Source organism: Xanthomonas sp. XNM01, from assembly GCF_014851915.1.
GTDB lineage: Bacteria > Pseudomonadota > Gammaproteobacteria > Xanthomonadales > Xanthomonadaceae > Pseudoxanthomonas.
In genome coordinates, this window is the sequence record NZ_JACVAP010000004.1 from 285,195 (window position 1) to 342,865 (window position 57,671).

Here is a 57,671-nt window from a genome sequence, read left to right on the forward strand (position 1 = left end):
GCTTCGGTGGCGAGACCACTTTTCATCGATGCGCCGTCGGAAATCCTTGATCGACAGGCGACAGGCGACAGGCGACAGGCGAACAGCACGCGGCCGTGCCGCCGTCTGCGTCAGCGTGCGGCGACCCGATCATCCGACCTTGATCACCACCGTCTTGCGCACACCATCCTCCTCGACCTCGCTGCTGGATTCGTAGGGAATGCCAGCCTTCTGTGCCTGCACGATGGCATCGACATCGATGCCATGCGTCCTGAGCTCGCCAAGCGCGGAGCGAGGCAGGAGATGGGTCAGGAAATCCAGCGCGAAGCCGGGAACGCTGAAGCTGGTGTCGTGCTTTCCGTCGACGAACTTCTCGATCGTGATCTTGGACATCGTGTTTCCTGTGTCAAAAAAAGCTGAGGATCTGTGGAGCTATGGACTTCGTTTACAAGGTGAAAGATATGCCGCAAATTCTGAGCTAACCGCCCTGGATGTCTGGATAGTCGCCGGTAGCGTGCTTAGACTCGGACTAATCCTAGGGAGGGATGATCAGTTTTCTGATTAGGTGCACTCGGATAATGTGCAACGCTTCGGGTGCGTCGACGATCGGCGCTACTTCAAGGAGGAAGTGACATGCGTAATCTGGATATGGTCGAGATCGAAGAGGTCAGCGGCGGCTTCCGCGTCGTGGGTGGGCTGGCGGCGCTGGCAGCGTGGGCGTTCGAGAAGCGCGAAGCTCTGTACGAAATCGGACAGGCTGCCGTGGCCAAGCACGAAGCTCTGAACGCCGAACACTGACCGGAGATTACGATGAAGACTCTGAGCATGAACGATATCGAACTCGTGGTTGGTGGCGCGGCTGTCAATGGCGCGATTGGTGACGTCGTTGGGTCCGTCTATCACGGTCTCACGTCGACCGAAGCGAAAATCGGCGGCCTCCTCGGTCCTGTCGGTGCGGTGGCTGGCGCGATCATTCACTTCAAGCGAAACCATTGAGTGAGCAAACAAGACCGTCCATTCTGGGCGGTCTTGTTCCAAGGAGATGTGTGATGGGAAAGCTGAGCACGTCAACGAAATCCGCAATTTTGATCATCGCTTTTGTCCTGTTCTCTTGGCGTCACAGCGAGGCGCTATACGAGATCGGGATGTTCGCTGCGAAGAAGAACGCCGAACTCTCGATTCATTGCTCGCGATGATCTAGGTTCCCGTGTCTGGAGTTGTCGATGACAAGGACCGTCATCCTCCAATCCGAGCCCGCCGAGTGCGGCCTTGCGTGCCTGGCGATGCTGTCGGCCCGTCACGGGCGCGTGCTGCCGCTGCGTGAGCTGCGCAGCCGCTTTCCCCTGTCGCTCAAGGGCGCATCGCTGACCCGCATCCTGCAGATCGCCGACCAGCTGGGTCTGGCGGGACGCGCGCTGCGGCTTGAGCTCGATGAACTGTCGCAGTTGCGCGTGCCGTGCATCCTGCACTGGAACCTGGATCACTTCGTGGTGCTCGAGCGCATCCGGCGCGGTCGGGTGACCATCGTCGATCCGGCCTTCGGGCGCCGCACCTTGTCGCTGGCCGAGGCGTCGCGCCACTTCACCGGGGTGGCCCTCGAGCTGTCGCCCACCTCGGATTTCACACCCGAGAAGCGCCCGATGGCGGTGCCGCTGCGGCAGCTGACCGGCCGTGTCCGCGGACTGTGGCGCGCGCTCGGGCTGGTGCTGCTGTTCTCGCTGGCGCTGCAGGTCTTCGTGCTGCTGGCGCCGTTCTTCATGCAATGGGTGGTCGACCAGGTGCTGGTCGCTGCCGACCGCGACCTGCTGGTCGTGCTGGGCCTGGCCTTCGTTCTGTCGACCCTGTTGCAGGTCGCTATCGGCATCGTGCGCGGCTGGGCGGTGGTCCGGATATCGGCGGACATGGGGCTGCAGTGGATGTCGGGCGTGTTCGGTCATCTTCTGCGCCTGCCGATGGCGTACTTCGGCAAGCGTCACCTGGGCGATGTCGTGTCGCGCTTCGGTAGCGTGCAGACCATCCAGCGCACGATCACCACCGGTTTCGTCGAGGCGGTGGTCGATGGCCTGCTGGCGCTGGCGACCCTGGCGATGATGCTGCTGTACAGCTGGAAGCTTGCGCTGGTGACGCTGGCGGCGGTCGCCCTCTATCTCGGCATCCGCGCCCTGGCGTACCGGCCGCTGCGCGAGGGGACCGAGCAGCAGATCGTTGCGTCCGCCCGCCAGCAGAGCCACCTGTTCGAATCGATCCGGGGCATGCAGTCGCTCAAGGTCGCCCGTGGCGAGCCGTTCCGTCAGTCCGCCTTCCTGAACCTGATGGGCGAGACGATCAACCGCGAGGTCCACCTGTCGCGGATGGGCATCGGTTTCAGTGCAGCCAGCCAGCTGGTGTTCGGCATCGAACGCGTGGTCGTGATCTGGATCGGCGCGCTGCTCGCCCTGCAGAACGTGTTCTCTGTCGGCATGCTGATCGCCTATCTGGCTTACAAGGACCAGTTCGCGCAGCGTGTCAGCACCTTGATCGATCGCTGCGTGGAGTTCCGCATGCTGCGCCTGCATGGCGAGCGGCTGGCCGACATCGTGCTGGCCGATCCCGAGGCGGCCAGCGATGAGGCCGGTGCGCCGGTGCTGCCGGCGACGGCCTGTCTGGATGTGCGGGAACTCGGGTTCCGCTACGCCGAGGGCGAGCCGCTGGTCGTGGACGGATGCAGCTTCCGGATCGAGGCAGGCGAGTCGGTCGCGATCATCGGCGCGTCCGGTTGCGGCAAGACCACGCTCGCCAGGCTGTTGCTCGGGCTGCTGCAGCCGGTGAACGGCGTGATCCGCTTTGGTGGGCACGACCTGCGCAGGCTGGGTGGATCGGCTTACCGGGGCTGCGTCGCGGCAGTCATGCAGGACGACCATCTGTTCGCCGGCAGCATTGCCGACAACATCGCGTTCGGCGACGAGTCGCCCGATCACGCGCGGGTGGAGGAGTGCGCGCGGCTCGCGGCGGTGCACGACGAGATCGCCGGCATGCCGATGGGCTATCTGAGCCTGATCGGCGACATGGGCACCACGCTCTCCGGTGGGCAGAAGCAGCGCGTGATCCTGGCGCGTGCGCTTTACCGGCGGCCACGCCTGCTGGTGCTGGACGAGGCGACGAGCCATCTGGATGTGGCCCGCGAGCAGCAGGTCAATGCGGCGGTACGTGCGCTGCGCGTGACCCGGATCATCATCGCCCACCGGCCCGAAACCATCGCCAGTGCCGACCGGGTCCTGCTGATGGAGGCGGGACGCATCCGTGAGATCACCGCCATCCGGCGCCCGCAGGCGGCGATGGCGGATGCCACTGGCGCCGGCGCGCATCCGGGGCCGGCGCCGGTCCTCGCGGCGGGGGTACAGGCATGAGTGGCGAGCTGTTCCGGCGCGAAGTGATCGAGGCCCGGCGGCAGTCGTGGATGGGCGGCATCTCGCTCGCGCAGCCGATGTCGCTGTGGCTGACCGCGCTTGGTGCGGTGCTTGCCGCGGTGCTGGTGCTGTCGCTGCTGGTGTTCGGCGACTACACGCGACGTTCCCGGGTCGTCGGCCAGCTGGTGCCCGATCTGGGGCTGTCGACCGTGGTCGCACCGGTATCCGGTGTGGTGGCCCGTCTGCTGCCCGAGGAAGGCGCGCAGGTGGCGCGTGGCGATCGGCTGGTGCAGGTCGACGTTCCACGCTTTTCGGCCAGTGGCGATGACGCCCGCGCCGTCCTGTCCGCCCAGCTGGATGCCCGTGCGGTCAGTGCCGGCCAGCTCGCCTCGTCGCAGGAGCGGCAGCTGGGTGCGCAGGAGGAGGGCCAGCGCCGTCAGCTGCAGGGGCTGCGCAGCGAGCTGCTCCAGCTCGACCAGGCCATTGCGACCCGCCGCGAGCAGGTCCGCCTCGGGCGCGAGACCGCCGCCCGCTATCGCGATGTCGCCGACGTCGGCTACGTCAGCCAGGTCCAGTTGCGCCAGCAGGAGCAGTCGGTCCTGGAGATGCTCAATGCCCAGCAGGCGCTGGAGCGGCAGGTCACCGCCGTGCGCCGGGAGATCGCGCGGCTGGAGCAGGCGCTGGCGGAGCTGCCTGCCCAGCGAAGCGCTGCGGAGGCCAGCGCCCGGCGCGAGCGGGCCCTGCTGGCGCAGGAGCGCGTGCAGCAGGCTGCCGATGGCGAACTGCTGGTGGTCGCGCCGGTGGCCGGCATGGTCGCCAACCGCTTCGTCGAACCCGGCCAGGCCGTGCAGCCGGGCCAGGCCCTGTTGAGCCTGCTGCCGGAGGGTGCACGGCTGCAGGCGCAGCTGCGGGTGCCGAGCAGCGCGGTGGGCTTCATCCAGCCCGGCGACCGGGTGCAGCTGCGTTACCAGGCATATCCCTACCAGAAGTTCGGCCATCAGGCCGGACGCGTGCTGAGCGTCTCGCGCAGCGCGATCCCAGCGGCGGCTGCCGACGGAAGCGAGCCCTACTACAGGGTGCTGGTCGAACTCGATCGCCAGCACGTGCTGGCCTATGGGCAGGCCGAGGCGCTGCGGCCGGGGATGCTGCTGGAAGCGGACATCCTCGGCGAGAGCCGCAAGCTCTACGAATGGCTGCTGGAGCCGCTTTACTCGCTGCGCGGCCTGGCGCAGGACGCAGCAGACGTGAGCAACGCTTCGGCGACGCTGGATGGCTGACTCGAACGCGGCGTGCGACGCCGTGCAATCACGAAAGGAGATGCAATGACACGCGTACGAACCTCGACATGGATCATGCTGTTGTCCGGTCTGTCATTCATGCTGCTGTGGGAGCTGCGCGAACCCCTGTACGAGATCGGCCAGGCGGCTGTCCGCCAGCACGCGGCGTTGTCGTCGACGTGCACGGTGGAAGACTGACAAGGCTTTCCGACTGCCGGAGTATCGAAGGCGCGGCGATGTGCGAGGCATGCCCGCTGCTGCTTGCTTCGCCATCGCCCCGTCGAGTCGCCGGATGCGGCCCGCAGGACATTGAGACGGTACGCCTGGGTGGCTGTGGCGGCCTGCATCGGCTTTCGTGATCCGATGTCACTCGGGCGGTCGGTCCTGTCGGTCCGTTCACCGTCCTTCCGGCGTCGATCGCGGTGTCGACGCCGTCGCTGCGCAGCGTCTTTTCCATCCGCAGCGCGGCGGGGCTTCCGCTGCTGGTGGCATCCGGTCCGGCCAGGCGGCAGCGCCTGCCCTCACTCCTCCAGCATCAGGATGCCGCGGCGCAGCGCCTTGGTCACCGCATGGGTGCGGTCGCGTGCCTTGAGCTTGGACAGGATGCTCTTCATGTGCGCCTTCACCGTCTCCTCCGACACCAGCAGCCGCTGCCCGACCTGCTTGTTGGACAGGCCGGCGGCCACCTGCTGCAGCACCTCGGTCTCGCGCTGGGACAGCGGTTCGTCCAGCACGTGGGCGGCCAGGCTTTCGGCCACTTCCGGCGGCATCGGCTGGCGCCGGCCGGCGTGCACGTTGCGGATGGTGTCGACCAGGTCGCGGCGCAGCATGTCCTTGAGCAGATAGTTGCTGGCGCCGGCCTGCAGGGCGCGCAGCGCACGCACGTCGCCCTTGTAGGTGGTCAGCACGATGATGCGCGCGCGCGGATCCAGCTGACGGATGCGGGCGGTGGCCTCGACGCCATCCATCCGCGGCATCTGCAGGTCCATGAGCACCACGTCGGGACGCAGCGCGTCGTAACGCGTGACCGCCTCGGCGCCATCGCCGGCTTCGCCGACCAGGCGCATGTCTGTCTGCCTGGCGAGCATCGCCGCCAGGCCATCGCGCAGCAGCGGATGGTCGTCCACGGTCATCACACCGATCGGGTGCAGGGACTCATTCATCGTCGTTCGTCTCGGGCGGTGCGGGTCTGCGCGGCCAGGGCCACCGGGTGCGCAGCTGCGACGGGAGATAGGCCTTGCGCGCCGGGATCGCGATCTGGACCTCGGTGCCCGCGTCCGCGCGCGACCAGACCTGGATTCTGGCACCGATCCGTTCGGCCCGCTCGGCCATGCCGCGCAGGCCCCAGTGGCCGCTGCGGGTCTGCAGCTCGGCCTCGTCCGGCAGGCCCACGCCGTCATCGCGGACGCGCAGACGCAGTTCGCGCCGGTCGTAGCCGAGCTCGATCTCGATCTGCCGCGCACGCGCATGGCGGAACGCGTTCAGCAGGGCCTCGCGACCGATCAGGTACAGCTCCTCGGCCACCGCCTGGCGCAGCGGGCGTGGCGTGCCCTCGACCAGCATCCGCAGGTCGACGTCGTCGGTGACCACGACCTCGTTGCGGACCTGCAGCAATGCCTGCCCCAGGCCGGTGCCGTCGAAGCGGCTGTCGCGCAGGCCACGCAGGCGGTCGCGGCCCTGCGCGAGGGATTGCTCGGCCAGGTCCATCGCGGTTTCGAGTTCGCGCCGCACCGGATGGTCCGGCGCCAGCGCCAGGCTGCTGGCGTGCAGCCGCAGGATCAGGCCCTGGGTGCCCTGCAGCAGGGTGTCGTGCAGCTCGCGCGCGATCCGCTCGCGTTCGCGGTAGCGCTCTTCCAGCCGCGCGCGCACGCGCCGCGCCAGCTGTCGGCTGCGCAGCCGGAGGCCCAGCAGCAGCGCCGCGATCACCAGCACCACGCAGGCCACCTTGAACAGCGGCGTCTGCACGAACGCCGGCGCGATCCGGAACCGGCCGCTGGCACCGGTGGTGTTCCAGGCGCCGTCCTCGTTGGCGGCGATCACCCGGAACCGGTAGTCGCCGGGCTTGAGATTGGTGTAGTTGGCCTGCTGGATGTCGCCCGTGTCCTGCCAGCCGGCGTCCACGCCCTCCAGCTGCACGCGGTAGTGCACCCGTGCCGGGCGGGTCAGGCTGGTGGCCAGATAGCCGATCCGTAGTTGGGTCGTGCCTTCGGGCAGCACCATGTCCGCGCGGTAGGGCAGGCGCCGGTCGCCGAGGGTGATGTCGCTGATGAAGACCTGCGGCGGCACCGCGGCGCGCGCCTCGCGGGTATCCAGCCACGCCAGGCCCTGGTTGGTGACCAGCCACAGCAGGCCATCGGCGGCCAGCTGCGCGGTCGGGGTCGGATGCGCCTGCTGGGCGATGCCGGGCAGCCCGTCGACGGCGTCGTACAGGCGCCAGGTCTCCAGCGCGGCGCCGGTCTCGGCGGCCTGGCGCGCCGCGTCCAGCGGGACCCGCACCAGCCCGCGGCCACCGTTGAGCCACAGCCGGCCCTGGGCATCCAGTGCGATGCCGGTGATCGCATCGAGCAGGCCGTCGGGCTGTTCCAGCACCTGGCGGAAGCGGCCGTCGGCGCAGCGGATCGCCAGCCCGCGCTCGCCGGCCACCAGCAGCTGCCCGTCCTGGGCCAGCAGGGCGGTGACCGGGCCGACATCCAGTCCCTGCGCACGGCCGTGGACCGTGACTCCGGCCGCGTCGCGCACCTGCAGCGTGCCGTCCGGATACCCGAACAGCAGCCGTCCTCCAGACGCCACGGCGATCGCGGTGCAGCCACCGGGCAGGGCCGGCTCCGGTCGCCAGCGACCGCCGTGCAGATGCGCCGGCGCTGCGGAGCCGCGGCAGATCCAGGCCTCGTCGTCCGCGGGAAACGCAGCGGCGAACAGGTAGCCATGAGGCCTGTCGTCGTCATCGAGCAGTGGATGCGTGCCATCGCGATCGCGACGCCACAGGCGGCCGGTCTGCGCCAGCCACAGCGGCGTGGTGGCCGGGGGCGCCGGCAGCGGCTGTGCGGTCTCCGGCCCGTCCACCAGACCCCGGTCCAGGCGCACGGCGCGGTGGGCGTCGTCGTAGCCGATCACGGTGCCGTCCGGTGTCCGGTACAGGCTGTGCAGCGCGGTTGTCTCTGGAAAGCGCCAGGCCAGCACACGCAGCGCCCGCGGACTGAAGCGGTTCAGTCCCAAGTTGGTGCCGACCCACACGTTGCCTTCGCGGTCCTCCAGCAGCGGCACCGCGGTGTTCGAGGTCAGTCCCTGGGCGAGGCCGAAGCGTTCCACCCGTGCAGGCTGTCCCGGTGCCGACGGCAGCCGGATCCGGAACACGCCGCCGGCCGGGTCGCTGCCCCACAGGCTGCCGTCGCGCTGGAAGCGGATGCGCACCGCACGCAGCCCGGGGAGGGTGTGCTGTTGCCGTTCGCGGGCGGACAGCACGCGTCCGTCGGCGGCGGTCACCGGCAGCAGGCCCTGGCGCACGTCGGCCGCCCACACACTGCCGTCGGGGTGTTCGGCCAGGGTGGCGCCTCCCCCCACGTCCACGCCGGACGGTTCGAAGCGGCGCGTGCCCGGTGCCAGCCCCTGCAGCCGGGCGCCGTCGTTGACCCAGAGCACGCCGCGGCGGTCGCGCAGCAACCAGCGCGCGCTGTCCGCGTGGTAGTTGCGGTCCGGCTCGGGCGGTGCCCAGCGCTCGCCATCGAACCGCCGCAGGCCGCCCTCGACCGCCGCCCACAACCCGCCGGAGGCGTCGGTCTCGATCCGGTACACCATGCCTTCGGGCACGCCCGCATCGCGCCCGTAGCGCGTCAGCACGCCGCGCGACAGGCGGCTGATGCCACCACTGAAATGGCCGATCCACAGATCGCCGTTGGCGGTGATCTTCAGCGTGGTCATGTTGTGCGAATGGAAGGTGCCGCCCGAAGCCGGCACCTGCCGGACGAAGCTGCGGCCGTCGAAGCGGTACAGCCCCATGCCGGTGGCCAGCCACAGGTAGCCGTCGTCGGACTGGGCGATGTCCCAGACATCGCCCGGCGTGTGCTCGCCGACCGGCCAGCCGCTGTGTGCGAAGCCCGGCAACCCGGTGCGGGTACGCAGTTCGGTCGCGCCTGCCAGGCCTGCGCCCACGCACAGCCACAGCCACGCGCACACGGCGACGGCCCCGCACAGGCGCCGGAGCGGGCGGCGTGCGGGGCGGCGGCCGGCAAAGGGGCGGGGCGTGCTGCGCATGCGGCGATTGTCCACTGCCACGGGGGAGCCGGGGACGCCTCTTTCGGGGGTGGCGGCCGCGGTCGGTCTGGTCCGCAATGGGGACATGCAACGCCTCTATGCGATGTTCCCCGACCGCGCGCCGGGCGTGGGCCTGGCCCTGCTGCGGGTGGCGCTGGCCCTGCAGGTGCATGGCAGCCTGCCCGCCACGCAAGGCTGGCAGCCGGCACTGACCGCGGCGACGGTGGTGATGTTGCTGTGCGGTGGCCTGCTGCCGCTGGCGGTCCTGCTGGCGCTGCTGCTGGCCGGCCTCGCCGCGGGCGGGCCGCTCTGGTCGGCCGTGCTGCTGGCACTGGCGTTGCTGCTGCTCGGCCCGGGCGCGTACTCGCTGGATGCGCGGCTGTTCGGTCGGCGCGTGATCTCCCGTCGGCTGCGCGCACCGCGCGGCCCCCCCTCGAAAGAGTGAGCCGTGCTCCCTCCCTTCGGGGCTATGGCGGCACGGCGCCGCACCGCACCATTCTCCCGCCCCCCTTCCAGGTTCCGCCCGGATGGACATCGCCCTTCCCCAAGCACGGCCGCGCGCCACCTGGCCCGCTGCGGTGGTGCGCGCCGTCGACTTCATCGAAGCCCATCTGTACGAGCCGATCGACGCCGGCACGCTGGCCGACGCGGCCTGCATGAGCCGGTTCCATTTCGCGCGCGTGTTCCGCACCGCCACCGGCGTCAGCCCGATGGAGTACCTGCGCCACCGCCGCATCGCCCAGGCCGAGCTGCTGCTGCGCGAGGGCCGGCGCAAGGTGATCCAGATCGCCAGCGACCTGTGCTTCTTCGACCAGAGCCACTTCGTCCGCAGTTTCCGCCAGGTCAACGGCTGCACGCCCAGCGGCTACGTCGCGCGGGCATGCGAGCCGCGCTGACCGGTCCCGCGTTTCCAACCCGACATCCACGGAGCCCCTCGATGAGCCTGGCCACCGCCACCCCCGGCAAGACCCTGCTGTCCCCGACCGACCACGCCCTGCTGCTGATCGACTTCCAGTCGCAGATGGCCTTCGCCACCCACACCATCGACATCTCCGCGCTGCGCAACAACGCCGCGCTGATCGCCAAGGGCGCGAAGGGCTTCGACGTGCCGGTGGTACTGACCACCGTCGCCGAGAAGTCGTTCTCCGGCCCGATGTTCCCCGAGCTGCCAGCGATCTTCCCGGGCCAGACCGTGTTCGACCGCACCTCGATGAACACCTGGGAAGACCAGCCGGTGATCGACGAGATCAACCGCATCGGCAAGCGCCGGATCGTGCTCGCCGGTCTGTGGACCAGCGTCTGCATCGTCGGCCCGGCGCTGTCGGCGCTGGACCAGGGCTTCGAGGTCTACGTGATCACCGATGCCTGCGGCGATGTCAGCGAGGAGGCGCACGAGCGTGCGGTCGCGCGCATGGTCCAGGCCGGCGCGGTGCCCATCACCAGCGTGCAGTACCTGCTGGAACTGCAGCGCGACTGGGCGCGCGGCGCCACCTACGACCTGACCACGGGCATCGCCCGCGACCACGCCGGCGGCTACGGCATCGGCATCCAGTACGCCAAGACCATGTTCGGCGCGCAGGAAGGCGGCCACTGATGGCGGGTGCGTCCCGCATCGACGCGGCGCTGCTGGTGCTGCGCGTGGCCGCTGGCGGCTTCCTGCTGCCGCATGGGCTGGGCAAGCTGCTGGGCTGGTTCGGTGGTCCGGGCCTGGGCGGCTTCGCCGCCGAGCTCGAGCATTTCGGCCTGCCGTCGGCGGCACCGCTGCCGCTGCTGCTGGCGCTGGTGCAGACCCTCGCCGGCCTGGCGGTGCTGCTCGGTGCGTGGACGCGCATGTCGGCGCTGCTGGCGGCCGGTTTCATCGGCGTCACCGTGCTGCTGAACCTGGGCAACGGCTGGTTCTGGATGCACGGCGGCATCGAGTACCCGGTGCTGTGGCTGGCGACGCTGCTCGCGCTCGCCCTGGGCGGCGGTGGCGCGTACGCGGTCGACGCTGCGAGGACGCGGGCATGAGCCCGCCTCCCGCCCATGATCCCGGCCGCCGCCAGCTGCTGGCCGGCGCCGGTGCCGGCCTCGCGCTCGGCCTCTCCGGCGCCGGGCGCGCTTTCGCCAAGGACTCCGTGATGATCGACCTCGTCATCCGCAATGCCCGCATCACCACGCTCGACCCGCGCAACCCGCAGGCGCAGGCGCTGGCCGTCGCCGGCGGGCGCATCGTCGCCGTCGGCAGCGAGGCCGAGGTGATGGCGCTGGCCGGCAACGCGCAGGTGATCGACGCCGGCGGCCGGCGCCTGGTGCCCGGCCTCAACGACAGCCACACCCACCTGATCCGTGGCGGCCTGAACTACAACCTGGAGCTGCGCTGGGACGGCCTGCGCTCGCTGGCCGACGCGATGGCGATGCTCAAGGCCCAGGTCGACATCACGCCCGCGCCGCAGTGGGTGCGCGTGGTCGGTGGCTTCACCGCGCAGCAGTTCGTCGAGAAGCGCCTGCCGACGCTGGAGGAACTCAACGCGATCGCGCCGGACACACCGGTGTTCCTGCTGCATCTGTACGACCGCGCGCTGCTCAACCGCGCCGCGCTGCGCGCCGCCGGCTACACGAGGGACACGCCGGACCCGCCCGGCGGCCGGATCGAACGCGACAAGGCCGGCAATCCCACCGGCCTGCTGCTGGCCAAGCCCAATGCGCTGATCCTGTACGCCACGCTGGCCAAGGGCCCGAAGCTGCCGGTCGAGTACCAGGCCAATTCCACCCGCCATTTCATGCGCGAGCTGAACCGGCTGGGCATCACCTCGGTGATCGATGCCGGCGGCGGCTTCCAGAACTATCCGGAGGACTACCAGGTCATCGAGCAGCTGCACCGCGACGAGCAGCTGACCGTGCGCATCGCCTACAACCTGTTCACCCAGAACAAGGGCAGCGAGGCTGGCGATTTCCGCCGCTGGAGCGAGATGCTGCAGCCGCGGCAGGGCGACGACCTGCTGCGCCACAACGGCGCCGGCGAGATGCTGGTGTTCTCCGCCGCCGACTTCGAACTGTTCAACGAACCACGGCCGGACCTGCCGCCCGAGCTCGAACCCGAGCTGGACGAGGTGGTGCGGCTGCTGGTCGAGAAGCGCTGGCCGTTCCGCATCCATGCCACCTACGACGAGAGCATCGGCCGCATCCTCGACGTGTACGATCAGGTGAACCGCGAGATCCCGTTCGATGGCCTGCGCTTCACCATCGACCACGCCGAGACGATCTCCGCGCGCAACATCGAGCGCGTCGGCGCGCTCGGCGGCGGCATCGCCGTGCAGCACCGCATGGCCTACCAGGGCGAGGCCTTCGTCGAGCGCTATGGCGTGCACGCGGCGAAGCACACGCCGCCGGTGCGGCGCATGCTGCAGGCCGGCGTCCCGGTCGGCGCGGGCACCGATGCCACCCGCGTGGCCAGCTACAACCCGTGGGTGGCGCTGTCGTGGCTGGTCACCGGACGTACCGTCGGCGGGCTGGCGCTGTACGGGCAGGAGAACCTGCTCGAGCGCGAGGAAGCATTGCGCCTGTGGACCCGGGGCAGCGCCTGGTTCTCCGGCGACGAGAGCCGCAAGGGCACGCTGGCGGTCGGCCAGCTGGCCGATTTCAGCCTGCTGTCGGCGGATTTCTTCCGCGTCGACGATGCGGCCATCGCCGACATCACCAGTCTGCTGACCGTGGTCGGTGGCCGCGTCGTCCACGGCGATGGCGACTACGCGCCACTGGCACCGCAGCTGCCGCCACCGATGCCGGACTGGTCGCCGGTGCGGCGCTTCGGTGGCTACCACGTCGGCGGCGCGGCCACCGGCCTGGCGCTGGCGCACCACGGCCATGCGCACCGGCACGGCGCCGCCTGCGGCACCCACGGCGCGCATGGCCACGCCGCGCACCATGACGCACCGACCCAGGACCTGACCGCGTTCTGGGGCGCACTGGGCTGCTCGTGTTTCGCGTTCTGATCCGCTCGATGCGGGCGCGGGCGCGTCTGCTCCCGCTGCTGTTCGCGTCCTGCCTGCTGCCTGCCGCCGCGGATGCCTCCGGGTGCGAGGACGCCGGCTGGTGCACGCGCAGCAATGCCGGCACCACGCTGGTGCTGGATGCCGCGTTGCGGCTGCGTGGCCTGTACACCGATCCGTTGCCGTTCGCCGTCGGCGGGCGTGCCGACGGCTACGGCCTGCTGCGCGCACTGGGCTCGGCCGACCTGCGTCATGGCGCGTGGCAGGCCTACGCGCAGCTGGGCGCGCATGGCGAGGACGGCCGCGCTGGCGGCCCCGGCGGAACCGACCAGGGCGCGCTCGACCTGCAGCAGGCCTACGTCGCCTGGCAGGGCGAGCGGCTGCGCCTGCAACTGGGCCGCCAGGAAGCGGCGTACGGCAGCTCGCGGCTGCTGTCGGTGCGCGATGGCCCCAACATCCGCCTGGCCTTCGACGGCGCGCGCCTGGTCTGGCGCAGCGGCGGCTCGCGCGTGGACCTGCTGGCGCTGCGCCCGGTCGACAACCGCCCCGGCGCATTCGACGACCGCACCGACAACGGCCAGTTCCTGGTCGGCGCCTACGCCACGTGGAAGACCGCGGCCACGGGCATCGATGCCTATCTGCTGGGCTACGGGCGCGCCGGTGCCCGCTATGCCGGCGTCCGTGGCGACGAACACCGGCGCAGCCTCGGCGCGCGCCTGTCCGGCAGCACCTCGCACTGGGACTGGAACACCGAGCTGGTGCTCCAGCACGGCACGCTGCAGGCCGACAGCGGCGCGCAGCGGATCCGCGCCTGGACCGTCGCGACGGACACCGGCTACCAGTGGCGCGACGCGCGCTGGTCGCCACGGCTGGGCCTGCGCAGCAATGTCGCCAGCGGCGACGGCGATCCCGGCGATGGCCGCCTGCAGACCTTCAACGCGCTGTATCCGCGTGCGTCGTACTTCAGCGAGGCCAGCTTCCTCGCGCCGGCCAATCTGATAGACCTGCAGCCGACGCTGACCCTGCAGCCGCATCCGCGCTGGAGCACCACCATCGGCGTGCAATGGGCTTGGAAGCACCGCCGCGCCGATGCGATCCACGTCGCGCCGATGCCGCTGACACCACTGGCCGGCAGTGCCGGCACCGCGCGTCGCATCGGCCGCCAGCTGAAGTGGGAAACCCGCTGGAACGCGAGCGAGCGCTGGCAGTGGCAATTGCACCTGGCGCATTTCGACGCCGGTCCCGGGCTGCGCCAGGCCGGCGGCCGCGACACCTTTTTCGCATCACTGCTTGGAGCCTGGTCATGGTGACGTCTTCGGCCACCAGCGACGGGGGCGCCTGGGCGCCGCTGCGGCTGCGCGTGTTCCGCATGCTGTGGCTGGCCATCATGGGCAGCAACATCGGCACCTGGATCAACGATGTCGCTGCCGCCTGGGTCATGGCCGAACGCACCGGCTCGCCGCTGATGGTGGCGCTGGTGCAGTCGGCGACCACGCTGCCGGTGGTGCTGTTCGCGCTGGCCGCCGGCACCCTGGCCGACATCGTCGACCGTCGCCGCTATCTGATCGTCACCCAGCTGTGGATGCTGGCCGTGGCCGGCGTGCTGGCGGTGCTGTCCTCGCTGCAGCTGCTCAGCCCGGTGCTGCTGGTGGTGCTGACCTTCGCGATGGGCTGCGGCGCGGCGATGGCGATGCCGGCGCAGGCGGCGATCGTGTCCGAGCTGGTGCCGCGGCCGATGCTGCCGTCGGCGGTGGCGTTGAACTCGGTGGGCATCAACATCGCCCGTTCGATCGGCCCGGCGGTGGGCGGCCTGATCGTCGCCCAGTTCGGCCCGCCGTGGGCGTTCGGCCTCAATGCGCTGAGCTTCGCCGCGATGCTGCTGGTGCTGTGGGGCTGGCGTCGCGAGGTGCAGGCCGCCGCATTGCCGCCGGAAAGCTTCGGCACCGGTCTGCGCGCCGGCCTGCGCTATGCGGCGCGCGCCGGCCGCCTGCAGGCGGTGCTGATCAAGGCCGCCGGCTTCTTCGTGTTCGCCGCCGCCCTGACCGCGCTGCTGCCGCTGGTGGTGCGTGGCGAGATGGGGCTGGGTGCCGGCAGCTACGGCATCCTGCTGGGCTGCATCGGCATCGGCGCGATCGGCGGTGCGCTGCTGCTGCCGCGCCTGCGCGCCCGGATCGACCGCGACCTGCTGGTGCTGCTGGCCACGCTGGCCTGTGCCGGCAGCCTGCTCGGGCTCGCGTCTCTGCGCCAGCTGCCGCTGCTGGCGCCGGTGATGCTGGTCAACGGCTTCGCCTGGATCACCGTGCTGTCCTCGCTGCAGATCGCCGCGCAGACGGCGGTGCCGGCCTGGGTGCGGGCGCGCGCGCTGGCCCTGTACATCGTGGTGTTCTCGCTGGGCATGTCGGTGGGCTCGCTGCTGTGGGGTGCGCTGGCGCAGCGCAGTTCGATCCCCTTCGCGCTGGGCGTGGCTGCGATCGGCGCGGTCCTGGCCGGGCTGGCGGTGTGGCGGGTGCGGATCGCCGGAACCGAGGATCTGGACCTGGCGCCCGCCGGGCAGTGGCCGGCGCCGGAGCTGGCCGCGCCGGTCGAGCACGACCGTGGGCCGGTGCTGATCACCGTCGAGTACCGCATCGACGATGGCGACCGTGCCGAGTTCCTGCAGCTGATGCGCGAGCTCGGCCGCTTCCGCCGCCGCGATGGCGCGGTGGTCTGGGGCGTGGCCGAGGATGCGGCGACGCCGGGCCTGCACATGGAGTACTTCGTCGCCGCCTCCTGGCTGGAGCATCTGCGCCAGCACGACCGGGTCACCGCCGACGATCACCGCCACCAGCAGCGGATCCGTGCATTGCACCGCGGCGAACGCGCGCCCGTTGTGCGGCATTTCGTGGGCGGCGGCGCGGTGGCCGCACCGCCGCATTCGCATTCGGACATCTGAGGACGCGTATGAACGTCAGGTTCGTCATCGGTCTGCTGCTCGGCGTCGCGATCGGCTTCGGCTGCCGCGCGCTGGGCATTCCCTCGCCGGCGCCACCGGCGCTGGTCGGTGCGCTGCTGGTGGTGGCGATGACGCTGGGCTACAGCCTGGCCGACCGCTGGCTGGCGCGCCGCCACGCGAGCACGCTGCCGTACTGCGGCGGACCGACCGGCCGCGGCGCCGATGGAGGGCGCGCATGATGCTGGCCATGCTCGGCATCGTGCTGGCGCTGGTGATCGGCATCGGCTGCCGCCTGCTCGATATCCCGCTGCCGGCGCCGCCACGGCTCAGCGGCGCACTGCTGGTGCTGGCGATGACCGGCGGCTTCCTGCTGGCGGATCTGCTGCTGTAGCGGATGCCCTATCCAGCCCGTCACGCCCGCCATCACTGCGACCCCGACCGCCATATGCCAGCGCGCGCTGCCATCGCCGCAAGGCAGCAGCTTCCGTTCGTCGGCGGCTCCCCATCGCGGCCCCATCGCATCCGCGATCCGAACACCATCGGATGCCGGCATGGTGGTCGGGGTCGAGCCCCCTCCTACAGAGGCGGCGAACGGGTGGTCGTGCCGGTTGCCGCGGTGATGCGATGGGCGGGGTGGAGCGGCCGTACGCGGCGGGCCGTGGCACGGTGCTGATTCCCATGCAGGCCACCACACGCGTCGCTGCATCCAGCTCTCGCAGGAGGGGCTCGACCCCACACGCGTCGCTGCATCCGGCTCTCGTAGGAGGGGGCTCGACCCCGACCGCCGTATGCCAGCGCGCGCTGCCATCGCCGCAAGGCAGCACCTTCCGGGCGCCGGTGACTCCCCATCGCGGCCCCACCGCACCCGTGATCCGGAACGCCATCGGATGCCTGCATGGTGGTCGGGGTCGAGCCCCCTCCTACAGACGCGGGCGCACACGTGGTCGTGCCGGTTGCCGCGGTGATGCGATGTGCGGCGCGGAGCGGTCGTACGCGGCGGGCCGTGGCACGGTGCTGATTCCCATGCAGGCCACCACACGCGTCGCTGCATCCAGCTCTCGCAGGAAGGGTTCGACCCCCGCACGCGTCGCTGCATCCAGCTCCCGTAGGAGGGGGCTCGACCCCGACCGCCATATGCCAGCGCGCAATGCCATCGCCGCAAGGCAGCGCCTTCCGAGCGCCGGTGACCCCACATCGCGGCCCCCCCGCATCCGCGATCCGGAACACCATCGGATGCCCGCATGGTGGTCGGGGTCGAGCCCCCCCTCCTACACATGCGTCGGGTATCCATGACGACACCAGCCAGGGAGCGGTGCCGCGGACCACGACATGCCATCCCAGGAACGAACGCGGCGCCGTCTCCGGCGCCGCGCTGTTCAAGGGGCGCGTCCACCCGGCCTGGCACCGGGCGGACGCGCTGTATCACGCCTTCGCGAACGCCAGCAGGTCCTGGTTGAACTGGTCGGCGTGGGTGATCGTCAGGGCATGCGACGCACCCGGGTACACCTTCAGCTGCGCGTTCGGGATGATCTTCGCGGCCAGGTGCGCCGAGTTCTGGATCGGTACGATCTGGTCGTCGTCGCCGTGCACCACCAGCGCCGGCACGTCGATCTTCTTCAGGTCGGCGGTGTAGTCGACTTCCGAGAACTCGCGGATGCAGTCGTACTGGCCCTTGTGGCCGCCGAGCATGCCCTGCAGCCAGAAGCTGTCGCGCATGCCCTGCGAGACCTTCGCGCCGGGGCGGTTGGCGCCGAAGAACGGCGTGGTCAGGTCCTTGTAGAACTGCGAACGGTCGGCGGCGACGCCGGCGCGGATACCATCGAACACGCTCATCGGCAGGCCATCGGGATAGGCCTCGCTCTTGACCATCTGCGGCGGCACCGCGCCGACCAGCACCACCTTGCCGACGCGTTTGGTGCCATGGCGACCGATGTAGTGCGCGACCTCGCCACCACCGGTGGAATGGCCGACCAGGATCGCATCGCGCACGTCCAGCGCGTCCAGCACCGCGGCCAGGTCGTCGGCGTAGGTGTCCATGTTGTTGCCGTCCCAGGTCTGGCTGGAGCGGCCATGGCTGCGGCGGTCGTGGGCGATCACGCGGAAGCCCTGCTGGCCGAGGAACAGCATCTGCGGATCCCAGGCGTCCGCACTGAGCGGCCAGCCATGCGAGAACACGAACGGACGGCCGCTGCCCCAGTCCTTGTAGAAGATGCGGGCGCCATCCTTGACGGTGACGTACTGGCTCATCGGGGTATCTCCTTGTGCGGTGGGATGGGAGGCGGCAGGCGAACGGGCGGCGCCCGCGGCGAAGGCGAGCGAAGGCAGGGCCAGTGAGGCAGCCAGCGCGGTGGAACCGGCGAGGAATGCACGCCGGCCCGCATCGGCTGGATCGACAGCGTCGATGGACGTCATGGGGGCTCCTTGTGGGCGGCACGGGTCAGACGCGCGGGTCTGCCGTGTCCCAGTAAAGCCGCCCGTCGCCTGCCGGGCTTGCATGGCTGTGCCATTCGATACGGGATGGCGCGTGGCCCCGGTACAGGCGCGGCATCGCGCGACGCCGTGCTCGTGGCGTGCTGCCCGGCGGCGACATGCAGGCCGGACCGATCGTGCCCGCGGGCGGCAGGCCTGCATGTCTGCGCGTGGGGCGGTGGGGCGAGGCCAGGCTGGATAGCGATGTGGCCGTCCCGCCAGGCACGTCCCATCGTGCCGGAACAAGCGTGGCGACTGGTTGCGGACTCCTCTGACGCCGACGCCGACGCCGACGCTGTCGCGCGCAACGCCAACGCCAACGCCAACGCCAACGGCGATGGATGCGCGGTGCGGTGGCGCACGACACCTAAGAAAAAGTGCGGAGGAGTGCCGCGGAACAGGCCTGCGCTGCCGTACACCCGCACCGCGCGGGTCAGGTCACGATGCAGGCGCCATCGATGTACTCGCCGTCACCGTGGCCGCACATCGCCGGCGCCGCGGTAACGCTGCGAGGATCAATCCACCTCGCCCTCGACCACCTTGCGCTGCATCGCATCCAGATAGGCATCGGCCTCGGCCACCGAGGTGAAGATGTCGCTCAGCGGCACCGCCTTGACCAGATCGAACACCTTCTGGATCTGCGGCTGCGGATTGACCGCCAGCACCCGGCCACCGCGCGCGGCCAGCGCACGCCGGGCCTTGAAGATGGAGCGGATACCGGCGCTGCTGATGTAGTCCAGCTCGGCCAGGTCAAGCACCAGCGAGGTGACGCCCTCGTCGGCCAGCAGTGGTGCCAGCGCCTCGTCCAGCTCGCCGAAGGTGTGCGTGTCCAGGCGGCCGCCGATGGCGACGCGCTGGATGCCGGTGTTGGCGGGCTCGGTCTGGATCCTCAGCAGGCTCATCAGGGGCGTCCGTTGTCAGGCGCGGCATCCAGCCGCAGAAGGATGCGCAGCACGTTGCAGTCGTCCACGCGCTGGTAGGCCACGCTCTGCGCCAGCGAGCGCACCAGATGCACGCCGAGACCACCCGGCCGGCGCTGCGCGATGTCCGCATCGAGCGCGGGCCCGGGCAGGGCGGTCGGATCGAACGCCGCGCCGGCGTCGCGGAATTCCAGCAGCAGGGTCGCCTCGTCGATGGCCACATGCAACTCCATCGGCGCGTCGCCGCACGTCTGGCCATGCTCGACCACGTTGCAGGAGATCTCCTCGACGATCAGGCGCGCGTCGAGCAGCGTCGCCTCGGAGACGGCATGCCGGGCCAGCAGCGCATCGACCGCGTCGGTCAGGCGTGCAATGCCTTCATGCGTTCGCGTCACGCTGATCTGCAAGGACAGTCTCCGTTCGGCCGCGACAGGATGCGCCGCAGGCCGGCGGTTGTCGAGCGCACTATGGCCGCGATGACCGCGACCGGACGTCCATGCGCCTCCCTTCACGCACGCATCGCCGCTCGACATGGTGGTCGGCCTCGAGCGGCCTCCTACATGATCCATGACACCGGGACGCAGGCCGTGCATCGCTTCTGCAGGAGCGGCCCCAGCCGCGACCGCCCTGCGTCACCGCGACGCGCTGGAACGCAATGCGTCGCCGGCCTGACTGAGGATGTTCACAGGAAAGAGGGGCCTGACGCATGGCCGTCGGCCTCAAGCGGCCTCCTACGCGACCCCTGACACCGGGACCCAGGCCGCGCATCGCTCCTGTAGGAGCGGCCCCAGCCGCGACCGCCCTGCGTCACCGTGCATGGACTGGTCCACGTCACGCATGACGACCCTCAGTCCGATCAGGCATCGCGGCCGACCGGCGTCCAGCGTGGGCGATCGCCCACGCCCATGCGTTCAACGCCATCGCCGGTCAAAGCCAGATGCAGTTCCAGAACGGATAGTCTCCGACCCGAACTGCCAGTCCCGCCCGCACAGGGTTGGCGATGATGTACCGGGCCACCATGCGCACGTCGTCGTCATGGCGGAGCGCACGGTCATGAAACGCGCGTTGCCAGAGCGGGCCTCTGCGTCGCAATGCGCCGTTGGCGGCGATGCTGCTTGCGGTCTTCAGCCTGCCGACGGCGCGCGCGAGCGGGCATTCCGGGCCGAGCTGCAGCAGCCAGTGCGCATGGTCGGGCATGAGGACCCAGGCGAGCAGGCATGCGTCGCCCAGCGTCCGTGGCGCATGGAAGGACCGGGCTGCCGCGCTCGCCGCATCGAACCCGGCGAAATGCGCCACGCGTCCCTGCGTGGCGGAAGTCACGTGATAGACGTGATGGGGCAGCGAATGCCGGCCACGGCGCAGTGCCGCATGTCCGCGTTGTGCTGCAGGCAGCGTGTCGGGGTTCATGGCGCGAGCATGGTGCTGTGGCGGCTGGATCGACAGCGGCGGGCAGCGTGCTGGCCTGTCGGTGCATTCCGCGCGGGCGGGTCGGTGCATGACGTGCGGAGGCAGCCGCCTTCTCATGCTTCAGCGGGTCCCGTGGATTGACGAAAGCCGTGGTATCGGGACGTCAGTGTCCATGCGACCGATCGTGTGGCGTGCTGTTCGACATGGTGGTCGGCCTCAAGCGGCCTCCTACAGGGCGGGTCGGTGCGGGAGAGGCCCCGGCTGCACCTTTCGTTCGCCTTCCAACGGGGCCCGTGGAGTGGCGGTGGTCGAGGCGTCCAGGCGATCGTCCATGCGACTGATCGCGCGCATTCCTGTCCGACATGGTGGTCGGCCTCAAGCGGCCTCCTACAGGGGGAGGTGCGGGAGAGGCCCCGGCTGCACCTTTCGTTCGCCTTCCAACGGGTCCCGTGAAGTGGCGGTGGTCGAGGCGTCCAGGCGATCGTTCATGCGACTGATCGCGTGCTTTGCGGTGCGACATGGCGGTCGGCCTCAAGCGGCCTCCTACAGGGGGCGATGCAGGCAGGTCGGCCGCGACCGGCGTGGGCGGCGTGCGAACCGCGATGGATGATCGTGCAGCCGTCCCGCAGCCGTCCTCAGCCGTTACCCGTGGCGGTCACCCAAGGCTGCCACCCTCAGCCTTCACCCTCAGCCTTCGCTCACGGCCTTTGCTCACGGCCGTGTTCTGCTGCGACAACGCATGTCGGCAGGTGCAGCGGGGTCAGTCGGCGGAATCCTCAGGCACGGCATCCCAGGCACGACATCCCCCATCACTGCATCTCCGAATCACTGCATCCCGAAGCACGGCATGCCCAGCCACTGCCTCCTGGGAAGGCACACCTCACCCGGCCACGTCCCGCCGCCGGCCGATCGCCAGGATGGTGATGTCGTCCGACTGCGGGGCGTTGCCGGCGAAGCCGCGGACGTCGCGCAGGATCTTGTGGCAGACGGTGGCCGCGCCGTCGCCAGCGGACAGCACCAGACCCAGGCGGTGGCGGCCGTAGGCGCGGTGGTCGACGTCGAAGGCTTCGGTCACGCCGTCGGTGTAGCCGATCAGGGTCGCGCCGGCCGGCAGCACGCCGGTGTAGAGCGCGTAACGCGCGCCGGGCTCCACGCCCAGCGGCGGGCCGTTGTCCAGTTCCAGCTGCTCGCTGTGGCCGTCGGCGTGCAGCAGCAGCGGCGGCTCGTGGCCGGCGCTGGCCAGCTGCAGACGGCCGCTGGCCACGTCCAGCCGGCCGCACAGCACGGTGGCGAACATGCAGGCCTCGTTGCCCTCGCTCAGCCCGTTGGCGGCCTCGGCCAGGATCCGCTCCGGGCTGCCATGGCGCCGCGCCTGGGTCTCCAGCACGGTCACCGCGCGGGCCATGAACAACGCCGCCGGCACGCCCTTGTCGGACACGTCGCCGACGGTGAACCACAGCACGCCCGGCTCCAGCTCGCCGAACTGGTAAAAATCGCCACCCACCGCGGTGGCCGGTTCCAGCAGCGCGTGCGCCTCCACCAGCGCGTGGCCGGTCTCGAACGCGCGCCCGGCCGGCAACATCGACTGCTGGATCTCGCGGGCGATCGACAGCTCGCTCTCCAGCTTCTGCTGGCGCGCGGCCATGGCGCCGATCTCGCCCAGCTGGCGCTTGATCGAGGTGCGCGCGGTATCGAAGGCCTGCGCCATCACCCCGACCTCGTCGCGCCGCGCCTGGCGTGCCATCGGGTAGTCGAAGTCGCCGCGGGCGAAGTGCCCGGCCGAGTCGGTCAGGGCCTCGATCGGGTGCAGCAGCCGGCCGGTGTAGCGGCGCACCAGCCACAGCACCAGCAGCAGCGCGCCCAGGCCCACCGCCGCCACCCACAGCGCCACGGTGTTCAGCCGGCCCAGCAGGCGCGCCTCGGCCACGCTGGCGGCGAACGTCCAGCCGCTGTCGCCCACCGGCACCGCCAGGGTCATCAGGGTGTGGCCGTCCGCGCCGGGATGGTGGAACTCCACCGGGTCGCGCCGCTCCAGCGCGTCCAGCAGCGGCTGCAGCCCGCGGTCGCCGCCGGTGCGCAGGTACTCGGACAGCGACAGCCGCATCTGCGCCTGCGGGTCCGGGTGCACCACCGCCAGGCCGGCCGGCGAAAACAGCATCGGCTGCAGCCCGGCCCCGCCCAGGCCGCGGATCTGCGCCGACAGCCGCGCCACCGGCACGTCCAGGCTGACCATGCCCACCGCCGGCGCGCCCGGATCGGCCCCGGGCAGGCGCAGCGGCAGGTTGTAGGTGGTGAACGACTGCCCGCCGGTGGCGGCGTTGGCGTAGGGCTCGGACCACCACGGCCGCGGCGCGGCCAGGGTCCGCACGAACCACGGCATGGTCCGGTGGTCGTAGCCCAGGTCCAGCACCGAGCGCTCGATCAGGCGGGTGCCGTCGCGGCGGATGTACCAGGCAAAGCCGTCGTCGTCGCCCGGGCGCATGCCGGGCTCGACGATCACCATCGCCCCGGCGATGTCCGGGTCGCCGGCCAGGCTGGCCACCAGCAGGGCGCGCAGGGTGGCCGGCTCGGCCCCCACCGAGGTGGCGGCCGCGGCCAGGGTGCGGCCGCTGACCTCCACCGAGGCCACCGTCGCCTCCAGGCTGCGCGCGGCCTGCTCGGCCAGGCCCCAGGTCTCGGTGCGCGCGTTCTGCACGATCAGCGCCCGCGCGCTGACGTAGAAGGCCAGCGCCACGGCCAGCAACAGCAACGCGTTCAGGATGCTGGACCAGGCCACCATCCGCGTGCGCAGGCTGTCGCGCCAGCGGATCCGGACGGGGTCGTGCGCGGCGTCGGCACCGGGGACGGTGGACATGGCGGCATCCGGGCAGGGGCGGTGGACCGATCATAGGCCCAGCAGCGGCGGGCCGCGCGCCGGCTGGCTGTCCCGTCAAGACTGTCCCGGACAGCATTGTCCCAAGCCGACATACACCCCCGTAGCGAGGCGGGGCGGGGCACGCATGCGCTAAACTCCCGGGCTCACAAGAACTATGGCGGCCGTGACCCCACGCACGGCAATGGGAGTGATATGAACTGGCTGAACGATGTCCTGCAGAACGATCCTGATCCGGTCGAGACCCGGGAGTGGATCGAATCGCTGAAGGCGGTCATCGACCACGATGGCCCCGAGCGCGCGCACCAGCTGCTGGAGGACATGGTCGAACTGACCCGCCGCTCCGGCGCGTACCTGCCGTTCTCGCCCACGACCGAGTACGTCAACACCATCGCGCCGACCCTGGAGGCCAAGAGCCCGGGCAACGCCGAACTGGAATGGCGCATCCGCTCGATCATCCGCTGGAACGCGATGGCCACCGTCGTGCGCGCCAACCGCAAGCCCGGCGACCTCGGCGGCCACATCGCCTCGTTCGCCTCGGCGGCTACGCTCTATGACGTGGGCTTCAACCACTTCTGGCGCGCCCCGTCCGACGCGCATCCGGGCGACCTGCTGTTCATCCAGGGCCACAGCTCGCCGGGCATCTACGCGCGCTCGTTCCTGGAAGGCCGCATCTCCGAGAGCCAGCTCGACAACTACCGCATGGAAGTCGACGGCCGCGGCATCTCCTCCTACCCGCACCCGTGGCTGATGCCGGATTACTGGCAGACCCCGACCGTGTCGATGGGCCTGGGCCCGCTGGCCGCCATCTACCAGGCGCAGTTCATGCGCTACCTGGAAAACCGCGGCCTGATCGAGAAGTCCGACCGCAAGGTGTGGTGCTTCATCGGCGACGGCGAGAGCGACGAGCCGGAAACCCTGGGTGCCATCGCCCTGGCCGGCCGCGAAGGCCTGGACAACCTGATCTTCGTGGTCAACTGCAACCTGCAGCGCCTGGACGGCCCGGTGCGCGGCAACGGCAAGATCATCCAGGAGCTGGAAGGCGTGTTCCGCGGCGGCGGCTGGAACGTCATCAAGCTGCTGTGGGGCGGTTACTGGGATGCCCTGCTGGCCAAGGACACCAATGGCGTCCTGAAGAAGCTGATGATGGAAACCGTCGACGGCGAGTACCAGAACTGCAAGGCCTTCGGCGGCGCGTATACCCGTGAGCACTTCTTCGGCAAGTACCCGGAGACCGCGGCCATGGTGGCCGGCCTGTCCGACGAGGACATCTGGCGCCTGAACCGTGGCGGCCACGACCCGCACAAGGTGTACGCCGCCTACCACCAGGCCGTGAACACCAAGGGCATGCCGACCGTGATCCTGGCCAAGACGGTCAAGGGCTACGGCATGGGCAGCGCCGGCGAGGCGCTCAACCCCACCCACCAGACCAAGAAGCTGGACGACGAGGCCGTGCGCGCGTTCCGCGACCGCTTCAACATCCCGCTGACCGACAAGCAGCTGGAAGAAGCCGAGCAGGTGCCGTTCTACCACCCCGGCGAAGACTCGCCGGAAGTGCAGTACCTCAAGGAGCGCCGCGCCGCCCTGGGCGGTTACCTGCCGCAGCGCCGGCAGAAGGCCAGCAAGTCGTTCAACGTGCAGGGCCTGGACAAGTACGAGCGCCTGCTGAAGGACAGCGGCGAGCGCACCTACTCCACCACCATGGCCTTCGTGCAGACGCTCAACATCGCGCTGCGCGACAAGGAAGTGGGCCCGCGCCTGGTGCCGATCGTGGCCGACGAGGCCCGCACCTTCGGCATGGAAGGCCTGTTCCGCCAGATCGGCATCTACGCGCCGTTCGGCCAGAAGTACAAGCCGGTCGACGCCGACCAGCTGATGTACTACCGCGAGGACCAGACCGGCCAGGTGCTGCAGCAGGGCATCAGCGAGCCGGGCGCCATCGCGTCGTGGATGGCCGCCGGCACCAGCTACTCGGTGTCCGACGTGCCGATGCTGCCGTTCTACATCTACTACTCCATGTTCGGCTTCCAGCGCGTGGGCGACATCGCCTGGCAGGCCGCCGACATGCGCACCCGCGGCTTCCTGCTGGGTGGCACCGCCGGCCGCACCACGCTCAACGGTGAAGGCCTGCAGCACGAGGACGGCTTCAGCCACCTCGTTGCCGGCGGCATCCCCAACGTGCGCAGCTACGACCCGACCTTCGGCTTCGAAGTCACCGTGGTCCTGCAGCACGGCATGAAGAAGATGCTGGAAGAGCAGGTTGACGAGTACTACTACGTCACCCTGATGAACGAGAACTACACCCACCCGGAAATGCCGGCCGGTGCGGAAGACGGCATCATCAAGGGCATGTACCTGCTCACCGATGCCGGAAAGCCCAAGAAGGGCGAGCTGCGCGTGCAGCTGCTGGGCAGCGGCACCATCCTGCGCGAAGCGATTGCAGCGGCCGAGCTGCTGGACAAGGACTTCGGCGTCACCGCCGACATCTGGTCCTGCCCCAGCTTCAACGAGCTGCGCCGCGACGGCTTCGATGCCGAGCGCTACAACCGCTTCCACCCGGAAGGCGAGCAGAAGAAGGCCTACGTCACGCAACTGCTGGAAGGCCGCCAGGGCCCGGTCATCGCCGCCACGGACTACGTCCGTGCCTACGCCGACCAGATCCGCGCGTTCGTCCCGCAGAGCACCTACACCGTGCTGGGCACCGACGGCTTCGGCCGCTCCGACACCCGCGCCAACCTGCGCCGCTTCTTCGAGGTGGACCGCTACTACATCGCCCACGCGGCGATCGCGGCGCTCGCGAAGGACGGCAAGATGACCGGCAAGGACGTGGCCCGGGCGATCAAGCAGTACAAGATCGATCCGGAGAAGGCGAATCCGGTTGGGGTTTGACGTCGGCTAAAGCTGTAATGAAAAAGGGCGGCTATCGGCCGCCCTTTTTTTTCAGGATGACTACGCACTCATTCGAATTGCATGCATCTTTGGGGGGGCGAACAAGTACAAACCGGCTAGGAAGGAAAAGCCAGAGTCTCGCTTCAACCATGGCTTGTCAAAGAACGTGCTATCAGCGAGATTAGTGCCGCTAAATTTCCTTCGGGGGAAGGATGTACTTTTACGGACCTGAGATCGACAGACGTACAATCGCATGGCTTGAAAACGGCGCTGTTTTTCCGGAAACCCTTCGCGTACGGGTCAATGGAGGCGGTGTTCGCAGTTATCTAGTGATGGATCGAGATAAGGATGGGGTCGTTCAAATCCTGAAGGGGGAGAGGAAAGGGAAGAAGGGCTTTGTCTTGCGCGTTCAGGATCAGGAATCCGAGCAGATATTCGCAGCAAAACTCTGCATACCGGAAGACTACGAGTACTCTTCGCCGCTTAGTGAAATAGAGTTTGGGCGAGAACTAAGGCCAATCGAGCAGCTGGTCCTCATACCTCACTTATGCGGGATCGTGGATCGATTTGAATCCGAGCCACGCAAGGACGACGGAACCCACTGGTACTGCTTTCTGAGTGACTGGCTTGAAGGCGTCACTCTCAGTCAGCTCGTGAGCAAATCTCCCGAGCGAGTGACCCCCGCACTTCTGGCAAGGGTTGCGAGAGACTTAGTAACCGCGGTCATATTTATGGAGTCTGCAGGCTATAAACACGACGATCTGAACCTCGGTAACTTAATGCTTCAGGACGCAAATCGCGACTTGGCGGAGATAAATCCTGAACTCGCAGTTAGCCGGCTTCGAATTATTGACCTCGGTAGCTTAAAGCACTCTGACCGCGCGACAACAAAAAGCGATGACGATTGGTCTCTGACCGCAAAATGCCTTGCAACTATATTCAACGCAATTCACCGCAATCGAGCTATTGCGTCGCAGTACCCCGCCTTTTTACAAGCGTTCAGGGAATTTATACATGCATTGGCGGATGATCCGGAACGTCAGTTCCCGGATCGCGGGGATTACGTTAGGCGGATAGAGGCCGCGGAAAAGACAATCACCATTGAACAGCCCAAAATAGCGTTCAGTCCTCTCGATGCTATTAGTGCGGAGCATCTGGCGAACGATAAAGTTCTGCTTAAGCTATTTGTTGACTATCTCCCATGGATTGGATTGGTGCAGGAGCCCTCGCCTTGTGTCCTGATCGGCCCAAGAGGATGTGGGAAGTCAATGGTTTTCCGATACATGGCGACTAAGACGCATATAACTTCGAGAGAATGTGATTCTGCTGTTCTCGACGCGTCAAGAATATTCGGCGTGTATGTGGGGTGTTCAAGTGATCTAGGTAATGATCTGAACTGGGTTAGCGTGCGGCCCGGCGGATTTCTGCCCTACGCGTCGCAAGTTGCAGACTACTTCAATCTCGTTGTGGCTAGAGAATTAATGCGGTCATTGGCCAGTGCTGCTAGCGCTAGATCCTTTGCCCAAACTCTAGGGATCACGGAGAAGTCGAAACGAGAGGTGGCGAATCACCTCGAAATCTCACTAGGGCAATCGCTTCGAAACGTCCACGCGGGTGGCATGGACATTTTCCAGTCCTGTGCAGACGCTCTAGATCGTCTCAGGCTGAAGCTCGCGCGAGAGATGAGGGTTGGACCTGGGGAGGGAATAGGCACCGGTGGAAGTTTCATACGTGATCTCTGTGCATGCATAGTTGCGAATATGCCGAGTTTTTCAACGTATAGAATAACGTTTCTTCTGGACGACTATACCGAACACCGACTGTCTGCGCATGTACAGCATGCGCTCAACGATATTGTTTTCCAGCGCGTTCCAACACATACATTTAAGGTTTCAAGTGAGCCTTACGGATTTAATCCTGTCACTTTGTCAGGTGCGCGAATTGATGCGACGCGAGAGTTTATAGAAATAGATGCGGGTGTTACCTGCTTGGATATGACATCCATAGACCGTAAGCGCTTTGTAACCGAGTTGCTAAACAGGCGTCTCAAAGAAGGGCGGTATGCGGGAACAGCCCAGGATCTGATAGGTGATAGCACCTATCAGTCAGATTTAAAGCTTGCAAGTGAAATAAGAAACAATCGCAAGGGGCGTCAGACTCACTATAACGGACTAGACGTTCTATCCAACGCCTGGAGCGGTGATGTATCTACAGTTCTGCATATGGTCCGAAATATGTTCGCGGATGCCGGAGTAAGTAGTAGTAGTACTGCGCGTATACCTAATATCATTCAGCATGACGCGATTGTTCGTGTATCAAAGGGCTTGCGGGCAAGAGTTGCATCCTACACGCCCTTCGGCAGGGAGATGGGCGCTCTTCTTTCGGCGTATGGTGAACTTGCGGCAAATCTTCTTATAAATCATAAGGCCAAGGTTAGGTCAGATCCGGACGATATACATCGGAAGTACCGAATAGAATGGACTTTGCCCGAGGCATCGGATGTGTGCTCCGAGCTGCAACGGATTGACCCATCTGGGCAGCTTTATCTCATGTACAAAGAGTTGGTGCGTCGCGCGGTGCTCCATGAGAATCTTCAGAGCCGCGGAAAAGAAGGTCCAACTCGGAGCACAGTGCGACTTCAGCTAAGAAGCTCGCTTCTCCCCAGTTTCGGCACCTCTCTGGTGAGAAAAAACCATATCAAGATTACACGAGTTGAAGAGTTTGCGGAGTTCCTGAATCAAACTCAACGATGGGCTGATTCTATGGTCGCCAGGTATAAGACTTCTGGGGATCTCTTTGGCGCAATTTTAGAGGAAGAGGAAGGGGGAGAGGATGCAGGTTAATCGTAAGAGGTTCGCAGTAACTACGCTGACCGCAGACTCCGTTATGTGTGATCTTCCTGCTATCGAGATTTTCGAGGGAGATATTGGCCCTATCGATTTGATGATCGTGTCGGCTGGATTTGAGGAGCGCGTCCTAGCGCTCCCGAGAATACTTGCCACTTTCGATGTTGCAACACAAATGACTACGATGGTGGGGCGCTATAGAACTAACGCTTCTGACAACGATCAGAGGTACGCGCAATTGCGGCCTCTCCTAGAGAAAAGTAGCAAAGATGTAAGAGAGTTTGATGCGGACGATCCGCCCAGTGTGATGGCGGCAATTGGCGATGGAGTTACTTCGCGTGCAAGTAACGGGGACGCACTCAATGTTGTATTTGACATTAGTGGTGCCTCATCGACTCTTATTGTTTCCGTGATGGCGGGGTTGATAGCTAGTTCAAGAAAAATTAGCTTGGTTATCATCTACACCGCGGCGCAGATGTATGACCAGGCACCTCCGGCGTATGGCGAGAGATTCGAACTAGAAGCGAGTCGTGAGCAAGGTGTAGGTTCAGTACCGCTTAGTGCGCCTTTTGGTGGCCACCATCATGATCATCTGCCTGCCGCAGTGATCGCCCTGCCCTCAATGTATACAAGTCGCCTTGAGGCATGTCTGACATATCTTAATGTCGGACCCATGACTGGTTCGAATCAGAATTTGTTTTGGATTCTTCCGTCAACTGGCGTGGATGAACATCGTTGGCGCCAGGAGCGCGTAAAAGAAGTTGTCGATAATCTCATGCTTAGATTTCACGGGCGAGAGGGTGAGGTCTCGAGCGGCGCTGTTATTCGAGAGGATGACATGAGGTCGTGCGACGTGCTTGATTCTTGCAATACTGCGCGATTGCTGATTGAGAAGATTGATGATTTTTCCGGAAACAACATCTCTGTAGTTCATATGGGGAGCAAAATGCAGGCGGTCGGTGTTGCACTTGCCGCAGCGGCAAGAGAAGAGGTTGCAGTTCTTACCGTTAGGCCAGTGTCCTTTAATGCAGCCACTTATTCTGCCGGGATAGGTCAGACTTATCGGCTCGACATAGGGGATCTCGCAGTACTGGTTGAAAAGTTAAGTAGTATTGGTTCTATAAGGGTGGAGTCTCTGTGAATAGATCGGGGATATACTCATGGAGAAGTAGGGTTGGGTCTAGTGCTCAAGCGATCCTCTGTTTGACTACTCTTAGCCATCGCCGATTTGTTGACGACTTAATTCAAGTTGTTGGACTGCCAGTGGGTGCTCGTATACGGCTTAGGTATCGAAAGCCTTACGTTTCGGATGAGGTCTGGTCAATCGCATTATCCGGAAACGCGACGGCCTGGCACGCGATTATTGCGCTTGGCGGGATTAATGATCGGAACGTTGGCGCTTTCGAGCTTATCCGCACAGGTGAAATTATTTCGGCCGTAATCTCCGGTGAAATAATTATGCTCGAGATTGCTCTTGCGGGCTATTCAGCGGAGGAATTTGATCATGCATGGCGTGAAGTTAGTAGTCTTGCTCGGGGCATTCCTAGCGGGGTGGAGGGTGGCTTCGGGAGAGGAGTATATCTCCAGAAACTCAAGCACTTCCCAGTGAATGTCGTGGCGGATGTTACGGTCGAAGGTTGGGAGCGTGCTACTGATGCTGTTTTTCGTGTCGATAAGGGCCGAAACCTGTCATTTCTCTATTTCATGCAAGGGGCGGGGAGCGGCGCTTTCGCGCAGTTGGGAGATCACGGGGTGTTGGTGGTTGAAAGTGGGACAAGTTTGAGTTGGGATGTCCACACAAAGTGCATCGAGAAAACAAAGGAAATAAAGAATCCAATCGGTGAGGTCACGATTGAAGTCTCCTGTCATCCGATGCGGATGATTACTTCACGGCGGATACGAGTCGATTCGCGGCGGGACATGCGTCGTATGAATCTTTCCTGTGGCGCAGGATTCAGATCGGTTGCCGGGCATTTATCAATAAGGGTGATGGAATTTTCCTACGAAGCGGCCGACCCCGATTCGAAATCATCCGGGAGGTCTGAAAATTCTCTGTCGAGGCATGATATCCCTTTGCGCGCCGGAAAGATCATGCCAATAGTTGCATCCGTGGCGGCTGCAGTGGCAGCCGGATTGGCCGTGGCGGAAGCGGATTTACTTGGCAGTTGGGCGGACGTGGTCCCAATTATTGCAGGGCTAACAGTTCTGATTAGTCTATTAGTTGGATTTCGAGGGAAAGATGATTTATAGAAATGTGGATATTGCTTCTCTCATCATTGTGTCGACGTCTATTGACGCCCAATCTGGATTTCGTTCGATGCGCTTAATGCACAGTTTCTCCTTCCAGTGCGATGCCCAATGGTCGTCAGAAAAATCATGCATCGTTGCGGTTGCCCCTTCGTGATGAACTTCATGAATATTCGAGGAGAACTCGAACAAATAAACCTGTCGCGCAATACCATGGCCTAAGTGGTTGCGATTAACCCCGAGCTCACTAAGCGCTCGCACAATATTCTGCCATCTGACTTTTGGCCCGTTCCCGAATCCAGCTGGAATATGCATATCATGATCTTTGAGCCACGCAACTATATGAGGGTATAGCTCCTCCAGATGTATGGTTCCAAAGCCCTTTGTATAACCAAGTGGTTGAGCTAATAATCGATCGCCAATCTTAAGGCGATTGTAAATTGAACTTCGACCAAAAGCGCTGGTGGTTGTAACAGCAAGCAGCGGCTGCGAGAGGCGCTTCCCTAATATGACCGTTTCAGATTTTCCATAGTTGCGCCAGTACGCTTGCCTAATCTTCTCCGAATGGATGAATCCAGCCACCAACTTTCCGCCTAAGAGAGGGGCGTACGTTGGGGAGGCGCCAACCGTGTAGGCATCCATTGTTGTGTTTGCGATCGCCAGTTTGTTTTCCTTTGTGGCGCCCAAATACTCATCGCGGCAGAGGAGATCTGCCGGCGGAGACTGTAGGCCGATGATTCCAATAACTGCTTGGTGATGCTGATCCATCACTAGATAGCGCAGCCTCCTGCCATAGCCCTTTGAGAATGGCATTGACCAGTACGCTCGGCAAAGACGAAATAACTTACCCTCAAGGCTCCGATGATTTCCAACGGGAACGAGCTCGGGACTAATCCTGCTAGGATCGATGGTGCTGGCCTGAGGGAAGTAACGACGAAGCCGCTTGTAATCTGCCAGCAGGCTCTTTCCATCTGCACCGTTGTCGTAGGACTTCGCTTTGACGTGCAGTGATCTGATGGCGGCCTTGTCGCCTCTAATGACTGCGACTTGGCTGCGATCCCATGCAGCGGCGATGTCCTCGGCAAGCTCCCCTCCGGAGAGAACTCGTAGAATCCTGCGGCGGCCATCCAGGTCTGGGATGGCCTCCTGGCTTGAGGGGGCAGGCACAAGAAGCGGCAGCATAAGGTGTTGTCATGACGGAGGGTGTATTTGGCCAGCAACACAGTCGGCTGTCAACAGTCGCGAGCTGGCGCCGTTCGAGAGCGTAAGTGGGGCGCGATCGGATGATAGGTGTCGATTGAGTACTTGCTCGTGCCATGCCGCTCTTGGCGAGGGGCTCCATCGATGGAAGAGATGTGCTGTCGCATCGTCGATGGAGTGTTCGGCCTCTTTGCTGCGCGTTAGGGCCAGCCGATGCTCCGGAAACCTCGTGTCCGGCAAGTCTCAGTATTCGCTTAGAGGCTGGATGCGTCCCGTTCAAGAGGGATCTAGTCGGGCGAGTGGCGGACTAGATCCCCCCTCACTCACCGTAAGAGCTCGGCGCGTCTCTTCCGCCGGCGTGCTTCAGCCCACTGGAGGCCAGAGGATCTACTTGCTTCCTGAGGGGGGGGCGGTGGCCGCACGACGTCGGCGCTGCGATGACCTCTGCCGACTGGGGCGGCGAGATCTGATCATGCTTTAAGCGGGCGCGGAGTTCTCTTACAGCACCATGCATGCATGGCTGACGGAGCTGCGCTGGCTGACGTGCGAAGTTATCTGCGCCCCGGCAGCCCGCCACGCACTGAAGGCATAGCTCTTCGGATGCTGCTCTTCTTCTCCATGGCAGTCGTCTTGAGCAAGCGACAAAGCTGCGCCGGGGCACCACATCTGACTGGTACTTGGGCTGTAGATGGTCCTAGCGAAGGGACACTTCGCCTGGGCATCCTCGTACCTAAGATGGCTACTCAGCCCGGAGTCACCGATTCAAGCTTCATCAGTAGCGCATTGATTGCCGGGATATCAGGTGGCGCCCAGTCGATTGCATGCAGTTCCCCAGGGGGGCACCATCGGATCTCTGAGTGTGCTTCGAGCCTTCGCGGAGCGGAGACTGCTTCGCAGATGAAGCAATGCAGGCGAAGGTTCCACTTGCCCAGTGGTGTGAAGTAGCTGCCGAGCTCTTCGCGCACGTTGATCGCCATGCCCAGCTCCTCGTCGATCTCACGTATCAAGGCTGCTTCGGGCTGTTCGCCGTCTTCGACCTTGCCGCCAGGGAACTCCCACTTGAGCCCGGACGGGCCGCCGGCAACGCGCTTTGCAGCCATGATCTTGCCGTCAAGAAAGATGATCGCCGCCACGACGTGAAGGTCGATGAGAGCTGCTGGCATGTCCTGGTGTGCTTCAGTCATCAGTAGTCGCTGCCTGGGGCACTTGGCTGCCGGTGAGCTGTTCAAGCTGCTCGATCTTTGCGCGGAGCTTGTCATTGATGTGGGTGCCGTCGGCGCCGCAGTGGATTCGACGGTGGCAGGTTGGGCAAATAGCCGCGACCCTGTGGGGAGCATCAAGGCCGCCATCTGAAAGCCTATCGATGTGATGGACTTCCAGATACGGTGAGCCATTCACTCTCAAGAATGGAGCCGGGTGCTCGCATGCCTCGCAGGTGTCGCCTGCTCTTGCCAAGGCGTATGCCACCACGTGACTCGCGCGCTCGAATAGGGTTCGCCTTGCGTCCTGAACCTTCTTCTTAGCCGGGGCGGCCGCTTGAAGGGCCTTATCTCTAAGCGCTTTCAGGTCAGAGTCGCCGATTAGGCTCTGCGTGTTCACAACGGCAGTTGCTAGCTCGGCTCTGCCATCGTCCAAGGTCTCTGCCCTAACGAGCTGGAATTGAAAGATCCTTCGCTCATTTTCCAAGCGGTCGAGACCGGTCCCCTCGCTTACGCTGGCACACTGCATCTCTCCCACATAGCGGCAGTAGCCGCTGTCCTTGGCATCTGGGAGCTCGTGCTTGACCTCCGCTCTGGAGGCAGTCTCGAAAAGATGAAGTGCTCGGCCATCCTCAACGTGACGCTGGATGGCCGCATTGCCGGCGTCCATTGTCATGTCCCCGAGTTGGCCTTCCCCTGTGTAGTAGAAGACCTGATTCAAGGCGTCCCAGGTGTCTAAGTACCCGTGTTGTTCGCCGCTTTTGCCTGTAAAGATAAAGATCGCAGGCACCTTTCTAGATGGCGCGATTCCTGACTGTCTGCCGCCGCCGAACTGGTCATGGATGCTAGAGCGCTTGTAGAGCTGCCCCTGCCTGAAGGTTGGTATCTCCATCGCCAATCCTCAGGGCTTAAATTGGCCGTCGACGACGGCGTTCTCGAACGTCCTCGACAAGTGCGCGAGAACCTGGCCGCAGGTGCTTAACCTCACTTCTTTTCCCGACTGCTTACGGCTCCCCGACCGCCCGCTGTAGACCGGGGCCTGGTTCCCGTAAAGTCCTGCTGGGGGCGCCCATTCGACTTTGGCGCTGCCAAGATCTTGTTGATGGCGGCGGCGAACACGTCCGGACTGGACTCAACATCAAAGCGGCTCTTGGGTTTCTGCCCGGACGACTCTTTGGCGAGAGCGACCGCGGCCGTGACGATCTCCGCAGTCACCTGGCCATGCGTGGAACCGCCGAAGTAATTACTGATGCGCCGATACTCCGCGCTGATGTCCTCAGGCGAAAGGCCGAGAAGCGCACTGAGCTGAGCTGCCTTATCCCATGGCACCGGGCGGCGACCGCTAGCGAACTGGGAGATGAAGCCCGGGGTCACGTCCAGCGCTTCCGCCAATGCTGCTTGGTTAAGCCCAGACGCCGGAATAGCCTCCGTAATCACGGTGCCTTCGGGTGTCGTGGGGTTCGCTGGGCGTGGCATGAAGCAATGCTATGAATGCACTGCAAGTGCTGCGATGAGCATTGCTATTTACATGCGTAGATAGCGATGCTATGTTTGGTTTCGGTGCGTGCGAGATCTTGCGATCCACGGCTTCTTGCGGTTCCTACGCATCGCGGTCGATAGCGAAATCGGGAGAGAAGTCGCTGAAAAGCACGCGTCTACTACCAACTGGAGACGCCCCATGTCGAACGACAAGGCTGTTGTTGTGACTGGCTTGACCCTCACCCGTGGCTGGAACAACGTGGTGAGGCTCTCGCTTCCTGATGAGGCATATCCGCGGCACATCGACGCGGGCAGAGCAGGGCGGCGCTATTGCACCGAATTGCGCCGCTGCACACTGGCAATCGCGATGTCCTCGCTGCTCCCGCTCCAGGCTGTTTGGGCGCAATCCGCACCTTCGGCGGATGGTGCGCGCAATGCAGCGCAGGCGGAAGCAACGCGTGAGGCAGGCGCGATCGAGCTCGATCGCATCGAAGTCACCGGCACCCGCATCCGCGGCGGTGCCACGCCGTCGCCGGTGGTCACCCTCGGCAGTGAACGCATCCGGGAAGAGGGCTTCGCCGACCTGGGCGAGGTGGTCCGCAGCCTACCGCAGAACTTCTCCGGTGGGCAGAACCCGGGCGTCATCCCGTTCACCGTGTCCGGTGCGGGGGCGCAGAACACCAACCTGAGTGGCGGGTCCGCGCTGAACCTGCGCGGGCTTGGTGCCGATGCCACGCTCACCCTGCTCAACGGTCGCCGCATGGCCTACGACGGCATCTCGCAGGCGGTGGACATCAGTGCGATTCCGGTGGAGGCGGTGGATCGCATCGAGGTGGTTGCCGATGGTGCATCGGCCATCTATGGCTCCGATGCGGTGGGTGGTGTGGGTAATGTCATCCTGCGCCGTGACTTCGAGGGTGTCGCCGTGGGCGTGGGCTATGGCACGGCGGACGGTGGCGGCTTGACCACGCGCGAGTACACCGCGACCGCCGGGCATGTCTGGACCAGCGGTGGGCTCATCGTTACGTATAAGGATGCGACCACCGACCCCATCTACGCGCGGCAGCGGGCTTACACGCGGTTCCTGCGGGATCCGTACACGCTCTACCCGGGCAGCGACCGGCGCAGCGGCCTGGTCAGTCTGTCGCAGATGCTCGGCACGCAGGCAGAGTTGCGTGTGGATGCCTTCCGCACCGAGCGCAGCCAGCGCTATGGCGCCCAGGACAACCGCAGCAACGTCTACATCGAGGCCACGCCCGACGCGACCACCACCTTGCTGTCGCCGCGGGTGGATGTGTTTCTGCCGAACGACTGGACGCTGTCGGTGGGTGCCACGCGCTCCCGGAGCCGTCTGGACCACGATCAGGCGATCACGCTGGCAGCCTCCGGCGCGCTGCTGCAGCGCACGCAGCTGTGCTACTGCAACGAGGGGCGCAGCTACGAGGTTGGGTTCGAGGGGCCGCTGCTGGCGTGGTCCGCCGGCGATGTGCGGCTGGCCGTGGGCGCCGGCCAGCGCGAGAACAGCTTCCTGGAGTACAACCAGATCACCCGGGTGGCGGCGATTGAGGGTGACGAGGCCGCCCGCTTCGCCTACGCCGAGCTGCATGTGCCGGTGCTGGGTGACGCTGGGGCCGGCAGTCAGCGCCTGACGCTGACCGGCGCCGCGCGCTACGAGGATTACGACAGCTTCGGCAGCGTGCTGACGCCCAAGCTGGGCGTGGTGTATGGCCCCGGTGCGGATGTGACGCTCAAGGCGTCGTGGGGGCGCTCCTTCAAGGCGCCCACGCTGTTCCAGCTCAACCGGCAGCGGCTGACAGGCTTCAACTACGCCACCGCCTACGGCGGCGTGGGCACTCCGCCGGGGGCCACGGTGTTGCTGCTGGATGGCGGCAACCCGAACCTGGAGCCGGAGCGTGCCCGTACCTGGACGGCATCGGTGGCCTTCCACCCGGCGGCGGTGCCGGGGCTGGAAGCGGAGCTGAGCTGGTTCGACATCGATTACACCGACCGGGTCGTGGCACCGATCACGCCGACCTCCCAGGCGCTGCGCAACCCGGCGTTCGCGGAGTTTGTCACCTACGCGCCCACGCCAGAACAGCAGGCGGCGGCCATCGCGGGCAGTACCTTTCTCAACTACATCCGGGTGCCGTACGACCCGGACACCGTGGTGGCGCTGGTGCATGCGTACTACACCAATGTCGCCCGTCAGCGGATCCGCGGGCTGGACCTGTCCGGTGCGTACGGCTTCGATCTGGGCACGGGGCGGCTGACGCTGCGGGGTGCGTCCAGCTGGATCCAGAGCACCCAGCAGGCGACGGCGGCGGAGTTCGACCTGGCCGGGACACTGCACAACCCGCCGAAGCTGTCGGGCCGGGCTGGGGGAGTGTGGGCGCGGGACGGGTTCTCGGCGGCGGTATTCGCCAACTACAGGCATGGCCTGGAGAACGTGGCCGCCGGCGAGACGACGGCCTCGTTCACCACCGTGGACACCACGCTGCGCTATGCGCCGGTCGGGCAGGGCAGGGCCTTGCGTGACTGGGCGCTGGCGCTGTCGGTGCAGAACGTCTTCGACCGGCCGCCACCGCTGCATGACACCACCGTGCTCACGCCGTACCTGGTGCCGCCGTACGACGCCACCAACTTCTCGGCGATTGGCCGCTACTACCACGTCACCGTATCGAGGCATTGGTGATGGCGGGCGTGAGCGCGGGGAGGGGCACTGCATCAGCAATACCCGCTGCTGCAGCGCTGGCGACGAGGCTCGTGCTGGTGGCGGTGGCGGCGTTGATTGCGTGTGCCGCTGCCGCACCGGCCCATGCGATCGCGCCACGCAGGCTGCTGGAGGTGGCGGACTTTGGCGGCGTATCCGCCTCACCCGATGGCGGGCGGGTGGCGTACCGGGTCGAGCAGCCTTCGGTGGAGCGCAATACCTACGACACGGTCTGGTATGTGCAGGACATCGAGGCCGGCACGCCCGCGCTGCGTGTGGCCGATGGCGGAGCGCCGCTGCGCGAGCAGACCGGGCTGTCGATCCCGGCACCGGCGGTGTGGTCGCCAGACGGTCGCTGGATCTACTACCGGGCCTTGCTCGGCGGTCGGGTGGATGTCTGGCGCGCGGCGACGGATGGCTCCGGCGCCACACCGCTGACGCAGGACGCCGCCGATGTGCGGGCGTTCGTTTTGAGCGGCAACGGCCGTGAACTGCACTACAGCGTGGGCGCACCACGCGAGGCCGTACTGGCGGCTGAGCAGGCCGAGTACGACCAGGGCATCCACATCGACCGCACGGTACCGCTGGGGCAGGGGCTGTTCCGCTCCGGCTACGTGGACGGCCGCCTGGCGACGCAACGTCTGCGGGATAACGAGGTCATCCGGCATCCGCTGCTGGCCGACGTGCCCGACCGATGGAAGGCGGTGGACCTGGTCACTGGTGAGCGGTACGCGCTGGACGGGCGCCGGATCCCGCCGGCCCCGCTTGCCGTTACCGACCTCGCAGCCGAGGGCGACATCCGCAGCGTGGTGCAGGAGCCGGGCAGCGGCCGCATCGCACTGACCCTGCGCGCGGGCGAGCACGATCCAGATGCCCGTCCGACGGTGACGCTGGCGATGGTCCCGCACCGGCGTGCGCGGGTGCCGCGCGAATGCGTTGCGCAGGTCTGCAAGGGCGCGACCATCACCGCGATGCAATGGCGGCCGGGCACGGACGAGGTGCTGTTCACCACGGAAGACGCCAGCGCCGGACACGCACAGTCCATCCACCGCTGGAACGTGGCCACCGGTCAGGTGCAGCCGCTGCTGCAGAGCCGGGGCCTGGTGAATGGTGGCGTGCGCCTGATCCCCAGCGACTGTGGGGTCAGCACGCGCGCCCTGGTGTGTGTGGTGGCCGAGGCCGACCGGCCGCCGCGACTGGAGCGCATCGACATCGACACCGGCGCCCGCCGGGAACTGTTCGACCCCAATCCCGCACTCACCGCCGACATGCCTGCCACGCAGGTCAGGCTGTTGCGCTGGACCGATGCGGCCGGCCGGGAGTTCACCGGGCAGTTCTATCCAGCCCGCCATGACGCGGGCGGGCCGCCGCCGCTGTTCGTCAGCTACTACTGGTGCAAGGGTTTCGTCCGCGGCGGCCTGGGCGAGGAACTGCCGTTTGCGTCGCTGGCCGCGCATGGCATCGCCGCGCTCTGCATCAACATGGCGCCGCTTGGCGACGATGGCATGGAGCGGTACGAGCAGGGGCGCTCCGCCGTCGAGAGCGTGGTGGCGCTGCTTGCCGGCCAGGGCGAAATCGATCCCGGCCGGGTAGGGATGGGTGGTCTGAGCTTCGGCGCGGAGATCACCACCTGGACGGCGATGCATTCGGACGTGCTGGCCGCGGCATCGGTGAGTTCGCTCGGGTTGTCGCCGCTGTACCACCTGCTGCTCAGCAACTTCGGCGATGCGTTCCACGCCCGCCTGCAGGCGGGCTGGCAACTGGGCGCGCCTGATGAGACGCCCGAGCGTTGGCGGCGGTTCTCGCCGCTGTTCAACCTGGACCGCATCCGGGTGCCGCTGCTGATGCAACTGCCGGAGCAGGAGTACATCCACGCGCTGGACTACGCGGTGCCGCTGATGCGCGATGGCCGTGCCGACCTGTATGTCTTCCCGCACGAGCCGCACCAGAAGTTCCAGCCGCGGCACAAGCTGGCCGTGTACGAGCGCAACCTGGACTGGTTCCGCTTCTGGCTGCTGGGCGTGGAAGACCCCGATCCGGCCAAGCGCCCGCAGTACACCCGCTGGCGTGCAATGAAGGCAGGCCTGCCTGCGGCGGTGGACACAGCCCAGGCGGGCGATGACGGTCAGGGCTGATGCCTGACCCAGTTCTCCACCATGCACAGGTCGAACACGCGCGTGAACGCGTGGCCACCCTCGGGAATGCCGTCGCCCATGAAGGCATCGAGCGCCTGGACGTCCAGCAGACCACGCTGCTGCAACCTGCCTTGCAGCAGGAAGTCGCGCATCGCAGGGCGGTTGCGCTGATACACAGCACCCAGATAGCTCATGAAGGTGCCCTTGCTGCGCCGATGGAGGATCTCTGCAGGCAGTACATCCGCAAACGCGGCCCGTGCTACGGCACGGTTCATGCCGCCTGCGATCCACATCCATGTGGGTACGCGAAGGCAGGCTTCCACGACGGGCTGGGACAGCAGTGGCATCCGCACCGGACGTAGCGCCCCGCGTGCCAGGCTGTCGCGATAGGCCTGGCACGTGGCCAGGCCGCGGATGCGCTCCACGTCGCCGGGCAGCGCATCTGGCGGCGCGTCGCTCCAGGGATGCGCGTTGGGTTGCACGGCGGGCATGTCCGCCGCCAGGAACGACCGGTCCGCCGGCCGGACCATCGCCGGCGGGCGACGCAGCTTGCGCAGTGTCAGCCGTCCGGCCTTCCAGAAGGTGCACTGGTGCAATGCGGCCAGGTCCTGGACGGCGGAGAGGCCCCGGATGACGCCGCGCTCCCTGACCGCATCCGCAGCCGGGGCTGCGGTGTCGAGCGCGCAGAAGATCGTGTCCCCGCCGCCGCCCGAAAAGAAGCCGTTGGCACCGTGGCGAGCTGCTGCTGCCAGCATGACCTCGTCCACTGCGTGCTGAAGTACACCGACCCGCGGCATCACGCATTGCGGATGCGGCGCGAATGCGAACCGCGCCGCCTCCAGGTGAAGCGTCTCGGTGTGGAGCGGCACACCGAGCAGGTCGGCGATCTGAGCCGCGTACTGCCGTTCATCGGCACCGGGCACCGTGGTCACCAGCGACGTGCAGGCGACGTCCGCGACCGCACCTCGCAGGCTTGCGCCCACGATGGATGAATCCAGGCCACCGGAGAGTTCGAGCAGGACGGAGCGGTCGACGCGCGCCAGCGCCTGCGTTGCCGCGACCACCGCACGCCGGATGTCACCTGCCGCCTGCTCTGGAGTGTGATGCCTGGCATCGCGCGCCACGAACCGCCAAGGCGACCACAGCTGCTGGACGGTGTGTCCACGATCGCGCACGTGAAGCGCGCACCCTGGCAAGAGTTCCTGCAGTCCGGCGAGCGCGGTGCGCGCGGTCTTGATCTGGGGGAACGCCAGGCGATGGACGATGGCGTCCCAATCGATGGATCGGCGGTAGACGCCGGCGCGCTCCGCAAGCGAAATGTCCGAGGTGATGAACCCTTGGCCTGCCTGCAGCCGATAGAAGCAGGCCACATCACCGGAAGGGGAGGGCTCGCGGAGCACCGTGAGGCCACCCCGTGGGTCCGGCTGCAGGAGCAGGTAGGGCCCCCAGCATTGATCGAGCAGGTATTCGCGGACCTGACCCGCCTCGGTGAATGTTGGAAGCTGGCTGGCCTGCCGGAGAGGGCTTCCATCGTGGGAGAACACATGCCCAAGCAGGATGCCGCCGGCCGGGATCCCGAGCGTCGGTGTGTCCTCGCCCACATGGAGTGAAATCCCCGGCGCGATGCTCACGTGACGCAAGCCGATGTCGCGCAGCTCGGCACTACGCGCGCCCGAGGCGTTCTCGTCGGTGCCTGGTACCGGGCCGAAGATGGCGAGATAGCGGACCATCACACGATCCGGATCGGCGTGTGGGCATGGGTATTGCCGACGGTGTCGTTCAACACGAGGTCGCCGACCTGTACCCAGCAGTGCGCCGAGAAGGGAGCGCCTGTCACCGCGAATACCAGATGCGCGGCCAGATTTCGTCCGGCCATGAACCTGATCAGCGAAATGGAATCGACCAGACAGCAGGTTTCGATGGGCGCATAGGGGCGGACACGCAGAAATGCCGCTGCCGTCGTGGCCAGCCGGTGATCGACCGCAGCACCCGGCTCTACCAGGACCAGCCCCGCTCTGCGCTCCCGGTCTGCACTCAACCGCCGGAGCACATGCGCCAGGGGGCGTGTCAGCAACAGAAACTGCGACAGCATGACGATGCGCACGGCATCGATCAGGTCCGAGAAGGCGACGGCCGCCGCTGCCGATTCATGCTCCATGGCACTGCGCGTGGGCCGGGGCATGGGTGCGTCAGCGACGGGACCGCATGCGTCGCCGCTGTCGATGAGCAGGCCGGCATCGACCAGTCTGCCGAGATCTGCGTCCGCACAGTCACCGTGCTGGTGCGCGATGAAGCGCCGCTCCATGACGTCCGGAAGCCGGAAGTAGCGATCATTGCCGATATCGAGAAAGACAAGGTGGCCGTCGACTTCGCAGAACGACACGTCCGGCCGCAGCTGAAGAGACATCACGGGTGCCCTCGAACGAGAGAGGCGCACCTTCCGGTGCGCCTCCATGGTTCACTCCTCGGAGATCCCGGGCATCGGGATCTGGCCGACCGGCTCGAAGCCCAGGTCGGTGCCCTTGGTCTCCACGCTGGCGACGCCGAGCTCGATCACATCGTCCAGCACATCGCGGCGGTTGCTGTCGTTCGTGTTCATCGCTGACTCCTTGGTTGCGCCATGGGAATCCATGGCACGGAAAGCCTAGGAGCCGCGAAATTGAATACTCAACTGATTTCTGCGTGATGCCGGCTTGATTAAGCGGCGGCGACGTGGCGTTCACTGCGTCGGCTGTGGGATCGCAGGCTGTTGGGGCCGGCGGCAACGTCCGCCCCACCGGTCTTCGACGTGCCGGTGACCGTTGTGTGGGTGCGTCGGGCCTGACCGATGGGAGATGGCCGCAGGCGACCCGTCAAGGTGTGCGCGTGTCCGGCATTGGCGGCGCGTCCTGTCGTGCGACTGGCGCCGGCGCGCCGTGTGCGCCGGTGATCCGCTGCCAGATCTGCGCGAACACGTAGCACGCTTCCGAGGGGCGGAGAATGCGGGCCACCGCCTCGTTGCCAAGGTAGGTCTGCACCAGTACATCGATGTCGGCATGTGGCTGCCTGAGATAGGCGTCGTATCCAGGCGACATCACGGCCAGTAACGTACGAAGCTGCGCACGGCGGAGGCCTTGGGAAGTCCGCCGTAGTGGACGCGCCAGTACGCCTTCTCGCGGTCGATGTCGACCATCATCGACCGCGCTTCCTGGCTCTGTTGTGTGTGCATGGGCCCGACCGTACACCTGGCCGCCGTTCGCGGATGTGACCGCACGTTCGCGCGGCTGACGGATTCATCTTCCGCTCGGCGCGATGCCGTGCGGGTCTCGGGGCACACCGTGTTCGATCGCGGCCACCAACTGTTCGAGCCGGTAGGGCTTCGGAACGAACGTGACGGCTGGCGGAAACGGCGGCAACTGCGACCGCGACAATCCCGAGGCCACCACCAGCCGCGCTTCCGGCTGCGCGCGCGTGGCCTCCATGATCACATCCAGGCCAGAAACGCCTTCCGGCATGCTGAAATCGGTGATGACGATGACGAACCGTCGTTTGCTGCGGAGAAGCAGGAGCGCTTCACGTCCGTTGGGTGCCGTGGTTACCTCGTAACCGTGGTCGGCAAGCGCTTCGGCCATGAGGCTGCGGAGGGCTTCTTCGTCGTCGACGAAGAGCAGCTGTGCTTTCATGAGTGACTTCTCAGTCGGCAGGTGGATGAAGGGCGACATGCTGTGTGCAGGCGTTCTGGTCGACCCGGTGGACCCGCCCAGGCTGCGAAGCCATGCCAACCATTCCGTGGCGCGGGCAGCCCGCTGCTGCGCCCAGCTTTCCTGATGATGGGAGCGGGCCAGGCACGCGGTCCTGCCGCTGGTCACGGATGCCGTGGCCGCTGCGGTGGACCGGCATGTGGATGTACGACCGGTCTGGCTGATCGGAGCGCCCAGCATCGCGAGCGAGCTGCGACGTGGAGGTGACAGGAGGGGCGCTGCCTGTCGGCGGCGTATCGCGGGTGCACCAGATCGTGGATGGCGCCTCGGGCGAGGCCTTCCAGGCCGGTTCACGCTTTACGATGACGTCCCGTCGATGCAGGCACGCTGGATGAGCGCAAGCGGACGTGTCGTCACGTTGCGCGCAGGACGCGCTTTCATCGTGCTTCTACACAGTGTGGCCCCATGACGTCGCCACGGCTCCACGGCGCCCGGACATGCCCGCGCTGTTGGTGAAGTGAGGGAAGATGCATGGCATCCGCCCGCCACAATGCGTGTGCTTGTCGAGGGTGCCCCGCTTCCCTCGCTGGCCCTGGAGGAATCCCTGGACCAGCTGGACTAGGCACTCGGTGACACGGTGGCGCCGGTGACGACCCGCTGTGGTCTTGCCCGCACTCCGCTCGATCGGAGGATGCGTGCGGTAGGCATACGCACCGGTGGCATGGCTCCAACGCTTCCACTGGTGCTCAGTGCAGACGCCTGAGGCCATCGTGCAAGGCCGCCACGATCTGCGGTACCCGCTGCTGGCGGCGCGCGTGGTAGCGGCGCAGGGCCGTCTTCAGCGCCGGGATGTCGCGGGCCTGCCAGAGCCGGTTCAGCGCAGCCAATTCGTCGAAGCCGTCCTCGAACAACGCGCCCTTGGCCCGGCGGATCGGCGCAAGCTGGCCGTTGGCGCGCCTGACCGCCTCGTGCAACGCGCGCTGGCCGGATGCCTGGGCGATGGCGTCGAACAGTTGCCAGGTCCGCTTGACCAGGTCGTCGTCCGGCGACTTCAGGATGAGCCCGCCGTTCCTGCGGAGCCGCTTCGCGGCCACGAGGCTGCAGGCCATCGCCAGCAGCCGGTCCATCCAGTCGTAGAGGTCGCGCATGCCCAGTTCGGTGGGCAGCGGCACATGCAGTCCTTCGCGCGCATGGTCGATCACCAGGCCCTCGCCGACCAGCCGATACAGCGCGAACCGCACCGGCGTGGGGCTGGTCCTGAACTCCTGCGCCAGCTTGCCCGGATCGATCCGCTGACCCGGCAGGTAACGGCCCGACTGCAGTCCGCGGCGAACCTGCTTGTAGAGAAGCGCGCTCTTGGAGTGGGGTGTGTCCATGACGGGACTCCCTGTCTGCCCACGAAGATGCCGGTGCCCGCTCTGCCAGGTTGCTGGTGTGTCGCTGGCGACGGGGCAGGCGTGCAACCGCCGCCGTGCATGGCGAAATCAACGGCACGGGCGAGCATACGGCGATGTCTGCCGGTGCCGTGTAGGAAAAGGCTGACACGCGGCATGCGTCGGCCGGTGCGATCGCGTGTGCAAGCCTGGAGTTCATTCACATTGCGCCGATGCCGGTTCCCACGCGGAATCACACGTCCATTGCGGGCGCGGCCCCCGCGTCATCGGCAGGCACATCGGGAACGCGCGCCTGCCGCATGGTGGGGAGGCAAGCCGACGGCATGGTCATGCCATGGGGGGGGGCGGGGCACGTGCGACGCGTCGGCGGAGGTGGCGTAGCGGTGTGCATCCGCGCACATCTGGTGCACATCGCGCTGCGCCGTCCATCCCAGCATGCGTTCGGCCGCCGTCGGGTCGGCGTAGTAGCACGCCACGTCGCCGGGCCGTCGCCCGACCACTTCGTAATCGAGCACGCAGCCGCAGGCGGCCGAATAGGCGTCGATGAGCTCCAGGACCGAAGTGCCGACGCCGGAGCCGATGTTGGCGACGTGGAACCCCGGCGAGTGCAGCACCAGGCGCAGCGCGGCCACATGCGCGGCCGCCAGGTCCATCACGTGCACGTAGTCCCGGATGCAGGTGCCGTCGGGAGTCGGGTAGTTGTCGCCGAACACGCTCAGTCGGGGGATGGCGCCGCTGGCCACCCGCCCCAGATAGGGCATCAGGTTTTCCGGGATGCCCCTGGGCGACTCGCCGAGCTCGCCGCTGGCATGCGCTCCCACCGGGTTGAAGTAGCGCAGCGCCACCACCGATGCCCCGCTGTCGGCCGTGCAGACATCCTCCAGCACGAGTTCGACCATCATCTTGCTGCGCCCATAGGCGCTTTCCGGGTGCAGGGGATGGCTCTCGCGCAAGGGCAGGTGCTCGGGTTCGCCATAGACCGTAGCCGACGAGCTGAAGACGATCCGCGGCGGCGCCTGCCGTGCCATCGCCTTCAGCAGGGACAGCGATCCGCCCACGTTGATGTCGTAGTACATGCTCGGTGAGCGCGAGGACTCGGCGACCGATTTGACCCCGGCGAAGTGAATGGCGGCCATCGGCCGGTGACGGGCGACGATGCGGTCGATCGCCTCCGTGTCGCGCACGTCGGCGCGCTCGAACAACGGCATCGTGCCGCTGATGCCAGCGATCGCTGCGAGGACCTCGCGCCCGCTGTTGCTGAGGTCGTCGACGATCAGCACCGTGTAGCCGGCCGCCTGCAGGCAGACGCAGGTATGCGAGCCGATGTAGCCGGTGCCGCCGGTGACCAGGATCGGTCCCCGCCGCGGGCCGGATGGTGCGTCGGCGCCGGCCCGGCCCGCCCGGACGGCGAACGGGCCGGTCATGTCGCACCCACCTGGCGGGCGTCCGCCGCCGAGCGTACCGTCTCCGCCGCACGTCGGCCGGCCAGGAACGCGTGGTCGGAGTTGTAGTACTCCCATTCGCTGTAGCGCCCGGCCAGGATCACGTCGTGCGTGGACAGCCAGCTGCGGATCGTCTCGACCTTGCCGGCCCGAGCATGGTCGTAGAGCACGTATGCATACGGCATATCGACGATCGATGCGGTCAGCACCGGGTCGTCGGCGGTGAACATGCCGACGTCGATGCACTCGCGGACGCAGCGCTCGATCAGGGCATCGCCATCGACCGGCAAGGGTTTGGTGGGCGAATAGGTGATCTCGCAGGTCAGGCCGAAGCCGCCGGGCGGATTGTTGTGGGGGCTGGCGTTTCCCTGCACGAAGATGCGATGGAAGATCGTGTCTTCGGGGTAGTAGATCCAGTGCTTCTCGGTGAGGTCTGCCCGGCCGATGCCGAGGTTGACGCAGCGCACGGAGACATGACGCAGCGCGGCGGCCGCGGCGCGCACCGGTTCGGGTGCCTCGTCGCCGAGCATGCGCACGAACTCCGGCAGCGGCAGCGTGTTGACCAGGCGTTGCCAGCGCATCCGGCGCCCGTCGGAGAGGGTGACCAGGCGACGGCGCACGGAAATGGCGGTGACGGCGGTGCCGAGCACGAGCGTGCCCTGCAGGTGCGGAAGGAAGCCGTCCATCAGCGCCTGGAATCCGCCGCGCAGCGGGTAGCCGAAGCGCGCGTTGGGGCCGAGCGGCGCCGGCACCGGCTTGAGCGCGCCGTCGATCATCTCCTCCAGGTTGGGCATCGGCACCCTGCCGCCCAGCCAGGAGGTTTCCATTTCCCGCAGAGGCACGGTCCACAGCTTGGTGTTGTAGGGCACCGCGAAGTGCCGGGCGACGCCGCTGCCCCAGACCTGGTGGATGAATTCCTCGAAGTTGGCGGGGCTGCCGCGCCGCGCGAACGCGGCGACGTTCCCGGAACCGGACAGATCCTTGGGGTCGGTGCCGCATGCGTTGCCCAGCGCATCAGGCACGCCGCCATCGGCGCAGCAGTCGTCCAGCGTCTCGTGGGTGGTCGCGGGGACCTCCCGTTCGGGCTGGTGCTTCGCGTGCCTGGACGCAGTGACGTCATGCGGACGTGGCGATGGATCGGCCAGGTCGCCGAACCGGGCTTCGATCGCGCCCACGAGGCATTCCTTGAGCACCTCGGGCGGCAGGCCGTACAGCGCGCCCTGGAACGGATAGCGGGTATGCACACCCTTGCTGTACACCCAGGCCTCGCGGTTCTGCCAGTGGATGTTGTCGCCCAGCAGCACCTCGTACAGCTTCAGCACGTCCTTGTCGTTGGAGAACATGATGTGGCCGGCATGGTCGAACCTGAAGCCATGGTCGTCGATCGACCGGCACCAGCCACCGACGGTCCGCTCGCGCTCGATCACCACGCTGCCCGCCCCGTAGTGGTACGCGGCCGACAAGCCGGTGGGGCCGGCGCCCAGGATCAGGCACGCCGCAGGCGCCTCGCCGATCGGGACGACGCGTTCGCCGTCGAGATAGGCGCGCGCATGCCGGTTCAGGCCGTTGCGGCTGGCGGCGATCAGCAGCGCGGCCATCGCGTCCGCGGTCCGGTCCCAGGAGGTCGCTGCGGTCAGCGCATCCTGGGCGGCGACGCGCGCCTGGCGGGTGTCGGCGGGCTCGGCGAGGGCGTCCTCGCAGGCGCGTACGAACGCACGCGCATCGTCGGCGATCCGCACGCCGGAGGCATACAGGCGAACGACGTCGCGGACCGCGGTGCTGACCACCGGCTTGCGCGCGGCCATGTATTCCAGTGTCTTGGTCGGGCTGATGAACCGGGTCGAGGCGTTGAGCGCGAAGGGCAGCAGGCAGACATCCCAGCCGGCCACATGCCCGGGAAGGTCTGCATATGCGCACTGGCCCAGGTAGTGCACGTTGGGCGCCAGTGGAAGCGTGGACGGATCGATCTTCACTACCGGGCCCACCAGGACGATCCTCCACTCCGGGTGTGCGTGGGCCAGAGTCCTGATCAGTTCCAGGTCCAGGCGCTCGTCGATCACGCCGAAGAAGCCGAGTGTGGGGCCGTCATCGGGACCGCCATCGGCCGCCGCGTCGGGGCGCCTGGCCAGTGCGAAATGCGCGGCATCGACGCTGCTGGGGAAGCAGTGCACGTTGCCATTGCTGCCGGCCTTGGCGTCCTGCAGCGAAGGACCGCCGGTGTACACAAGGTCCGCGATCTGCAGAAGCGTCTGCTCGCGGGCGGTCAGGCGCGCCGGGGCGTTGTGGAAGGCGCCGAGTTCGTCCATGCAGTCGAACACGATGGAGGCAGGCGAGAGCCCCTGCAGCAACGGGAGCGCCATGGGGGTGTAGAACCACATCGCCATTTCCGGCTCGCCGTGATCGGCCAGCCACTCGTGCAGCAGCGAGCTCAGCACCGGGAACTGGGCGTCGGCGAACCCGCTCTCGGCGATTGGCGTGTGCGGGCGCAGCACGGTGACGCCCATGCACGGGTGCAGCACTTCCAGCCAGGGCGCGCGGTCAGGGTCGTGGACCGGCTCTTCGAAGAACATCACGCTCCAGCGCTGGCCGAAGCGCGACATCAGGTGTTGCGGGCGCTGATAGACGAAATCCCAGCGCAGGTGCGAGAAGACGAGTAACTGGTTCATGGGTGCGATTCCATAGAGCGGGAGAAGGGCGTCGAGTGTCTTGCGGGCCTCGACGTAGGCGCGGGCGTAGTCCCGGACGAGCCGGGGAGCGCGTTGGGGGTCGTCCGGATCGACACTCCACAGGCCGCTCTGGTGCCACGTGGACGGTTCCTGCCAGTCGGGGCGGTCCACGACCGGGTAGAGGCAGATCGCCTCGATCGGGATGCCGTTGTCGTGTGCGATGGCCACCTGCCGGACGAGATCGCGCAGCCAGGCGGCGCGCCCTTCGCCGACGTGGCTGGTCTCGCTGAGGGTGATCGGCAACCGGTAGCGGTCGTGCAGTTCACGGAGCATCCGCGACAGCGGACGCCGCAGCGGATGGTCCAGGTGCCAGTGCAGGGGATCTCTTGTCGCGTGTTCCCACTGATTGGAGTGGTAGTAGTTGACGCCGATCAGGTCGACGCAGGCCGGGTCGCCGCCGAGCGCCGGATCGGAGCGGCCGGTGAGCATGTCCAGCGCCTCGAACTGGGCGGCGTGCTCGCGCAGCGCGGCCTGGCGCAATGCGCTGCGAGCATCGGGCGCCCTGACATGCACCAGCGGCTCCACCCACAGCATCGCCGCGCCAGGATCGGCCTGCCGGATGGCTGCGCATCCTGCAAGGCCGGCACGGACCAGGCGGGCTTTCAGTGCGCCACCGTCGTGCGGGCGATCTCCGGAACAGGGATGCAGCAGGCCGGTGCTTGTGGCCGCCCAGGTCAGGAACGAGATCTCGTTGATCGGCGTGTACACACGCGGCGTCGGGGAGGGGTAGGCGACCAGTGCGCGCGCGACAGCCGCGCAGAAGCGTGCGAACCGTTCGACGAAGACGCCTTCGTCGCCATCCAGCAGGTCGAGGCCGGCGGGCACGCCGTAATGCATCAACGTCCACCTCACCTGAAGCCCGTGCCGTTCCGCCGCGCGCATCCGCATGTGCAGGCTGCGCAGGTCGAACCCATGCGGCGACTCGCTGGTGCGCCAGCCCAGGCTCTCCCGGACGGCTGTGAATCCGAGCAGTCGCAGGCGCCGGTAGTCGCGATCGAGACGGTCGAGATGTCCGCTGTCGACGGGCATCGCCAGGCTGATGCCATGCCCGTTGACATGGTCGGCCCCCTCGAACCCGCCGATCCAGCGCATCAGCACGCTCCCATGTCTATCCGTCGAACAGAGGGCATGGGGAGATGCCAGGCCTGGGCGCTGGTGCGCGGCGGCGGATGACAGGACGACCAGGTCTGAAGGATCGGTTGAGGGGCCGAGCCTGCGCCGCGCCGCATGACCCGGCCGTGACGTGCGCGGCAGAGCTTGTCGTCCGTTTCGCGGCCGGCGCGATCGGCCATCGTCGGCAGGTGGCGCATGTCATCGCACGCGGGGCGATGGGCGGGAGGCCGGATGCAGCCGCGCCAGCGATGCTGCCCTGCAAGCAGCGTGAACGGGTCAGCGGCGCCGCTGACCGTACGCGGTGACGGCTCCGGATGCCACGCCGCCTTCATGCATACGACGCGCAAGGTGAGCTGCGTATCGCGTCACGGCAGTGTGTGGCGCCTTCCGGGAACGAAGGCTGGTGCGTGCCAGCGCGGTCCGCGACAGATCCCCGTCGGGGGAACCGAATCACACACATGCAAGGGGCCAACCGGCCTCAGGGAGTCATCATGTTCATCCACAACAAGAAGCTGATGTACACCGTTCGGGTCGAGCGTTCGGATCCGGCACTGGCCGTCCTCATGCTCGAACAGTTCGGCGGCCCGCAGGGCGAGCTTGCCGCGGCGATGCGCTACTTCACGCAGGCGCTGGGCGAAGTCGACGCGGGGCGCAAGGATCTGCTCCATGACATCGCCACCGAGGAGCTGAGCCACCTCGAGATCATTGGATCGATCGTCGCGCTTCTCAACCAGGGCCCCAAGGCGATGCTGTCGGAGGGCATGGAGGAGGTCATCGAGATGCGCAACCTCACCGGTAACAGCACCAGCCAGACGCAGCAGATCCTCTATGGCGGCGGCCCCGCCCTGGTCAATTCCAGCGGCGTTCCTTGGTCGGCCGCCTATGTCGATTCGATCGGCGACCCCGCCTGCGACCTGCGCTCGAACATCGCGGCAGAATCGCGCGCGAAGATCGTCTACGAGCGCCTGATCGCCCTCACCGACGATCCCGGCATCAAGGATGCACTGACCTTCCTCATGACGCGCGAGATCGCGCACCAGAAGTCGTTCGAGAAAGCGCTGTATGCAATCGAACCGAATTTCCCACCGGGCATCCTTCCCGGTCACCCGCAGTTCGTCGACAAGTACTACGACCTCTCGCAGGGACGTGGCGATGTCGTCGGTCCCTGGAACTCCGGCGAACAATGGGACACGGTCAGCGATCTGGAAGACCAGGTGGCAGTGGATGGCGGCGATGGCGATGCGGTGGTGTCTCTGGAGGACGACGAGGCGGACGCGCTGGACGCGCTGCGCGCCAGGACGGCTTCGCGTCCCGACCTGGACAGGGTCACGGGCGCCGATCTTGGTGCCGGACCGGGTGCCGGGGCGACCACCGGCGATTCCGCACCGCGCTGAGCGGGCGCGGCTCCAGCCAATCCTGCGGCGGACATGCGTCCAGAATGCCGTTCGGCCGCAGGTTGGGCGTTGAATGGCGGTACCTGCAGCGCTGTGCCACCAGCCCCCGCCGCGTCAATGCGGCGGCGTCGCTGCTGGAGCGGGCCCTGGCGGGGCGCCTGCTCAGCGACCTCGCGTGCGTGTCGCCAGCAGCAGGGCGCTCAGTCCGACGACCGCGCAGATCACCGAGGCCACCAGCACGCCCAGTTTGGCCGAAGCCACGCTGTCGGCGTCGAACGCGAGTTCGGCGATGAACAACGCCATGGTGAAGCCGATCCCGGCCAGGATGCTGCCGGGAACCAGCACCCGCCAGCGCAGCGCGGGCGGAAGGATGGCGATCCGCAGCCGCACCGCGAGAAACGTGAACAGCACGATGCCCAGCGGTTTGCCGATGACGAAGGCGGCGCCGATGGCATATGCCAGTCCCGTATCGATCCGTGCACTGGTGATCGGCACGCCCGCGTTGGCAAGGGCGAACAGCGGCAGGACGATGAAGGCGACCCATGGATGCAGGCCGAGTTCGAGCCGTTCGATCGGCGACAGCGCTTCTCGTGCGGCGACGCCGGCGCGGTGCAGATCGCCACGGGCTGCCCGGTCGCTGTTCCAGTGCTCATCGGGCGGGTGCGCGATGACACGTCTCAGGATCGCGCGCAGGCGCGTGTCGCTCACCCAGCGTCGTGACGGCGTCATCAGCCCCAGGATGACGCCAGCCACCGTGGCGTGGACACCGGAGGCGTCGAAGGCGAGCCAGACGGCGGCACCCAGAGCGATGTACACGGCCGTGCTGCGTATGCCCAGCCTGGCCAGGCCGGCGGTCAACGCGAGCGCGATCCCGGCGGCTCCCAGCGCAGTCCACGAAAGTGGGTCGCCATAGGCGATCGCTACGACAAGAATCGCGCCGATATCGTCGAAGATGGCGAGCGACAGCAGGAACAGGCGAAGGCTGCCCGGGACGCGTGTTCCGAGTGCCGCAAGGCAGCCGATGACGAACGCGGTGTCGGTCGACATCACCGTCCCCCAGCCATGCATGCTCTGGTGCTGACTTTGGCCCAGCAGAAGGAACACGGCGACGGGGACCACCATGCCACCAAGTGCAGCTGCGATGGGGAGCGCAGCCATTCTGGGAGAACGTAGTTCACCAAGGACCAGTTCGCGCTTCAGCTCCAGCGAGATCACGAAGAAGAACAGGGTCATGAGGCCGTCGTTGATCCAGTGCTTCAAGGAGCGACTGACCTGGCCTGGACCTGCTGTGAAGCCCAGCCGTGTTTCCCATAGCGCCAGGAACTCCTCCGACCAGGCGCTGTTGGCGAGGCACAGGGCGATGAGCGTGCTCGCCAGCAGCGCGGCTCCCGCCATCGCCTCGATGCGGACGAAGTACAGGAACGACCTGGCGAGCCGGTCGGTCGGCCCGGGAGGGAGGCGGGACAAGTGTGGACTCATGCGCAGCAGCCCCTTGGACAACCGGCGGACGAGGTGCGGGAGCGGCCATCTCCACCCATGAAAAAGGCCGCGCTGGCGCGGCCTCCGTACAACACCTGGCTGGAACGGCTCACTTGCGCTGCTTGCCGCTCTCACCGGATGGTCGGTCCTGCGCCTGCTTCTTGTCCTTGTCTGGTTGCTTCTTCTGATCGGTCTGCTTGCCGGTGGATTGCTTCTGTCGATCCTGGTTGTTGCTGGGGCTGCTCATGGTCTACTCCACTGCGATGAAGTCATCGCTCGGTCACAGTGTTCCTGCCGGAGTGACGCGGTCGTGACCCTTGAGGGCCTGGCTGCGGCATGCGCATGCGGCACGAAACTACGTGCGGCGCGAAGGGATGAAAGAGTCGCTGCGGGGCATGTCTTGCTTCGGGTCAGGAGGCATGAGTTCCTCACGTTCGTGTCATTTGGTCCGGAGCACCGTGGCGTTGGGATGATTCCATTGCGATGGAGGAGATGATGCGTCGCCAGCAGTGCGAGGATTTCCAACAGATGCCTGACGACAAGGCGACTCCGCAGGAACACCATCCGGAGTAGCTACCCGGCCAGTCCGATGATCCGGAAGACGATCGGCAGGAGAAGAAGGAGTACGCCTGAGTAACCGCATCGGGGCAAGGGGCAGGACGCCATTCTCGATGCGTTCGGAACACCTCATCCACCGCTACATTCCTTTCGAGTCGAGAGTTCCATGAGCATCAAGACAATCCAGGACCTTTTCGTCCATGAGCTATCCGGCGTGCACAACGCCGAGCGTCAGCTGACGCAGTCGTTGCCGAAGCTCGCACGTGCTGCGAAGGACCCGATGCTTGCCGACGCATTCAGCCTTCACCTCGATGAGACGAACGGCCAGATCAAACGTATCGAACGGATCGTCGAAGGGCTGGGTATCAAGCTCACGCGCATCAGATGGGCGGCGATGGAGGGCCTTGTCGAAGAAAACAAGGAGATCATCGAATCGATCGATCGGGGTCCGCTACGCGATGCAGCGCTGATCGGCGGCGCACAGAAGGTCGAACACTACGAGATTGCCTGCTATGGCACGCTCGCAGCACTGGCCAGGCAGCTCGGATACGAAGAGGCGCTTCAGCTGCTGCTGGAGACCCTGGACGAGGAGAAGGCGACCGACGAGAAGCTCACCGGCCTGGCTCTGGGGGGTGGCAACCAGAAGGCCGAAAGCGGTAGAGCCTGAGCCGCAGAACGTCGAGCGCCTTGAAGCATCTTCGCTGGGAGATAACGGGGGTCAGGTTCACTTCCTTGCAGCACTCGGACCGCCAGTGCAGTTGGTACAAGAATGGGCTGATTGGAATTTGAGCGCGACATGCAAGATCTCAAGTGGGGATCTGATGAACCGGCCCTCCTTACAGACAGGTGGGTATATTCCGTTGATTGAATGACACAAGGGGGATTCCGTGATCAAACGCACCGCGCTGCTGTTGGTTCTAGTCATGATGTCTGCATGCTCGACGTCCAGCCGCGTACACCAGGCGCCAGCCGGGCTGGCAAAAAACGCATTCGAGTACCAGTTCGCCAATCGCGACGGTGACAATGCCGAGGGGGTCGCCGAGCTTGACCGTGTCATTCAGAACCGGCTGTTGAGCAACGGCCTGATCAACAACGGTACTGCCTCGGGAACGATCGAGGTCACGCTCACGCACTATTACGTGCGCCACGGCGCGGCACGTGCCCTGGTCGGCGTCATGGCCGGGAGGGACAAGATCATCAGCCACGTGCGTGTCGTCGATGGCGGTGGCAATCAACTGGCGGCCTTCGAAGTCGAGTCCACCAACTCCACCGCCTGGGGCACGACCGGCGGCTTGCACGAAAAGCACGCAGAAGAAATTGTTGCTCGCTTGAAAGGCTAGGGATCAGCGTCGGCCACCAGGCGGACTCGACTGCCGTCCTCTTCGTGCGGCGGTCGAGTCGCTGTCTCGGCACATGCCGATCAATGCCGGACAGGCTACGACTCGGCTGTGGCCTGTTGCATGGTGGCAAGCGAAAGGCGAGGAAACCCAGTCGTGCTTGCGATTACTTGTCGACCTGGCATCCAACCTCCTCTCAGCAGTTCACCAGGCGCGCATCGTGCGGCGATCCTCTCGGGGATGTGCCTGCTTCATCAAGGCGGGTGCATGCGCCCATCCAGGGCGATTTCCCGTCACGTAGGCTACGGGTGTACAGCGACAGCACAGCTCCATTGGCGCCGTTGATCTGCACACTGCAACGCGAGTCGCCGCTGCCTCTACAACGTATCCGCACCCACCACTGTCAGCGCGTCATCTGTCCTGGGATCCAGGGTCAGGAACAGCGTGCGGCCGTCCTTGCCGTAGCCCACGGTGCAGATCGCCTGCCAGCCATTGCCGCAATCCAGCTCCGGATAGCGCTCGATGGGCGCGCGCCCTTCGTAGTCGTGCGGCTGGACGGCCCAGCCTTCGTCCAGCAGCAGGTGCCGTGCCCGGGCGTAGTCCATGCCCATGTACAGGCCGGAAGGCGTGGCGCCGGTCTCCGGGTTCGCCGGTGCCGTGGGGCTGGGAGTTGCGGGCGATGCCGCCAGTGCCGCGATGAGTGCGAATGCCTTCATCGCGGCAGCATGACAGGTGCAACGCCATTCGGACCAGCTGCTCCGGCGGCGCCCCGTGGACGATGCCAACGGTGTCGTCACGATCCAGCCAGCAGCACCCGCATCCGACGCTTCACACCCGCACTGACCGTCTCATGCAGTGCCGGCGGGAAATCCATCGGGAGTTCGGCTTCGAGCGATGCGAGTGCGCCATCGATACGTTCAGCAACGCCCTCGATTGCACTGGTGACCAGCGAAGGCGGCAGGTGCGCGGCTTCGCCGGTCTGGAAGAAATGCCGCGTCTGGATGTCGTCGATGCGGTAGTGGTTGCCGTTGCCGACCGACATGGCGAGCTTCATCTGCTTGCGTTCGATCTGGCGCGCGGCAATGCTCGGCTGCGCGCTCAGCACGTCGTACAGCGGCGTCAGCGCGTAGCCCCCGCGGGGATACAGGAAGACACTGAAGTTCTTGGCATGACCATCCGTGGCACCGATCAGCCAGAAGACCAGCTGCGCCTGCAGCAGGGTGCGCTGGTCGTGGGCTGGTGAATCGGCACCCTTGAGCAGCTCGATGATGTGGCCGATGCCGGGGCCCCCGTGGCTCTGGTACTTGCGCGTTGGTGGTACCGACAGCGCCTGGCAGCAGTCCTCCTGCGGCAGGCGGATGAGGCGGCCACTGCTCCAGATCCGGTCGAAGCGTTCGACCACCAGCGCCCTGGTCTGGCCGAACGTCGCGATCTCGGCCTTGTTGACCGGCAGGCCGAGGTGTCGCAGCAACTGCAGGCAGTAGAACTCGTTCTCGACGCTGTTGGACAGGTCGATGCCGTTCGGAAGTCGGCCGATCTGGGGCTTGAACAGGTGTGTGGTCGGTGTGGTGCCATGCGGTTTGAACCACTTGCCATCCATCCGCAGCAGAGCGGTCTTTTCCTGCGCGCCGGCGATCGAGATGCGGAAATCGTCGTCCCGGCTCAAGCCCAGTGGAGCCTGAGCGAGCGACGCAAGCAGCCGTTCGATGGCCTGGTCGTCGATCGGCTCTGCGGTGATCCCGGCGATGCTTTCCGCGGGCGCATCGCCGGCGATGAACTGCAGTGCGCCGACACAGTCCCTGCCGATGGCTGCCAGCAGGCTGTACGCATCGGTGCCGGCGGCCCCGACCTTCTCGGCCACACGCCTGCGCACTCCGTCCGAGTCCGGCAGCAGGTTCTCGAACACCGCCGCGACCGGCTCGCCGCGCCATGGTTCTTCGCGCAGTGGCAGCGACAGCGAGACCGGAAAAGCCTTGTCGTTGTCCAGCCATGTGCGGTCGTAGTGAAACGCGATCGCGCCACTGGGCTCTTTCAGCAGATGCCCGACCAGCCGGTCGTTCTGGTGCACGCGCAGCGGCGGATGCTGGCGGGTTCGGGCCATCAGATCAGATCCTGGGGATCGAATCCGCGGCTGCGCCCACCGATCCGGCATTCCAGATCGAGAGCGGCCAGCACCGACAGCAGCGTGTCCAGTCGCGTGGCCGGATTGCCGGTTTCGATCAGCGAGATCGTTTCCTGCCGCAGGCCCGCGCGCTCACCGAGTTCGCGCTGGCTGATGCCGAGGCGTTTGCGGTTGCGCCGGATGATGGACCCGATCTGCTGGGGCGTGCGGGCGAGGTTGTGCATGGTGGCGTCCATGGCAGGAACATGCGCTGATTC

At 66.3% G+C, this 57,671-nt stretch carries 49 protein-coding genes; 24 read left to right on the forward strand and 25 right to left on the reverse strand.

What is annotated here, in order from left to right:
* Positions 1–129: 129 nt before the first annotated feature.
* Positions 130–372, reverse strand: coding sequence for a hypothetical protein (locus IB242_RS15380; RefSeq protein ID WP_192281390.1), 243 nt, complete (start codon positions 370–372; stop codon positions 130–132).
* Between the two features lie 240 nt (positions 373–612).
* Here IB242_RS15380 and IB242_RS15385 point away from each other — a divergent pair, with 240 nt between their 5' ends.
* Genes IB242_RS15385 through IB242_RS15410 form a run of 6 tightly spaced genes read left to right on the forward strand, consistent with a single transcriptional unit; the run spans position 613 to position 4,840 of the window.
* Positions 613–777: a hypothetical protein gene (locus IB242_RS15385; RefSeq protein WP_192281393.1), complete on the forward strand. Its 165-nt coding sequence runs from the start codon at positions 613–615 to the stop codon at positions 775–777.
* A 27-nt stretch (positions 778–804) separates the two neighbouring features.
* On the forward strand, positions 805–975 hold the full coding sequence (locus IB242_RS15390) for a hypothetical protein (protein WP_192281396.1): 171 nt from the start codon (positions 805–807) through the stop codon (positions 973–975).
* A 53-nt stretch (positions 976–1,028) separates the two neighbouring features.
* Positions 1,029–1,175, forward strand: a complete 147-nt coding sequence (locus tag IB242_RS15395; RefSeq protein ID WP_192281399.1) for a hypothetical protein — start codon at positions 1,029–1,031, stop codon at positions 1,173–1,175.
* A 27-nt stretch (positions 1,176–1,202) separates the two neighbouring features.
* Positions 1,203–3,365: a peptidase domain-containing ABC transporter gene (locus IB242_RS15400; RefSeq protein WP_192281401.1), complete on the forward strand. Its 2,163-nt coding sequence runs from the start codon at positions 1,203–1,205 to the stop codon at positions 3,363–3,365.
* Positions 3,362–4,642 (forward strand): HlyD family efflux transporter periplasmic adaptor subunit, encoded by a 1,281-nt coding sequence (locus IB242_RS15405; protein ID WP_192281405.1) that lies wholly within the window; start codon positions 3,362–3,364, stop codon positions 4,640–4,642. Before IB242_RS15400 ends, IB242_RS15405 begins: the two co-directional genes overlap by 4 nt.
* 45 nt (positions 4,643–4,687) lie before the next feature.
* Positions 4,688–4,840, forward strand: coding sequence for a hypothetical protein (locus IB242_RS15410; protein ID WP_192281408.1), 153 nt, complete (start codon positions 4,688–4,690; stop codon positions 4,838–4,840).
* A 323-nt stretch (positions 4,841–5,163) separates the two neighbouring features.
* Here the strand turns inward: IB242_RS15410 and IB242_RS15415 are convergent, their stop codons facing one another.
* The gene (locus tag IB242_RS15415) at positions 5,164–5,805 is read right to left on the reverse strand and encodes a response regulator transcription factor (RefSeq protein ID WP_192281411.1); all 642 of its coding nucleotides are present in this window, start codon (positions 5,803–5,805) and stop codon (positions 5,164–5,166) included.
* Positions 5,798–8,893, reverse strand: a complete 3,096-nt coding sequence (locus IB242_RS15420) for a sensor histidine kinase (protein WP_192281413.1) — start codon at positions 8,891–8,893, stop codon at positions 5,798–5,800. Before IB242_RS15420 ends, IB242_RS15415 begins: the two co-directional genes overlap by 8 nt.
* Positions 8,894–8,978: 85 nt before the next feature.
* Here IB242_RS15420 and IB242_RS15425 point away from each other — a divergent pair, with 85 nt between their 5' ends.
* The 9 genes from IB242_RS15425 (at position 8,979) to IB242_RS15465 (ending at position 16,187) form a co-directional block, all read left to right on the forward strand.
* The gene (locus IB242_RS15425; protein WP_192281416.1) at positions 8,979–9,338 is read left to right on the forward strand and encodes a hypothetical protein; all 360 of its coding nucleotides are present in this window, start codon (positions 8,979–8,981) and stop codon (positions 9,336–9,338) included.
* Positions 9,339–9,420: 82 nt separating this feature from the next.
* Positions 9,421–9,789 (forward strand): AraC family transcriptional regulator, encoded by a 369-nt coding sequence (locus IB242_RS15430; RefSeq protein ID WP_192281419.1) that lies wholly within the window; start codon positions 9,421–9,423, stop codon positions 9,787–9,789.
* 41 nt (positions 9,790–9,830) lie between these two features.
* Positions 9,831–10,487, forward strand: a complete 657-nt coding sequence (locus tag IB242_RS15435; RefSeq protein ID WP_192281423.1) for a hydrolase — start codon at positions 9,831–9,833, stop codon at positions 10,485–10,487.
* On the forward strand, positions 10,487–10,903 hold the full coding sequence (locus tag IB242_RS15440; RefSeq protein ID WP_192281426.1) for a DoxX family membrane protein: 417 nt from the start codon (positions 10,487–10,489) through the stop codon (positions 10,901–10,903). The genes IB242_RS15435 and IB242_RS15440 overlap by 1 nt, the downstream gene beginning before the upstream one ends.
* Before the next feature lie 110 nt (positions 10,904–11,013).
* Positions 11,014–12,867 carry an amidohydrolase gene (locus tag IB242_RS15445; protein WP_192282147.1) on the forward strand — a complete coding sequence of 618 codons (1,854 nt, stop codon included), beginning with the start codon at positions 11,014–11,016 and terminating at the stop codon, positions 12,865–12,867.
* An 8-nt stretch (positions 12,868–12,875) separates the two neighbouring features.
* On the forward strand, positions 12,876–14,174 hold the full coding sequence (locus tag IB242_RS15450) for an alginate export family protein (protein ID WP_192281429.1): 1,299 nt from the start codon (positions 12,876–12,878) through the stop codon (positions 14,172–14,174).
* Positions 14,168–15,796: an MFS transporter gene (locus tag IB242_RS15455; protein ID WP_192281432.1), complete on the forward strand. Its 1,629-nt coding sequence runs from the start codon at positions 14,168–14,170 to the stop codon at positions 15,794–15,796. The genes IB242_RS15450 and IB242_RS15455 overlap by 7 nt, the downstream gene beginning before the upstream one ends.
* An 8-nt stretch (positions 15,797–15,804) precedes the next feature.
* Entirely contained in the window at positions 15,805–16,035 is a 231-nt protein-coding gene (locus IB242_RS15460; protein WP_192281434.1) for a DUF1427 family protein, read from the forward strand.
* Complete coding sequence (locus tag IB242_RS15465) at positions 16,032–16,187, forward strand: XapX domain-containing protein (RefSeq protein WP_192281437.1); 156 nt, start codon at positions 16,032–16,034, stop codon at positions 16,185–16,187. The genes IB242_RS15460 and IB242_RS15465 overlap by 4 nt, the downstream gene beginning before the upstream one ends.
* 1,031 nt (positions 16,188–17,218) lie before the next feature.
* Here the strand turns inward: IB242_RS15465 and IB242_RS15470 are convergent.
* The 5 genes from IB242_RS15470 to IB242_RS15490 form a co-directional block, all read right to left on the reverse strand.
* Positions 17,219–18,043 (reverse strand): alpha/beta hydrolase, encoded by an 825-nt coding sequence (locus tag IB242_RS15470; protein ID WP_192282150.1) that lies wholly within the window; start codon positions 18,041–18,043, stop codon positions 17,219–17,221.
* 737 nt (positions 18,044–18,780) lie between these two features.
* The gene (locus IB242_RS15475) at positions 18,781–19,167 is read right to left on the reverse strand and encodes an STAS domain-containing protein (RefSeq protein ID WP_192281439.1); all 387 of its coding nucleotides are present in this window, start codon (positions 19,165–19,167) and stop codon (positions 18,781–18,783) included.
* Entirely contained in the window at positions 19,167–19,592 is a 426-nt protein-coding gene (locus IB242_RS15480; RefSeq protein ID WP_192281442.1) for an ATP-binding protein, read from the reverse strand. The genes IB242_RS15475 and IB242_RS15480 overlap by 1 nt, the downstream gene beginning before the upstream one ends.
* 520 nt (positions 19,593–20,112) lie before the next feature.
* Positions 20,113–20,592, reverse strand: coding sequence for a transposase (locus tag IB242_RS15485; protein WP_192281444.1), 480 nt, complete (start codon positions 20,590–20,592; stop codon positions 20,113–20,115).
* A gap of 880 nt (positions 20,593–21,472) precedes the next feature.
* Positions 21,473–23,446 carry a SpoIIE family protein phosphatase gene (locus IB242_RS15490; RefSeq protein ID WP_225540700.1) on the reverse strand — a complete coding sequence of 658 codons (1,974 nt, stop codon included), beginning with the start codon at positions 23,444–23,446 and terminating at the stop codon, positions 21,473–21,475.
* A gap of 213 nt (positions 23,447–23,659) precedes the next feature.
* On the opposite strand from IB242_RS15490, the gene aceE reads away from it, so the two are divergent.
* The 4 genes from aceE (at position 23,660) to IB242_RS15510 (ending at position 31,449) form a co-directional block, all read left to right on the forward strand.
* A complete protein-coding gene (gene aceE, locus IB242_RS15495) occupies positions 23,660–26,353 on the forward strand; it encodes a pyruvate dehydrogenase (acetyl-transferring), homodimeric type (protein WP_192281447.1) in 2,694 nt (897 codons plus the stop codon).
* 212 nt (positions 26,354–26,565) lie between these two features.
* Positions 26,566–29,196 (forward strand): protein kinase family protein, encoded by a 2,631-nt coding sequence (locus IB242_RS15500; protein WP_192281450.1) that lies wholly within the window; start codon positions 26,566–26,568, stop codon positions 29,194–29,196.
* A complete protein-coding gene (locus IB242_RS15505; RefSeq protein ID WP_192281452.1) occupies positions 29,186–30,340 on the forward strand; it encodes a hypothetical protein in 1,155 nt (384 codons plus the stop codon). The genes IB242_RS15500 and IB242_RS15505 overlap by 11 nt, the downstream gene beginning before the upstream one ends.
* Positions 30,341–30,402: 62 nt before the next feature.
* Entirely contained in the window at positions 30,403–31,449 is a 1,047-nt protein-coding gene (locus tag IB242_RS15510) for a hypothetical protein (protein ID WP_192281455.1), read from the forward strand.
* Here the strand turns inward: IB242_RS15510 and IB242_RS15515 are convergent.
* The 4 genes from IB242_RS15515 to IB242_RS15530 all read right to left on the reverse strand — a co-directional run bounded on the left by IB242_RS15515 (position 31,444) and on the right by IB242_RS15530 (position 35,321).
* Positions 31,444–32,628: a Druantia anti-phage system protein DruA gene (locus tag IB242_RS15515; protein WP_192281458.1), complete on the reverse strand. Its 1,185-nt coding sequence runs from the start codon at positions 32,626–32,628 to the stop codon at positions 31,444–31,446. The genes IB242_RS15510 and IB242_RS15515 overlap by 6 nt on opposite strands.
* A gap of 761 nt (positions 32,629–33,389) precedes the next feature.
* Positions 33,390–33,830, reverse strand: coding sequence for a (deoxy)nucleoside triphosphate pyrophosphohydrolase (locus IB242_RS15520; RefSeq protein ID WP_192281461.1), 441 nt, complete (start codon positions 33,828–33,830; stop codon positions 33,390–33,392).
* On the reverse strand, positions 33,823–34,737 hold the full coding sequence (locus IB242_RS15525) for an HNH endonuclease signature motif containing protein (protein WP_192281464.1): 915 nt from the start codon (positions 34,735–34,737) through the stop codon (positions 33,823–33,825). Before IB242_RS15525 ends, IB242_RS15520 begins: the two co-directional genes overlap by 8 nt.
* Before the next feature lie 92 nt (positions 34,738–34,829).
* Positions 34,830–35,321 (reverse strand): helix-turn-helix domain-containing protein, encoded by a 492-nt coding sequence (locus IB242_RS15530; RefSeq protein WP_192281467.1) that lies wholly within the window; start codon positions 35,319–35,321, stop codon positions 34,830–34,832.
* Between the two features lie 202 nt (positions 35,322–35,523).
* Between IB242_RS15530 and IB242_RS15535 the strand changes: the two genes are divergently transcribed.
* Entirely contained in the window at positions 35,524–38,016 is a 2,493-nt protein-coding gene (locus IB242_RS15535) for a TonB-dependent receptor (protein ID WP_225540701.1), read from the forward strand.
* Complete coding sequence (locus tag IB242_RS15540) at positions 38,016–40,169, forward strand: Atxe2 family lasso peptide isopeptidase (RefSeq protein ID WP_225540705.1); 2,154 nt, start codon at positions 38,016–38,018, stop codon at positions 40,167–40,169. Before IB242_RS15535 ends, IB242_RS15540 begins: the two co-directional genes overlap by 1 nt.
* On the opposite strand, the gene IB242_RS15545 is transcribed toward IB242_RS15540, so the two are convergent.
* The 8 genes from IB242_RS15545 to IB242_RS15575 form a co-directional block, all read right to left on the reverse strand.
* Entirely contained in the window at positions 40,160–41,899 is a 1,740-nt protein-coding gene (locus IB242_RS15545) for an asparagine synthase (protein ID WP_192281490.1), read from the reverse strand. The genes IB242_RS15540 and IB242_RS15545 overlap by 10 nt on opposite strands.
* Entirely contained in the window at positions 41,899–42,576 is a 678-nt protein-coding gene (locus IB242_RS15550) for a lasso peptide biosynthesis B2 protein (protein ID WP_192281493.1), read from the reverse strand. The genes IB242_RS15545 and IB242_RS15550 overlap by 1 nt, the downstream gene beginning before the upstream one ends.
* 51 nt (positions 42,577–42,627) lie before the next feature.
* Positions 42,628–42,768, reverse strand: a complete 141-nt coding sequence (locus IB242_RS15555; protein ID WP_192281496.1) for a benenodin family lasso peptide — start codon at positions 42,766–42,768, stop codon at positions 42,628–42,630.
* A gap of 474 nt (positions 42,769–43,242) precedes the next feature.
* The gene (locus tag IB242_RS20690) at positions 43,243–43,377 is read right to left on the reverse strand and encodes a hypothetical protein (protein WP_255523470.1); all 135 of its coding nucleotides are present in this window, start codon (positions 43,375–43,377) and stop codon (positions 43,243–43,245) included.
* A 64-nt stretch (positions 43,378–43,441) separates the two neighbouring features.
* Positions 43,442–43,870: a response regulator gene (locus IB242_RS15560; protein ID WP_225540708.1), complete on the reverse strand. Its 429-nt coding sequence runs from the start codon at positions 43,868–43,870 to the stop codon at positions 43,442–43,444.
* 725 nt (positions 43,871–44,595) lie between these two features.
* Entirely contained in the window at positions 44,596–45,225 is a 630-nt protein-coding gene (locus IB242_RS15565; RefSeq protein WP_192281499.1) for a GntR family transcriptional regulator, read from the reverse strand.
* Positions 45,226–45,506: 281 nt separating this feature from the next.
* Positions 45,507–46,667 (reverse strand): UDP-glucose 4-epimerase GalE, encoded by a 1,161-nt coding sequence (galE, locus tag IB242_RS15570; RefSeq protein ID WP_192281502.1) that lies wholly within the window; start codon positions 46,665–46,667, stop codon positions 45,507–45,509.
* Entirely contained in the window at positions 46,664–50,503 is a 3,840-nt protein-coding gene (locus IB242_RS15575) for a glycosyltransferase (protein WP_192281505.1), read from the reverse strand. The genes galE and IB242_RS15575 overlap by 4 nt, the downstream gene beginning before the upstream one ends.
* A gap of 512 nt (positions 50,504–51,015) precedes the next feature.
* On the opposite strand from IB242_RS15575, the gene IB242_RS15580 reads away from it, so the two are divergent.
* Complete coding sequence (locus IB242_RS15580; RefSeq protein ID WP_192281508.1) at positions 51,016–51,918, forward strand: manganese catalase family protein; 903 nt, start codon at positions 51,016–51,018, stop codon at positions 51,916–51,918.
* A 162-nt stretch (positions 51,919–52,080) separates the two neighbouring features.
* Here the strand turns inward: IB242_RS15580 and nhaA are convergent, their stop codons facing one another.
* Positions 52,081–53,385 (reverse strand): Na+/H+ antiporter NhaA, encoded by a 1,305-nt coding sequence (nhaA, locus tag IB242_RS15585; RefSeq protein ID WP_225540710.1) that lies wholly within the window; start codon positions 53,383–53,385, stop codon positions 52,081–52,083.
* A gap of 121 nt (positions 53,386–53,506) precedes the next feature.
* Positions 53,507–53,644, reverse strand: coding sequence for a hypothetical protein (locus IB242_RS15590; RefSeq protein WP_192281514.1), 138 nt, complete (start codon positions 53,642–53,644; stop codon positions 53,507–53,509).
* Positions 53,645–54,121: 477 nt separating this feature from the next.
* On the opposite strand from IB242_RS15590, the gene IB242_RS15595 reads away from it, so the two are divergent.
* Together IB242_RS15595 and IB242_RS15600 are read left to right on the forward strand one after the other, a co-directional pair.
* Positions 54,122–54,622 (forward strand): DUF892 family protein, encoded by a 501-nt coding sequence (locus IB242_RS15595; protein WP_192281517.1) that lies wholly within the window; start codon positions 54,122–54,124, stop codon positions 54,620–54,622.
* Positions 54,623–54,842: 220 nt separating this feature from the next.
* Complete coding sequence (locus tag IB242_RS15600; RefSeq protein WP_192281520.1) at positions 54,843–55,295, forward strand: DUF4410 domain-containing protein; 453 nt, start codon at positions 54,843–54,845, stop codon at positions 55,293–55,295.
* A gap of 374 nt (positions 55,296–55,669) precedes the next feature.
* On the opposite strand, the gene IB242_RS15605 is transcribed toward IB242_RS15600, so the two are convergent.
* From IB242_RS15605 to IB242_RS15615, 3 genes are all read right to left on the reverse strand, one after another.
* Complete coding sequence (locus IB242_RS15605) at positions 55,670–56,008, reverse strand: hypothetical protein (RefSeq protein WP_192281522.1); 339 nt, start codon at positions 56,006–56,008, stop codon at positions 55,670–55,672.
* A 77-nt stretch (positions 56,009–56,085) separates the two neighbouring features.
* Complete coding sequence (locus IB242_RS15610) at positions 56,086–57,360, reverse strand: type II toxin-antitoxin system HipA family toxin (protein WP_343237157.1); 1,275 nt, start codon at positions 57,358–57,360, stop codon at positions 56,086–56,088.
* Between the two features lie 32 nt (positions 57,361–57,392).
* Entirely contained in the window at positions 57,393–57,650 is a 258-nt protein-coding gene (locus tag IB242_RS15615; protein WP_225540712.1) for a helix-turn-helix domain-containing protein, read from the reverse strand.
* Positions 57,651–57,671 lie beyond the last annotated feature (21 nt).

What these genes read in the sequence shown, in the direction of transcription:
- IB242_RS15380 (WP_192281390.1), bottom strand. Translation starts at nt 372, where the DNA reads ATGTCCAAGATCACGATCGAGAAGTTCGTCGACGGAAAGCACGACACC.
- IB242_RS15385 (WP_192281393.1), top strand. Translation starts at nt 613, where the DNA reads ATGCGTAATCTGGATATGGTCGAGATCGAAGAGGTCAGCGGCGGCTTC.
- IB242_RS15390 (WP_192281396.1), top strand. Translation starts at nt 805, where the DNA reads ATGAACGATATCGAACTCGTGGTTGGTGGCGCGGCTGTCAATGGCGCG.
- IB242_RS15395 (WP_192281399.1), top strand. Translation starts at nt 1,029, where the DNA reads ATGGGAAAGCTGAGCACGTCAACGAAATCCGCAATTTTGATCATCGCT.
- IB242_RS15400 (WP_192281401.1), top strand. Translation starts at nt 1,203, where the DNA reads ATGACAAGGACCGTCATCCTCCAATCCGAGCCCGCCGAGTGCGGCCTT.
- IB242_RS15405 (WP_192281405.1), top strand. Translation starts at nt 3,362, where the DNA reads ATGAGTGGCGAGCTGTTCCGGCGCGAAGTGATCGAGGCCCGGCGGCAG.
- IB242_RS15410 (WP_192281408.1), top strand. Translation starts at nt 4,688, where the DNA reads ATGACACGCGTACGAACCTCGACATGGATCATGCTGTTGTCCGGTCTG.
- IB242_RS15415 (WP_192281411.1), bottom strand. Translation starts at nt 5,805, where the DNA reads ATGAATGAGTCCCTGCACCCGATCGGTGTGATGACCGTGGACGACCAT.
- IB242_RS15420 (WP_192281413.1), bottom strand. Translation starts at nt 8,893, where the DNA reads ATGCGCAGCACGCCCCGCCCCTTTGCCGGCCGCCGCCCCGCACGCCGC.
- IB242_RS15425 (WP_192281416.1), top strand. Translation starts at nt 8,979, where the DNA reads ATGCAACGCCTCTATGCGATGTTCCCCGACCGCGCGCCGGGCGTGGGC.
- IB242_RS15430 (WP_192281419.1), top strand. Translation starts at nt 9,421, where the DNA reads ATGGACATCGCCCTTCCCCAAGCACGGCCGCGCGCCACCTGGCCCGCT.
- IB242_RS15435 (WP_192281423.1), top strand. Translation starts at nt 9,831, where the DNA reads ATGAGCCTGGCCACCGCCACCCCCGGCAAGACCCTGCTGTCCCCGACC.
- IB242_RS15440 (WP_192281426.1), top strand. Translation starts at nt 10,487, where the DNA reads ATGGCGGGTGCGTCCCGCATCGACGCGGCGCTGCTGGTGCTGCGCGTG.
- IB242_RS15445 (WP_192282147.1), top strand. Translation starts at nt 11,014, where the DNA reads ATGATCGACCTCGTCATCCGCAATGCCCGCATCACCACGCTCGACCCG.
- IB242_RS15450 (WP_192281429.1), top strand. Translation starts at nt 12,876, where the DNA reads ATGCGGGCGCGGGCGCGTCTGCTCCCGCTGCTGTTCGCGTCCTGCCTG.
- IB242_RS15455 (WP_192281432.1), top strand. Translation starts at nt 14,168, where the DNA reads ATGGTGACGTCTTCGGCCACCAGCGACGGGGGCGCCTGGGCGCCGCTG.
- IB242_RS15460 (WP_192281434.1), top strand. Translation starts at nt 15,805, where the DNA reads ATGAACGTCAGGTTCGTCATCGGTCTGCTGCTCGGCGTCGCGATCGGC.
- IB242_RS15465 (WP_192281437.1), top strand. Translation starts at nt 16,032, where the DNA reads ATGATGCTGGCCATGCTCGGCATCGTGCTGGCGCTGGTGATCGGCATC.
- IB242_RS15470 (WP_192282150.1), bottom strand. Translation starts at nt 18,043, where the DNA reads ATGAGCCAGTACGTCACCGTCAAGGATGGCGCCCGCATCTTCTACAAG.
- IB242_RS15475 (WP_192281439.1), bottom strand. Translation starts at nt 19,167, where the DNA reads ATGAGCCTGCTGAGGATCCAGACCGAGCCCGCCAACACCGGCATCCAG.
- IB242_RS15485 (WP_192281444.1), bottom strand. Translation starts at nt 20,592, where the DNA reads ATGAACCCCGACACGCTGCCTGCAGCACAACGCGGACATGCGGCACTG.
- IB242_RS15490 (WP_225540700.1), bottom strand. Translation starts at nt 23,446, where the DNA reads ATGTCCACCGTCCCCGGTGCCGACGCCGCGCACGACCCCGTCCGGATC.
- aceE (WP_192281447.1), top strand. Translation starts at nt 23,660, where the DNA reads ATGAACTGGCTGAACGATGTCCTGCAGAACGATCCTGATCCGGTCGAG.
- IB242_RS15500 (WP_192281450.1), top strand. Translation starts at nt 26,566, where the DNA reads ATGTACTTTTACGGACCTGAGATCGACAGACGTACAATCGCATGGCTT.
- IB242_RS15505 (WP_192281452.1), top strand. Translation starts at nt 29,186, where the DNA reads ATGCAGGTTAATCGTAAGAGGTTCGCAGTAACTACGCTGACCGCAGAC.
- IB242_RS15515 (WP_192281458.1), bottom strand. Translation starts at nt 32,628, where the DNA reads ATGCTGCCGCTTCTTGTGCCTGCCCCCTCAAGCCAGGAGGCCATCCCA.
- IB242_RS15520 (WP_192281461.1), bottom strand. Translation starts at nt 33,830, where the DNA reads ATGACTGAAGCACACCAGGACATGCCAGCAGCTCTCATCGACCTTCAC.
- IB242_RS15525 (WP_192281464.1), bottom strand. Translation starts at nt 34,737, where the DNA reads ATGGAGATACCAACCTTCAGGCAGGGGCAGCTCTACAAGCGCTCTAGC.
- IB242_RS15530 (WP_192281467.1), bottom strand. Translation starts at nt 35,321, where the DNA reads ATGCCACGCCCAGCGAACCCCACGACACCCGAAGGCACCGTGATTACG.
- IB242_RS15535 (WP_225540701.1), top strand. Translation starts at nt 35,524, where the DNA reads ATGTCGAACGACAAGGCTGTTGTTGTGACTGGCTTGACCCTCACCCGT.
- IB242_RS15540 (WP_225540705.1), top strand. Translation starts at nt 38,016, where the DNA reads ATGGCGGGCGTGAGCGCGGGGAGGGGCACTGCATCAGCAATACCCGCT.
- IB242_RS15545 (WP_192281490.1), bottom strand. Translation starts at nt 41,899, where the DNA reads ATGGTCCGCTATCTCGCCATCTTCGGCCCGGTACCAGGCACCGACGAG.
- IB242_RS15550 (WP_192281493.1), bottom strand. Translation starts at nt 42,576, where the DNA reads ATGTCTCTTCAGCTGCGGCCGGACGTGTCGTTCTGCGAAGTCGACGGC.
- IB242_RS15555 (WP_192281496.1), bottom strand. Translation starts at nt 42,768, where the DNA reads ATGAACACGAACGACAGCAACCGCCGCGATGTGCTGGACGATGTGATC.
- IB242_RS20690 (WP_255523470.1), bottom strand. Translation starts at nt 43,377, where the DNA reads ATGCACACACAACAGAGCCAGGAAGCGCGGTCGATGATGGTCGACATC.
- IB242_RS15560 (WP_225540708.1), bottom strand. Translation starts at nt 43,870, where the DNA reads ATGTCGCCCTTCATCCACCTGCCGACTGAGAAGTCACTCATGAAAGCA.
- IB242_RS15565 (WP_192281499.1), bottom strand. Translation starts at nt 45,225, where the DNA reads ATGGACACACCCCACTCCAAGAGCGCGCTTCTCTACAAGCAGGTTCGC.
- galE (WP_192281502.1), bottom strand. Translation starts at nt 46,667, where the DNA reads ATGACCGGCCCGTTCGCCGTCCGGGCGGGCCGGGCCGGCGCCGACGCA.
- IB242_RS15575 (WP_192281505.1), bottom strand. Translation starts at nt 50,503, where the DNA reads ATGCGCTGGATCGGCGGGTTCGAGGGGGCCGACCATGTCAACGGGCAT.
- IB242_RS15580 (WP_192281508.1), top strand. Translation starts at nt 51,016, where the DNA reads ATGTTCATCCACAACAAGAAGCTGATGTACACCGTTCGGGTCGAGCGT.
- IB242_RS15590 (WP_192281514.1), bottom strand. Translation starts at nt 53,644, where the DNA reads ATGAGCAGCCCCAGCAACAACCAGGATCGACAGAAGCAATCCACCGGC.
- IB242_RS15595 (WP_192281517.1), top strand. Translation starts at nt 54,122, where the DNA reads ATGAGCATCAAGACAATCCAGGACCTTTTCGTCCATGAGCTATCCGGC.
- IB242_RS15605 (WP_192281522.1), bottom strand. Translation starts at nt 56,008, where the DNA reads ATGAAGGCATTCGCACTCATCGCGGCACTGGCGGCATCGCCCGCAACT.
- IB242_RS15615 (WP_225540712.1), bottom strand. Translation starts at nt 57,650, where the DNA reads ATGGACGCCACCATGCACAACCTCGCCCGCACGCCCCAGCAGATCGGG.